This window comes from Actinoplanes sp. NPDC051851 (assembly GCF_040681165.1).
GTDB lineage: Bacteria > Actinomycetota > Actinomycetes > Mycobacteriales > Micromonosporaceae > Actinoplanes.
Window position 1 is genome coordinate 1 of sequence record NZ_JBFAYF010000061.1, and the last position, 55,052, is coordinate 55,052.

General features: G+C 72.0%; 48 protein-coding genes and 2 pseudogenes. 23 read left to right on the top strand and 27 right to left on the bottom strand.

What is annotated here, in order from left to right:
- Positions 1-119 precede the first annotated feature (119 nt).
- The 3 genes from AB0M08_RS38235 to AB0M08_RS38245 all read right to left on the bottom strand — a co-directional run bounded on the left by AB0M08_RS38235 (position 120) and on the right by AB0M08_RS38245 (position 3,264).
- Positions 120-1,760 carry a methyl-accepting chemotaxis protein gene (locus tag AB0M08_RS38235; RefSeq protein ID WP_364504683.1) on the bottom strand — a complete coding sequence of 547 codons (1,641 nt, stop codon included), beginning with the start codon at positions 1,758-1,760 and terminating at the stop codon, positions 120-122.
- Between the two features lie 88 nt (positions 1,761-1,848).
- Complete coding sequence (locus tag AB0M08_RS38240) at positions 1,849-2,673, bottom strand: metal-dependent hydrolase (protein WP_364504685.1); 825 nt, start codon at positions 2,671-2,673, stop codon at positions 1,849-1,851.
- A gap of 120 nt (positions 2,674-2,793) precedes the next feature.
- Entirely contained in the window at positions 2,794-3,264 is a 471-nt protein-coding gene (locus AB0M08_RS38245) for a DUF1707 domain-containing protein (protein WP_364504687.1), read from the bottom strand.
- 315 nt (positions 3,265-3,579) lie between these two features.
- On the opposite strand from AB0M08_RS38245, the gene AB0M08_RS38250 reads away from it, so the two are divergent.
- Complete coding sequence (locus AB0M08_RS38250; RefSeq protein WP_364504689.1) at positions 3,580-5,121, top strand: histidine kinase; 1,542 nt, start codon at positions 3,580-3,582, stop codon at positions 5,119-5,121.
- Positions 5,118-5,780 carry a response regulator transcription factor gene (locus AB0M08_RS38255; RefSeq protein ID WP_364504690.1) on the top strand — a complete coding sequence of 221 codons (663 nt, stop codon included), beginning with the start codon at positions 5,118-5,120 and terminating at the stop codon, positions 5,778-5,780. The genes AB0M08_RS38250 and AB0M08_RS38255 overlap by 4 nt, the downstream gene beginning before the upstream one ends.
- A 289-nt stretch (positions 5,781-6,069) precedes the next feature.
- On the opposite strand, the gene AB0M08_RS38260 is transcribed toward AB0M08_RS38255, so the two are convergent.
- From AB0M08_RS38260 to AB0M08_RS38270, 3 genes are all read right to left on the bottom strand, one after another.
- On the bottom strand, positions 6,070-6,564 hold the full coding sequence (locus AB0M08_RS38260; protein WP_364504692.1) for an NUDIX domain-containing protein: 495 nt from the start codon (positions 6,562-6,564) through the stop codon (positions 6,070-6,072).
- Positions 6,565-7,262: 698 nt separating this feature from the next.
- Positions 7,263-8,729 carry a GGDEF domain-containing protein gene (locus tag AB0M08_RS38265; RefSeq protein WP_364504694.1) on the bottom strand — a complete coding sequence of 489 codons (1,467 nt, stop codon included), beginning with the start codon at positions 8,727-8,729 and terminating at the stop codon, positions 7,263-7,265.
- Positions 8,730-8,776: 47 nt separating this feature from the next.
- Positions 8,777-10,663 carry an amylo-alpha-1,6-glucosidase gene (locus AB0M08_RS38270; protein WP_364504774.1) on the bottom strand — a complete coding sequence of 629 codons (1,887 nt, stop codon included), beginning with the start codon at positions 10,661-10,663 and terminating at the stop codon, positions 8,777-8,779.
- 124 nt (positions 10,664-10,787) lie between these two features.
- On the opposite strand from AB0M08_RS38270, the gene AB0M08_RS38275 reads away from it, so the two are divergent.
- Genes AB0M08_RS38275 through AB0M08_RS38285 form a run of 3 tightly spaced genes read left to right on the top strand, consistent with a single transcriptional unit; the run spans position 10,788 to position 15,180 of the window.
- Positions 10,788-13,448, top strand: a complete 2,661-nt coding sequence (locus AB0M08_RS38275; RefSeq protein WP_364504696.1) for a glucosidase — start codon at positions 10,788-10,790, stop codon at positions 13,446-13,448.
- 33 nt (positions 13,449-13,481) lie between these two features.
- A complete protein-coding gene (locus AB0M08_RS38280; protein WP_364504698.1) occupies positions 13,482-14,039 on the top strand; it encodes a SigE family RNA polymerase sigma factor in 558 nt (185 codons plus the stop codon).
- Positions 14,026-15,180, top strand: a complete 1,155-nt coding sequence (locus tag AB0M08_RS38285) for a hypothetical protein (RefSeq protein ID WP_364504700.1) — start codon at positions 14,026-14,028, stop codon at positions 15,178-15,180. Before AB0M08_RS38280 ends, AB0M08_RS38285 begins: the two co-directional genes overlap by 14 nt.
- 143 nt (positions 15,181-15,323) lie before the next feature.
- Here the strand turns inward: AB0M08_RS38285 and AB0M08_RS38290 are convergent, their stop codons facing one another.
- The 3 genes from AB0M08_RS38290 to AB0M08_RS38300 form a co-directional block, all read right to left on the bottom strand.
- Positions 15,324-15,596: a hypothetical protein gene (locus tag AB0M08_RS38290; RefSeq protein WP_364504702.1), complete on the bottom strand. Its 273-nt coding sequence runs from the start codon at positions 15,594-15,596 to the stop codon at positions 15,324-15,326.
- A gap of 221 nt (positions 15,597-15,817) precedes the next feature.
- Positions 15,818-17,767 (bottom strand): anthranilate synthase family protein, encoded by a 1,950-nt coding sequence (locus AB0M08_RS38295; protein WP_364504704.1) that lies wholly within the window; start codon positions 17,765-17,767, stop codon positions 15,818-15,820.
- 233 nt (positions 17,768-18,000) lie between these two features.
- On the bottom strand, positions 18,001-18,234 hold the full coding sequence (locus tag AB0M08_RS38300) for a hypothetical protein (protein ID WP_364504706.1): 234 nt from the start codon (positions 18,232-18,234) through the stop codon (positions 18,001-18,003).
- 167 nt (positions 18,235-18,401) lie between these two features.
- On the opposite strand from AB0M08_RS38300, the gene AB0M08_RS38305 reads away from it, so the two are divergent.
- Together AB0M08_RS38305 and AB0M08_RS38310 are read left to right on the top strand one after the other, a co-directional pair.
- On the top strand, positions 18,402-18,776 hold the full coding sequence (locus AB0M08_RS38305; RefSeq protein WP_014688933.1) for a response regulator: 375 nt from the start codon (positions 18,402-18,404) through the stop codon (positions 18,774-18,776).
- A gap of 11 nt (positions 18,777-18,787) precedes the next feature.
- Complete coding sequence (locus tag AB0M08_RS38310) at positions 18,788-18,967, top strand: hypothetical protein (protein ID WP_364504708.1); 180 nt, start codon at positions 18,788-18,790, stop codon at positions 18,965-18,967.
- 39 nt (positions 18,968-19,006) lie between these two features.
- On the opposite strand, the gene AB0M08_RS38315 is transcribed toward AB0M08_RS38310, so the two are convergent.
- The 3 genes from AB0M08_RS38315 to AB0M08_RS38325 all read right to left on the bottom strand — a co-directional run bounded on the left by AB0M08_RS38315 (position 19,007) and on the right by AB0M08_RS38325 (position 22,605).
- Positions 19,007-19,951: a permease prefix domain 1-containing protein gene (locus AB0M08_RS38315; RefSeq protein WP_364504710.1), complete on the bottom strand. Its 945-nt coding sequence runs from the start codon at positions 19,949-19,951 to the stop codon at positions 19,007-19,009.
- The gene (locus AB0M08_RS38320; RefSeq protein WP_364504712.1) at positions 19,948-20,289 is read right to left on the bottom strand and encodes a PadR family transcriptional regulator; all 342 of its coding nucleotides are present in this window, start codon (positions 20,287-20,289) and stop codon (positions 19,948-19,950) included. Before AB0M08_RS38320 ends, AB0M08_RS38315 begins: the two co-directional genes overlap by 4 nt.
- Positions 20,290-20,385: 96 nt before the next feature.
- The gene (locus AB0M08_RS38325; protein WP_364504714.1) at positions 20,386-22,605 is read right to left on the bottom strand and encodes a glycoside hydrolase family 3 C-terminal domain-containing protein; all 2,220 of its coding nucleotides are present in this window, start codon (positions 22,603-22,605) and stop codon (positions 20,386-20,388) included.
- Between the two features lie 153 nt (positions 22,606-22,758).
- Between AB0M08_RS38325 and AB0M08_RS38330 the strand changes: the two genes are divergently transcribed.
- Positions 22,759-23,385, top strand: coding sequence for a helix-turn-helix domain-containing protein (locus AB0M08_RS38330; RefSeq protein WP_364504716.1), 627 nt, complete (start codon positions 22,759-22,761; stop codon positions 23,383-23,385).
- A gap of 22 nt (positions 23,386-23,407) precedes the next feature.
- On the opposite strand, the gene AB0M08_RS38335 is transcribed toward AB0M08_RS38330, so the two are convergent.
- From AB0M08_RS38335 to AB0M08_RS38345, 3 genes are read right to left on the bottom strand one after another with little or no spacing between them, the layout of a single operon-like run.
- A complete protein-coding gene (locus AB0M08_RS38335) occupies positions 23,408-24,643 on the bottom strand; it encodes an NYN domain-containing protein (protein WP_364504718.1) in 1,236 nt (411 codons plus the stop codon).
- Positions 24,644-24,696: 53 nt separating this feature from the next.
- Positions 24,697-24,960, bottom strand: coding sequence for a GlsB/YeaQ/YmgE family stress response membrane protein (locus tag AB0M08_RS38340; protein ID WP_364504720.1), 264 nt, complete (start codon positions 24,958-24,960; stop codon positions 24,697-24,699).
- 60 nt (positions 24,961-25,020) lie between these two features.
- A complete protein-coding gene (locus AB0M08_RS38345) occupies positions 25,021-25,398 on the bottom strand; it encodes a YccF domain-containing protein (RefSeq protein ID WP_364504722.1) in 378 nt (125 codons plus the stop codon).
- An 89-nt stretch (positions 25,399-25,487) separates the two neighbouring features.
- Between AB0M08_RS38345 and AB0M08_RS38350 the strand changes: the two genes are divergently transcribed.
- Positions 25,488-25,985 carry a hypothetical protein gene (locus AB0M08_RS38350; protein WP_364504724.1) on the top strand — a complete coding sequence of 166 codons (498 nt, stop codon included), beginning with the start codon at positions 25,488-25,490 and terminating at the stop codon, positions 25,983-25,985.
- Here AB0M08_RS38350 and AB0M08_RS38355 read toward each other — a convergent pair.
- Positions 25,958-28,114 (bottom strand): sigma-70 family RNA polymerase sigma factor, encoded by a 2,157-nt coding sequence (locus AB0M08_RS38355; RefSeq protein ID WP_364504726.1) that lies wholly within the window; start codon positions 28,112-28,114, stop codon positions 25,958-25,960. The genes AB0M08_RS38350 and AB0M08_RS38355 overlap by 28 nt on opposite strands.
- 225 nt (positions 28,115-28,339) lie before the next feature.
- On the opposite strand from AB0M08_RS38355, the gene AB0M08_RS38360 reads away from it, so the two are divergent.
- From AB0M08_RS38360 to AB0M08_RS38385, 6 genes are all read left to right on the top strand, one after another.
- Positions 28,340-29,794, top strand: coding sequence for a pectinesterase family protein (locus AB0M08_RS38360; RefSeq protein WP_364504728.1), 1,455 nt, complete (start codon positions 28,340-28,342; stop codon positions 29,792-29,794).
- An 89-nt stretch (positions 29,795-29,883) separates the two neighbouring features.
- On the top strand, positions 29,884-31,278 hold the full coding sequence (locus tag AB0M08_RS38365; RefSeq protein ID WP_364504730.1) for a DNA polymerase IV: 1,395 nt from the start codon (positions 29,884-29,886) through the stop codon (positions 31,276-31,278).
- Between the two features lie 62 nt (positions 31,279-31,340).
- A complete protein-coding gene (locus AB0M08_RS38370; RefSeq protein WP_364504732.1) occupies positions 31,341-31,595 on the top strand; it encodes a hypothetical protein in 255 nt (84 codons plus the stop codon).
- A gap of 94 nt (positions 31,596-31,689) precedes the next feature.
- Entirely contained in the window at positions 31,690-33,393 is a 1,704-nt protein-coding gene (ctaD, locus tag AB0M08_RS38375) for a cytochrome c oxidase subunit I (RefSeq protein WP_364504734.1), read from the top strand.
- A gap of 115 nt (positions 33,394-33,508) precedes the next feature.
- Positions 33,509-34,909: a hypothetical protein gene (locus AB0M08_RS38380; protein WP_364504736.1), complete on the top strand. Its 1,401-nt coding sequence runs from the start codon at positions 33,509-33,511 to the stop codon at positions 34,907-34,909.
- Positions 34,910-35,104: 195 nt separating this feature from the next.
- The gene (locus tag AB0M08_RS38385) at positions 35,105-35,662 is read left to right on the top strand and encodes a TetR family transcriptional regulator (protein WP_364504738.1); all 558 of its coding nucleotides are present in this window, start codon (positions 35,105-35,107) and stop codon (positions 35,660-35,662) included.
- 91 nt (positions 35,663-35,753) lie between these two features.
- Here AB0M08_RS38385 and AB0M08_RS38390 read toward each other — a convergent pair whose 3' ends face one another.
- The gene (locus AB0M08_RS38390; RefSeq protein ID WP_364504740.1) at positions 35,754-36,920 is read right to left on the bottom strand and encodes an amidohydrolase; all 1,167 of its coding nucleotides are present in this window, start codon (positions 36,918-36,920) and stop codon (positions 35,754-35,756) included.
- 77 nt (positions 36,921-36,997) lie between these two features.
- On the opposite strand from AB0M08_RS38390, the gene AB0M08_RS38395 reads away from it, so the two are divergent.
- Both AB0M08_RS38395 and AB0M08_RS38400 read left to right on the top strand, forming a co-directional pair.
- Positions 36,998-37,612 (top strand): TetR/AcrR family transcriptional regulator, encoded by a 615-nt coding sequence (locus tag AB0M08_RS38395; RefSeq protein WP_364504742.1) that lies wholly within the window; start codon positions 36,998-37,000, stop codon positions 37,610-37,612.
- 269 nt (positions 37,613-37,881) lie between these two features.
- Entirely contained in the window at positions 37,882-38,535 is a 654-nt protein-coding gene (locus tag AB0M08_RS38400; RefSeq protein WP_364504744.1) for a hypothetical protein, read from the top strand.
- A 189-nt stretch (positions 38,536-38,724) separates the two neighbouring features.
- On the opposite strand, the gene AB0M08_RS38405 is transcribed toward AB0M08_RS38400, so the two are convergent.
- The 9 genes from AB0M08_RS38405 to AB0M08_RS38445 form a co-directional block, all read right to left on the bottom strand.
- Complete coding sequence (locus AB0M08_RS38405; RefSeq protein WP_364504746.1) at positions 38,725-39,633, bottom strand: NAD(P)-dependent oxidoreductase; 909 nt, start codon at positions 39,631-39,633, stop codon at positions 38,725-38,727.
- Positions 39,630-41,000 (bottom strand): cytochrome P450, encoded by a 1,371-nt coding sequence (locus AB0M08_RS38410; RefSeq protein WP_364504748.1) that lies wholly within the window; start codon positions 40,998-41,000, stop codon positions 39,630-39,632. Before AB0M08_RS38410 ends, AB0M08_RS38405 begins: the two co-directional genes overlap by 4 nt.
- Positions 40,997-41,761: a glycosyltransferase family 2 protein gene (locus tag AB0M08_RS38415; protein WP_364504750.1), complete on the bottom strand. Its 765-nt coding sequence runs from the start codon at positions 41,759-41,761 to the stop codon at positions 40,997-40,999. Before AB0M08_RS38415 ends, AB0M08_RS38410 begins: the two co-directional genes overlap by 4 nt.
- Positions 41,758-43,275 carry a class I adenylate-forming enzyme family protein gene (locus AB0M08_RS38420; protein WP_364504752.1) on the bottom strand — a complete coding sequence of 506 codons (1,518 nt, stop codon included), beginning with the start codon at positions 43,273-43,275 and terminating at the stop codon, positions 41,758-41,760. Before AB0M08_RS38420 ends, AB0M08_RS38415 begins: the two co-directional genes overlap by 4 nt.
- 4 nt (positions 43,276-43,279) lie before the next feature.
- On the bottom strand, positions 43,280-43,990 hold the full coding sequence (locus AB0M08_RS38425; protein WP_364504754.1) for a glycosyltransferase: 711 nt from the start codon (positions 43,988-43,990) through the stop codon (positions 43,280-43,282).
- Positions 43,987-44,961, bottom strand: coding sequence for a ketoacyl-ACP synthase III (locus tag AB0M08_RS38430; protein ID WP_364504756.1), 975 nt, complete (start codon positions 44,959-44,961; stop codon positions 43,987-43,989). Before AB0M08_RS38430 ends, AB0M08_RS38425 begins: the two co-directional genes overlap by 4 nt.
- Positions 44,962-45,003: 42 nt before the next feature.
- A complete protein-coding gene (locus tag AB0M08_RS38435) occupies positions 45,004-45,948 on the bottom strand; it encodes a serine/threonine-protein kinase (RefSeq protein WP_364504758.1) in 945 nt (314 codons plus the stop codon).
- Positions 45,949-46,022: 74 nt separating this feature from the next.
- Complete coding sequence (gene mdlC, locus AB0M08_RS38440) at positions 46,023-47,651, bottom strand: benzoylformate decarboxylase (protein WP_364504760.1); 1,629 nt, start codon at positions 47,649-47,651, stop codon at positions 46,023-46,025.
- A 12-nt stretch (positions 47,652-47,663) separates the two neighbouring features.
- The gene (locus tag AB0M08_RS38445) at positions 47,664-49,238 is read right to left on the bottom strand and encodes a CocE/NonD family hydrolase (RefSeq protein WP_364504762.1); all 1,575 of its coding nucleotides are present in this window, start codon (positions 49,236-49,238) and stop codon (positions 47,664-47,666) included.
- Positions 49,239-49,374: 136 nt separating this feature from the next.
- On the opposite strand from AB0M08_RS38445, the gene AB0M08_RS38450 reads away from it, so the two are divergent.
- From AB0M08_RS38450 to AB0M08_RS38460, 3 genes are all read left to right on the top strand, one after another.
- Positions 49,375-49,917, top strand: coding sequence for a helix-turn-helix domain-containing protein (locus tag AB0M08_RS38450; RefSeq protein ID WP_364504764.1), 543 nt, complete (start codon positions 49,375-49,377; stop codon positions 49,915-49,917).
- A 265-nt stretch (positions 49,918-50,182) separates the two neighbouring features.
- Complete coding sequence (locus tag AB0M08_RS38455) at positions 50,183-51,481, top strand: hemolysin family protein (RefSeq protein WP_364504766.1); 1,299 nt, start codon at positions 50,183-50,185, stop codon at positions 51,479-51,481.
- A gap of 38 nt (positions 51,482-51,519) precedes the next feature.
- Positions 51,520-52,794 (top strand): SLC13 family permease, encoded by a 1,275-nt coding sequence (locus AB0M08_RS38460; RefSeq protein WP_364504768.1) that lies wholly within the window; start codon positions 51,520-51,522, stop codon positions 52,792-52,794.
- Here the strand turns inward: AB0M08_RS38460 and AB0M08_RS38465 are convergent.
- Positions 52,791-53,426: a TetR family transcriptional regulator gene (locus AB0M08_RS38465; RefSeq protein ID WP_364504770.1), complete on the bottom strand. Its 636-nt coding sequence runs from the start codon at positions 53,424-53,426 to the stop codon at positions 52,791-52,793. The two genes, AB0M08_RS38460 and AB0M08_RS38465, sit on opposite strands and share 4 nt — an antisense overlap.
- A gap of 87 nt (positions 53,427-53,513) precedes the next feature.
- Between AB0M08_RS38465 and AB0M08_RS38470 the strand changes: the two genes are divergently transcribed.
- The 3 genes and pseudogenes from AB0M08_RS38470 to AB0M08_RS38480 form a co-directional block, all read left to right on the top strand.
- Positions 53,514-54,401, top strand: coding sequence for an SDR family oxidoreductase (locus tag AB0M08_RS38470; RefSeq protein WP_364504772.1), 888 nt, complete (start codon positions 53,514-53,516; stop codon positions 54,399-54,401).
- Between the two features lie 3 nt (positions 54,402-54,404).
- Positions 54,405-54,661, top strand: a pseudogene (locus tag AB0M08_RS38475) (potassium-transporting ATPase subunit C); the annotation flags it as partial.
- 20 nt (positions 54,662-54,681) lie between these two features.
- Positions 54,682-55,052, top strand: a pseudogene (locus AB0M08_RS38480) (histidine kinase); the annotation flags it as partial.

The window sequence follows — 55,052 nt, forward strand, 5'->3', positions numbered from 1 at the left end:
AGGACCAGGTCGAGGACTACGCGAAGCGCCGGGGCCTGCCGCTCGGCGAGGTGGAGCGCTGGCTGCGCCCCAACCTCGCCTACTCGATCGACTGATCGGCCTTCTCCTGGAGCGGGTGGTCACACCGTGAAGCGGCTGACCACCCGCTGCAGGTCGTCGGCGAGGTGGGCCAGCTCGGCGACCGTGGTGTCCGCGTCCGCCAGCGCCGTCGTCGTCACCCGGGTGCTCTCGGCCACCCCGGTGATGTTCCCGGCGATCTCCCGGGTGCCGCCCGAGGCGTCCGCGACGCTCCGGCTCATCTCGTTCGTGGTGGCGGTCTGCTCCTCCACCGCGCTGGCGATGGTGAGCTGGTAGTCGTTGATCTGCCGGACGATCCGGCTGATCTCGCCGATCGCCTTCACCGCGTTCTCGGTGTCCTCCTGGATCGCCCGGACCCGCGAGGAGATGTCCTCGGTGGCACGTGCGGTCTCCTGGGACAGCTCCTTGACCTCGCCGGCGACCACCGCGAAGCCCTTGCCGGACTCGCCGGCGCGGGCCGCCTCGATGGTGGCGTTCAGGGCGAGCAGGTTGGTCTGCTCGGCGATGCTGGTGATCGTCTTGACCACCGCGTCGATCTCCGCAGAGGACTGGCCCAGCTTCGACACGATCTGGTTGGTGTTCTCCGCGACGTCCACCGCCCGCGCCGCGACCTGCGCCGCGTCGTTGGCGTTCTGGCTGATCTCGCGGATCGACGCGCCCATCTCCTCGCTGCCCGCCGCCACCGTGGTCACGTTGCCGGAGACGTCCTCGGCGGCCGAGGCCGCCCGGTCAGCCTGCAGGGAGGCCTGCTTCGCAGTCCCCGCGATCTGGGCGGTCGCGGTGGTCAGCTGCCGCGCTCCCGCACTGAGCGTCTCGGCGTTTCCCGATAGCGTACGCACGGTCGCCGTCAGCCCGTCCCGCGCCTTGTTGACCGCGACCGCCATCGCGCCGATCTCGTCGCGCCCGTGCACCTCGGCGGCCTTGGTCAGGTCGGAGGCAGCCACCGCGTCGAGGGCTTCGCCGACCGTGTCCACCTGGCGCCGGATCGCCCGGCCGACCAGCGCGGCCAGCACGAACGCGAGCAGCACGCCGATGCCGAGACCCGACCACATGGTGATCCGGGCCTGCTGGTACTCCTGCTGAACCGTGCTCGCGATCGCGCTCGACTCGCTCCGCTCCACCGCTTGGACGTTGTCGAGCGCGTCGTTCATCGTCGTCTCGTACGACTCGAAGGTCGTGCCGATCTTGTCGGTCGCCGGCATGGTGAACCCGGAGGGAGCTTCCTCCCCGAGGATGACCACGTTGCGCAGAGTCTGGTAGTCGGCCAGGGCGTCGGCGAAGGTGGTGATCGCCGCCAGGCGCTCGGCCGACGCGGCGGCGGACGTCCTGTAGGACGCGATCGCCGTGCTGATGGCCTCGTCCGACTCGTCGCGGACCTCCTTGGCGTCGGCGAGCGACGCGTTGGTGCCCGACGAGAACATGATCGCCTTGTAGTTCAGGGCCACGCCCTGGCGGATCTGGGCCAGATAGAGCGCGCTCTCGACGTGCTCCTCGCGCATCTCCTCCAGCGCCTCGTTGAACTTGCTCATGCGGTTGATGCCGAGCACGGTGACCGCGGCGGCGACCAGCGCCATGGTCAGCACGCAGGCGAAGAGCTTGGTGTTCACGCGGCGGTCGTTGATCCAGCCGGTGAGGGGGTTCCGGCGGATGGTCACGCTCTCCGGCGGGACGGTCCCTGCCATGTGTTCTCACGTCCTAACGGCGACGGCCCGATGTTATGGGGAAGTTCCCCTCATATCGGGCCGTACCGGAAAGGTCTGAGGAAGTCTGCTACTTACTTGCCCACACATCAAGATGGAGTCGCTCCAGAACCACCGGCGCGAACAGCCCGAAGAGCGAGATGATCGAGATCACCGTGAAGGTGGTGGTCAGGATCACCGTCTCGGTCTTACCGCCGACCTTAACCGCGAACTGGTTCGGAATGCCGACCATTCGCCACATCCGGCCGCGCCCGGTCGGGATCGGCCAGAAGATCGGCACGCCGTTCTTGGTGATCATGTCGCCGAGCAGGTGCACCACGCAGCCGGCGCCGACCGCGAAGCCGAGCAGCGGATAGCCCCGGTCGCCGGGCAGGTTCGCCGCGGTGAACCAGGCGGCGCCCGCCGAGCAGAGCGTGACGATCACCCAGCCGGCCTTCTCCGCCCACTTGTCGAAGAGCCCGCGCAGCGCCAGGCCGGCCATGAAGAAGATGATGCCGACCACGGCCCACTTGCCGTAGTGCGCGGCGAGCGCCGTGGTGCCCCAGCCGATCAGCGCCGCGAACGGCAGCGTGTGCGTGAACGTCCGGTGCCCGTGGTCCCGCTTCGGGTCCTTGCTCTGCCGTGTCGCCGTGTAGATGCCGAGCGAGATCTTCTCGACCACCTCCGCGACGAAGAGCGAGACCACCCCGAAGGTACGGGCCACCGTGGCGCCACCCTGGTTGGTCGTCACCTTCCCGGAGAGATCGAGGTCGGGCAGGAGCGCGCCGCCGGCGCACATCGCGGTGCCCACCGCGATCATCAGTGGTGACTGCTCGTAACCGGCGAACTGGTCGATTGCCCAACTGCCGGCCAGCCACGCGGCCGCCCCTGACAGAGCGTGCGACGGACCCATCATGTGCGTTGTCCCTCCCCGAACAAACTCGCCAACTCTGGCAGAGTGCGCGGGGAAGATCAACGACCGTACCGTCCATGTCGGATTTCCATCCTTCGCTGAGCACCGGGTACGGCGTGCGGGTCACCGGGGCACGGCGTGCGGGCGGAACTCGTAGCGCCCGTACCGCGCGTGCCGGATCAATCCCGCGACCAGGAACGTCAACGGGATCGCGGGCCAGAAGAAGTGAGCGCCGGAGGCAGCCCATAGCGCCGTCAGCACCCCGCCCGCGATCATGACCCGGACGGTGTGCCGACTCATCGACCGGCGTGTCGCGGGTCGTCGTGGGCTCGGGCTCATCGATCGGCGGGTCGCGGGTCGTTGTGGGCTCGGGCTCATCGATCGGCGGGTCGCGGGTGGTCGCGGGCTCTGCGCGGGGAGATCCCGCGTCAGCGCCGTCAGTTCGTCGCGATATCTACTCGCGTACGTCCGGACGAGCCGTTCCTCGCCCTCGTCCAGGGTCAGCCGGCCCTCGCCCATCGCCACGCGTACCACCTCGGCGACCTTCTCCCGCTCGCTGTCCGAGCTGCGCATCCGCACGCCGTCGTCGTCCACCGGTCTCGCCTCGCTCTCCTTCTCGCCGCTTTCTCGCGACCTTCTCGGCGCGTTCTGGGCCCGTTCCGTGCTTTCGGCTCTTCTGCCGGGAGCACGGTTCCAGGGTTGCGCGGCGGAGGAGGGTCGTCATCGGCCCAGGGGATGGAGACGACGGTCGGGTGCTACTCCTCCCGGGGTATGACGTGCCGCTCCGGATGCGACCCGGGTATGAGTCCGGCGGGGTTCCGTGGGCTGATGTCATCCCCTCCGGCGTGACGTAGTTTCGGCTGCATGAGCGAGATGGGCGGTTCGATGACGTGGCCTCCGGGTCGCGCCATGAGTGCCTGTCCGTTCCTGATCACCTCCGCCGACTCCGGCCCGCGATCGGTCCCGTGGTGGCGGGGCCGGTGGGAGCGGGATCCGGACCGTTCCGGCCCGCCCTGGCGACGGCGCCTGCGGGATCCGCGTGCCGGCTGGCCACCCGGTGCCGTGGTGATCACCGGAGTGATCCACCTCGTCGGCACCACCAAGCTGCACGGCGCCCCGATCGGCCTCGGGGGCTACCTCCTGCTGCTGGCCGGGCCGCTCGCGCTCTTCTGGCGCCGTCGCGCACCCGTCCCCGCCTTCGTGGTGGCCGCCGCGGCGACCCTCGGGTTTGCGTACTCCCTGCCGACGCCCGGTTTCACCTACGCCGCCGCCCCCGCCGTCGCCCTCTTCAGTCTGGCGCGCCTGGGTCGTCGGGCGGCCGCCGTGATCGGCGCCGTGGCCGTGTATGCGGGCTGGCTGGTGGTCACGCTCCTACCGTCCGGTGAGGGTGGCCCGGACTCGGGCGCCGTCGCGTTCGCCGCCCTGGCCCTCGCCGTGATCATCCTGCTCGGCACCGTCACCAAGTCCCGCGCCGACCACTTCGCCGAGATCGAGCGCACCCGGATCGAGCGCGAGCGGGCCCGCGCCGAGCAGGAGCGCCGCCAGGCCTCCGAGGAGCGCCTCCGCATCGCCCGCGAGCTCCACGACGTCCTCGGCCACCACCTCTCGCTGATCAACGTCCAGGCCGGCGTCGGTCTCCACCTGATGGACCAGCGCCCCGAGCAGGCCCGTGCCGCCCTCGCCGCGATCAAGACGGCGAGCGCGGAGGCGTTGCGCGAGGTCCGCTCGGTGCTGGGCGTCCTGCGTACGACGGGCGAGCCCGCCCCACGCCACCCCGCGCCCGACCTGAGCCGCCTCAGCGCCCTCACCGCCACCGCCGGCATCCCGGTCACCACCACGATCAGCGGCACCCCGCGACCACTCCCGCCGGAGGTCGACCGTGCTGCCTACCGCATCGTCCAGGAGGCGCTGACCAACGTTCGGCGCCATGCCACGCCACCCCACTCGGCCGAGGTCACGGTCGACTACCGGCCGGCCGTCCTCCACCTCTCCATCCACAACGACGGCCCACCGACCTCACGGCCCGCCTCGCCAGCCGACCCACCCGGTTCAGCCGGTCTGCCCACTTCTGCCGACTCACCCGGTCCACCCGCTCCCGCCGGTCCAGTCGATCCGTCTGCTCCGCTCGGTCCGCCCATGCCCTGTCCATCACCTGATCCGTCACCCGGCATGCCGTCGTCGGCCCGCAGCATGTCCCCGTCCCCGTCCCCGTCCCCGTCCCCGTCCCCGTCCCCGTCCCCGTCCCCGTCCCCGTCCCCGTCCCCGGCCTCCTCCCCGGGCGAATCGGCGGATCCGGGGGTGCAGGAGCATGGCAGCGGTATCGCCGGGATGCGGGCCAGGGCAGAGAGCCTCGGCGGCCGGGTGGAGGCGTACCCGCTGCCGGAGGGAGGCTTTCTGGTGACGGCGACACTGCCGGCGCCGCCGTCGAGTGAGAGCGAGGAGTCGTCATGATCTCGGTGATGCTGGCGGACGATCAGGCGCTGGTCCGGGCCGGCTTCCGCGCCCTGCTCGATGCCGAGCCGGACATCCGGGTGGTCGGGGAGGCGTCGGACGGCGTCCAGGCGGTCTCACTGGTGCGCGCGGCGCATCCGGACGTCGTGCTGATGGACATCCGCATGCCCGGAGTGGACGGGCTGGAGGCGACCCGCCGGATCGCCGCCGACCCCGCGCTGGCGGCGACCCGGGTGGTCATCCTGACCACGTTCGAGCTGGACGAGTACGTCTTCGAGGCCCTGCGCACCGGCGCCTCCGGCTTCCTGGTGAAGGACACCGAGCCGATCGACCTGCTGCGCGCCGTCCGCGCGGTGGCCGCCGGCGACGCCCTGCTCTCCCCGAGCGTGACGCGCCGGGTGATCGGCGAGTTCGCCGGCCGGAGCCGCCCGTCCCCACCCCTGGCCCTCGATCAGCTCACCGACCGCGAACGCGAGGTGATGTCCCTGGTCGCCGAGGGCCTCTCCAACGAGGAGATCGCCGCCCGCCTGGTGATCAGCCCGGCCACCGCCAAGACCCACGTCAGCCGCACCATGATCAAGCTAGGCGCCCGCGACCGCGCCCAACTGGTCGTCTACGCCTACGAGGCCGGCCTGACCCGCCCCGGCTGGCTGACATGACCAACCGACCACGCGCCGACTGCGCGTAGCCGATGGTGCGCCATCCCGCCCTGCCGCCTGCCGGGCCACCGCAATGCCCAGGCGCCTGCCGGGCCACCGCAATGCCCAGGCGACTGCCGGGCCACCTCCACGCTCAGCCGCCTGACGGGCCACCGCACGCCCGACGGCTCGCCCGACCTGCTGCCCGCCTTGATCGGTCGTTCTCCCGGCCGTCGCTTCCGCTCGGTTGGCCGGTGTTCGGTTGGCCGGTGTTCGGTTGGGGTGAACTCGGTGGGGGGGGTGTGAACGATCACCAGCCGTCGGGGATCTTCTCGTCCGGTGCGGCGAACCAGGCGGGGGCGGATTCGTCGAGGGCGGTACGGATGCGGTGCAGGGCGAAGTCGTTGAGCTCGGGTAGCGCGTCGAGGGGGAACCACTCGACCGCCAGGGACTCGGAGTCGTTGACACGGGCCTCGCCGCCGACGGCGCGGCAGCGGAACCAGGTGTTCATCATCTGGCAGACGTCGCCGTTCGGGTAGGTGAGCTCGTGCAGCATGACTCCGGCCAGCCGCTCGATCTTCACCTGGAGAGCGGTCTCCTCCTCAACCTCCCGGATCACCGTGTCGGCCGGCTGGTCTCCCGGATCCATCATTCCGGCGATCAGCGTCCACTGCCCGGTATCACTGCGCTGGTGCAGCAGGATCTCCCCGGCGTCGTTGAGGATCACCGCGCTCACCGTCGGAAACATGATCATCTCCTGGCCCACCTTGGCGCGGAGATTCCGGACATACTCGGATGCAGGCACGATGCGACCTTAACGCCCGCACCACACCCCGACGGCGAGATGCCCGCTCCCGGAGTTGTGCCCGCCCGGGGGAGCCGTGCCCGGCCCCGGAGTCGTTTCCGCCCCGGGGGAATCGTGCCGCCCCTCATTCCCCGCTTGCCGCGGCCGCGCCAGGCAGGCCGGTTCCGCTTTCGGCTGGTCGTGAGGGGTGCCTCCAGCCCTTCGAGGCACCCCTCACGACCAGCCGAACCGGACGAGCTGGCGCTGAAGGGTCCCTCAGGGCCGATGACCCCGCTGGCCAATTCCGGCGGGCTCGTCACCGGCGGGGGGTGCGGGGTGGACCCTGGCTAGCCCGGGATTGATCAACACTTCATGATCGTCCGCGGGGATGATCTTCGTGGCTGGTGTTCTGGGGTGTGTCGGAGGGCTTGAGTGACCTCTGGGTGCCAGCTTTCCCGGCGTGGCTGGTGTTCAGGGGTCTCTCGGGCGCCTGAGACACCCCGGATCGCCAGCCGACGGGCCTGAGACACCCCGGATCGTCGGCCGACCGGACCGTGGGGTACCGCCGGTTTGGCATTGACCAGCGGGGTCACCGATGAACGCCAGCGGGGGAGATCCACCGCGCTCCGAGCGGAACGCCCGGCCGACGCGAGAGCGGATCTCGACTACCGGAACGAGGGTTGCCGATACCCGAAAACCCTTTACTGCGCGGCCCTGGGTTAGGGGCTTGCTGTTGTGGGGGTGTGGAGGGTGGGGGCTACCACGGAGCGGTTTCGGCCGCCGGCCTTGGCGGCGTAGAGGGCCTCGTCGGCGGCGTGGAGGAGGAGTTGGGGGTCGGCGTGGCCGGCGCGGGCGGCGGCGGCGCCTACCGAAGCGGTGACCGTGAGGAGGGTCTGGTCGCCGGTTTCGATGGGGAGGTCGGAGATGGTGGTGCGGATGCGTTCGGCGACCGCGAGGAGTTCGCCGGTGCCGATGTGGGGGACCAGAGCCACGAACTCCTCGCCGCCGTAACGGGCCAGGACCGTGCCGGTGCGGCAGCCGGCGGCGAGGCGCTGGGCGACCTCGCGGAGCACGCGGTCGCCGGCCTGGTGGCCGTACGTGTCGTTGACCCTCTTGAAGAAGTCTATGTCGATCATGAGGAGGCCGATGCCGTAGCCGGCGCGGGTGGCGCGGCGGCACTCGGTCAGCAGGGCGTGCTCGAAGTGGCGGCGGTTGCGGACGCCGGTCAGGCCGTCGGTGAGGGCGGCCCGGCGCTGGGCCGCCACCATGCCCGCCATCCGGGCCAGGACCAGCAGGAACATGATGGCGCAGGTGCTGGTGGCGAGCGGCACGCTCATGTCGCGGCCGCGCAGGTGCTCGGCGAGTTGCAGGCCGGGGACCATCAGTACCGCGAGGGTGAGGATGATCAGGCGCTTCGGGGTGGCCTCGGGTGCCGGGACCCGGCTGCGCTCGTCGAAGTCGCGCATCGCGGGGTGCAGGGCGCAGGCACCGAGCAGGCCGAGCGAGGCGATCCAGAGCATGCCGAGGTACGGGCCGGTGGTCTCGTCCGCCCAGCCCATCACGCCCATCACGGCGTACCCGGTGTCGGCGGCGAACATCAGGCCGAGCGAGCCGAAGAGCAGGTAGAGGACCGGGCTGCGGGAGCCGGCGCCGAGGACCAGCCGCACGGCGAGGATCAACTGCATCAGGTCGAGCAGGGGGTACGCGACCTCGGTGAGCTTCGCCGGGAGCGTCAGGGTCGAGTCGGTGATCGCCGGCTGGAGCAGGTAGACCCAGGTCAGCAGCGCGGCGCTGATGGTCACGATCAGCGCGTCCACACCGCTGGCGAAGTCCCAGTCCGGGGTACGCCGCCGGATGAACACCATCATCGCCGCGATGATCAGCACGTAGCTGGTGAGGTAGAACGCGTCGGGCAGGCTCGGTTCGGCGAACTCCCCGCCCGGCAGGGTGGTGAGCGCGTCGGCGACCCCGTACGCGATCTGACCGATCAGGATCAGTATCCAGGCGCCCCGGCGGGCCGGGCGGTTCCCCAGCACCCCGGCGAGGACGGCGACCGGTACGCCCAGCGAGACGGTCAGATAGACGGTGTTGTTCGCCCACTCCGGCCCGCTGAGGTGTGGCAGGACGCCACGCAGCAGGGCGCAGACGGCGACCAGGCCGAGCCAGTACCGCCATCCGCGCTCCATGGGAAGAATGTCGCAGATGCCGGTTGCGTTCCCGGTGCGAAAGGGGATCAGGTCCCGGTGATCCGGGCAACGGGGAGGCGGCGGACCCGCAGGTGCTCCGCGACCGACCAGGCCTGGAAGGGGCAGCCGGTGCCGGCGTGGGGCGGGTCGCCCTCCGCGGTCTCCGAGACCGAGCCCAGTCCGTATCCGTCGAGGTGCGCGTCGTCGGAGGGCAGGGCGACCCCGAGCTTGTGCCAGGCCCCGGCGTACGGGCCGTGCAGCCAGGGCCAGACCGTCCCGGTGTGGTACGCCCGGTCCCGCTCCGCCGGGGTGCCCCGGTGCCGCCCGTGGTACCCGGGTGTCCCCGGCGCCTGACTGCGCGGCCCGAGCGGGGTGACCAGCGCGTCCCCGATGCGGGTCAGCACCGCCGGGTCCGGCCGCAGCGGCGCATACGGCAGTGACCACGCCAGCAGCTGGTTGGGCCGGAGCGTGTCGTCATCCCCGGCGGCCCCGTCGACCACGTCGTACAGCAGTCCGGACGGCATGGGGAAACGCCGTGCGAAGCCTTTCGCGGCGCGCGCCAGCACGGGACCGGCCGTGTCGTCGCCGAGCGTGCGCAGTACACCCAGCCCGTTGATCCAGAGCGCGTTCACCTCGACCGGCTTGCCCGCCCGGGCGGTGACCGGCACCCCGTCGATCCGGGCGTCCATCCAGGTCAGCGCCGCGCCGGGGGTGCCCTGCCGGAGCAGCCCGTCGGCCGGGTCCACGCCGATGCCGTACCGGGTGCCGGCCAGGTGGTGCCGGACCACGTCACGGAGCGCGGGGAGCAGCCCGGCACCGAGGTCGGTGTCGCCGGTGACCGCCACGTGCCGGCCGACCGCGTGCAGGAACCAGAGCGTGCCGTCGACGGTGTTGTACTCCACGCTGCCGGTGTCCGCGGTGTTCGCCAGCATCCCCTCGGAGAGCGTGGCGGCGTACGCGGTGAGCAGCTCCCGGCCCTCGGCGGCGCGGTTCGTGGCGAGGAACAGCCCCTCGTAGGCGATCATCGTGTCCCGCGACCACGCCCCGAACCACGGGTAGCCGGCCACCACGTCCGGCCCGTTCGCGGTCCGGATCACGAAGGCGTCCGCGGCGAGGGCGAGCCGGGCCTGGCCCGGGTCGTCCGGCTTCGCCGCGGCGACCACCGCGCGGTTCCGTTCGCGGGCGGCGGCGATCACGTCGATCGCGGGTGGCGGCGGGTCGTCCAGGTCGCCCGCCCATGCCTCGAGGCCGATGACGTCGCCGGCCTCTCCCAGTCGGGCGTCGAAGCTTTCGCCGTACCATAGATCTTCTAAGGGTTGGAGGCCTCGCGCCGCCTCCTCGCGGTGCCGCACACCGCGGAACCACCCACCCACCTCGGTGGGAGACGGGCCGCGTAAACGGTAGGCGCCCTCGACGATGCAGCCGTCGGTGGTCGGCGTGACCGACAACGACGGGCCGGACGCGAACCGCTCGGTGTGCGCGTCGCGCCAGGTGCAGAGGGCCTGGACGGTGATCCGGACCGGACCGCCGGCCAGCAGGCGGTACACCACCGCGACCGCCGGACGGCCGTGCGTCATCGCCAGCTCGCGTTCGATCAGGACGTCGCCGATCCGCCAGCGCCAGCGGGGCACTCCGTCGATGAGGGCGAACTCGGTCAGCAACTCGTGCCCGCGCGGCTCGATCGCGCCGCTCGCCCACTCGTGGGTGGCGAGCCGGACCACCGCGCCGGAGGGGAGAGTGATCACCGCGTCGAGTGACGCGACGCCCAGCATGCGGGATGCCGGATTTTTTCCGGAGACCACCAGGAGGCCGTGATAGCGGCGTGTCCGGAGGCCGGCGACGGTGCCCATCGCGTAACCGCCGACACCATCCGTGACCAGCCACTCTCTCTGCGTGCTCGCCTCAAGATCACTACAAATCGCATGGCTGAACATGAGTGAGGGGAGCGCGGACACCGGGTAGGACTCCGTTCCTGGGGCAGAATCGGCGGAGCCGGACACACTTGACACCGGACCATGACAGTCTCAGTGTGATCGACTGCGGGTCAAAGCGAGCGGGATGGTGAGATCAGAGGTGTCGGAGCGGGTACGGCTGAACCAGGCCGACTCCGGCGAGCAGCCGTGGCGGGCCTGGGGTCCCTACCTCTCCGAGCGTGCGTGGGGGACGGTCCGGGAGGATTACAGCGAGCACGGGACGGCGTGGGACTACTTCCCGCACGACCATGCCCGGTCGCGGGCGTACCGCTGGAACGACGACGGCATGGCCGGCGTCTGCGACGACCGGCAGACCTTCTGCTTCGCGCTCGCACTCTGGAACGAGAAGGACCCGATCCTCAAGGAGCGGATGTTCGGCCTCGGCGGCGACGGCGGCAACCACGGCGAGGACGCCAAGGAGTACTGGTGGTACCAGGACTCCACGCCCACCCACTCCTGGATGCGCTGGCGGTACCACTACCCGCAGGAGGAGTTCCCCTACGACCAGCTGGTCCGGGTCAACGGCGCGCGCTCCCGCAACGAGGGCGAGTACGAGCTCGTCGACACCGGCATCTTCGACCACGACAGGTTCTGGGCGGTCACCGTCGACTACGCCAAGGCCGGGCCGCAGGACATGTGCATCGCGGTCACCGTCGCCAACCGCGGGCCCGAACCGGCCACCCTGCACGTGCTGCCCAGCCTCTGGTTCCGCAACACGTGGTCGTGGGGCCTGCCGAACCGGTCCGCGGTCCCGTCGCTCGCCGGCACGCCCGGACGCCTCGCCGGCCTGCACCGGTCGCTCGGCCACCTCACCCTGGATGGCGAGGCCGCCGCGCCCGCGCTGGTCTGCGACAACGAGACCAACTCGCAGCGGCTCTGGGGACTGCCCGGCCGTAGCCCGTACCCGAAAGACGGCATCAACGACTTCCTGATCTCGGACATGCCGACGGTCAACCCGAGCGGGATCGGCACCAAGGGCGCGCTGCACTACGAGGTCACCCTCGGGCCCGGGGAGAGCCGGACCATCCGGCTGCGCCTGGCCCAGACCGACGCCCCGGCGCCGCCCGCCGACCTCGGCGACGGCTGGGACATCGTGATGCGCGACCGGCTCGCCGAGGCGGACGACTTCTTCGGCGAGGTCATCCCGGCCGGGGTCACCCCCGAGGAGGCCGCGGTCGCCCGGCAGGGCATCGCCGGGCTGATGTGGGGCAAGCAGTTCTACCACTTCGACGTCAAGCAGTGGCTGGTCGGCGACCCGGGACAGGCGCCGCCACCACCGGGCCGGCGCTTCGGGCGCAACAACGGCTGGTGGCACATGAACAGCTTCGACGTGATCAGCATGCCGGACCCGTGGGAGTACCCCTGGTACGCCGCGTGGGACCTCGCGTTCCACTGCGTCAGCATCGCGCGCGTCGACCCCGGTTTCGCCAAGTCGCAGCTGATCCTGCTGCTGCGCGAGTGGTACATGCACCCCAACGGCCAGATTCCCGCGTACGAGTGGTCGTTCGGCGACGTGAACCCGCCGGTGCACGCCTGGGCCGCGCTGCAGGTGTTCAAGATAGACGGTTCGCGCGACTACGACTTCCTCTCCCGGGTGATGCACAAGCTGCTGCTCAACTTCACCTGGTGGGTCAACCGCAAGGACGTCGGCGGCAACAACGTCTTCGAGGGCGGCTTCCTCGGCCTGGACAACGTCGGCCCGTTCGACCGCTCGGCGGCGCTGCCCGTCGCCGGGGTCCTCGAACAGTCCGACGGCACCGGGTGGATGGCGATGTACGCCCTCAACCTGCTCGACATGTCGATCCTGCTGGCCCTGCACGACCGGTCCTACGAGGACATGGCGACCAAGTTCTTCGAGCACTTCACGTACATCGCCGAGGCGGCGTACCGGCAGGGGCTCTGGGACGAGGAGGACAGCTTCTTCTACGACGTGCTGCGCCTGCCGGACGGCCACAAGGTGCCGCTCAAGGCCCGCTCGATCGTCGGCCTGCTGCCCCTGGCGGCCACCACCCGGCTCACCTCGGAGACGCTGAACCGGCTGCCGTCGCTGAGCGCCCGGGTCCGCTGGATGATCCACACCCAGGCCGACTTCGGCGACGTGATCAGCGCCCGTCGTCTCGGCGGGGCGGACCGGCGCCAGCAGCGGCTGCTCAGCATGGTCGGTCAGGACCAGTTGTTGCGGATCCTGGCACGCCTGCTCGACCCCGAGGAGTTCCTTTCGCCGTACGGCCTGCGCACGCTCTCCCGCTCCCACCTGGAGAAGCCGTTCACGGTGTCGCTCGGCGGGTCCGACTTCACCGTCGGCTACGAGCCCGCCGAGAGCACCAGCGGCCTCTTCGGCGGCAACTCGAACTGGCGCGGCCCGATCTGGATGCCGGTCAACTTCCTGCTCGTCGAGGCGCTGCGGGAGTTCGCCGCGTTCTACGGTGACGACCTCAAGGTGGAGTACCCGACCGGCTCGCAGACCAAGGTCCCGCTCGGCCAGGTCGCCGACGACCTGGCCCGCCGGCTGATCGCCATGTTCGTCCCGGACGCCGACGGGCACCGCCCGATCTACGGCGCGACCGAGATGTTCCAGAAGCACCCGGACTGGAAGGACCTGGTGGTCTTCCCCGAGTACTTCCACGGCGACAACGGCGCGGGTCTCGGCGCCTGGCACCAGACCGGCTGGAGCGCCCTGGTCGTCGACCTGATCCTCACCGTCGATAATTCTCGCCAGGGCGTGCAACCCTTCGATACCCGGTGAGCGTTCAACCTCCGTCGAAGGAGGTAGCCCACCTTGATCACCGAGGACGAGGAAGGATTCCGCCAGTTCGTCGCCGCCCAGATCGGGCCGCTGCGCAAACTGGCGTACCTCACCTGCGGTAACTGGCACACGGCGGAGGACGCCGTGTCCACCGCGCTGGCCAAGCTCTATCCGCGCTGGCGCAAGCTGGACCGGCCCGATCTCTACGCGAAGACCATGGTGTACCGCGCCGCGGTCGACGAGACCCGCCGCCCCTGGCGCCGGGAACGGTCGGCCGGCGACGAGATGCCGGACGTCCCGCTGCGGGACCACTCGGCGGTCTCGGACGAGCGCCTGCGCGTGCAGGCGGCGCTCCGCGAGGTGCCCCGACGCCAGCGGGCCGCCCTCATCCTGCGGTTCTACCTCGGGCTCACGCTCGAGGAGACCGCCGGCGTGCTCGGCACCTCAGTCGGCACCGCCAAGAGCCAGAGCTCGCGCGGCCTGAACCGGCTCCGCGAGGTACTGGCCGCCGATCACATCGACCTCGAGGTCGGAAACGAGGCCGGTGCGAGCGCCGGCGGGACAGGGGAGTGGACCCGTGCGGCTGCATGACGTGGTGGACCTGGCGATCTCGGACGCGCCGCCACCCTCGACCACGGTCGACACCATCGTCCGGAAGGGGCGCCGGGTCCGCCGCCGGCGTCAGGCGGGGATGGCCGGCGCGGGCGTCGCGCTGGTCGTCGCCACGGCCTTCGCCCTCCCGGCGCTGCTGCCGGGCACGCCCGGTGCCTCCGTCACCCCGGCGGCTCCGGCCGCTCCTTCCACCGTCTCCTCCGGTACGGCGGCCGCCTCGTTGCTCGGTGACCCGTTCATCTTCACGTTCGGGGCCTTCGACGCCGGTAAGTGGCACGTGTCGGCGCCGGTCGTCGCGTCCACGGCGTACCAGATCGCCTCGGTCTACCGGGACGGCATGGTCACCAACGACCGCGCGGTCGACCCGGAGTCGATCGCCGACATCCAGAAGCTGAAGGAGGAGGGCAAGTACCCGGACACGCTCTACGCGTTCCTGGTGCTGTACCGCCCCGGCGCGTACGACCCGGAGAGCCTGGCGGGCGCGGAGAAGACCACGGTCGACGGCCACCAGGCCCGGATCTACGCGGACCCGAAGGACAGGTCCACCCGGGCCATCGCCTGGGAGTACGCGGACGGCGCCTGGGCCGTGGTGGAGAGCCGGTCGACCTCGGAGAAGACCCCGGCGGCCGCGGACCTCAGGGAGCTGGTCGCCGGCCTCGACGGCGCGACGGCCACCCCGGCGAAGCTGCCGTTCACGCTGAGCTACGTCCCGGCCGGGTACGTCCCGGTCGAGGTGGGCTCGCACGCCACCTCCGGCCTGAACGGGATCGCCTCGGCGCGCGACGGGAACTACGGCGGCGCCATCTTCACGAACGAGGCCCCGGCGACGACCGGCCTCGCCGAGCCGTTCGGTGGCGTCGACGGCGCCGACCTGCCCGGCGACTTCGAGATCTTCGTGATCCCGGCGGCGAACTCGAACCAGCAGAAGCCCGGCACCCAGATCCGCTGCGGCAACGGCTTCTGCACCACGCGCAGCGCGGACGGCAAGACCAGCATCCAGGTGGCCAGCGACGGCCGCCTCTCCGACGCGGAGATGACGAAGATCCTCCAGGGCCTGACCCTCGCCGACGTCACCAGCGACGCCAACTGGACCGACGCGGTCACCGCGCTCAATCCCTGATACGCGGTCACCGCGGTTGATCCGTCACCCGCGTCCTGCATCTGTTTCGTGATTCTCGGCCCCGGCATCGACGAGGCCCCTGTCCCCGTGAGGGGTGGGGCCTCGTCGATCGCTTCGTGTCTCTTTCAACGGATTGAATCCGGTCAGCGGGCTTCGGCGACGATGGCCTCGGCGACCTGGCGGAGCTGGGCGTGGTCGGGGTGGAAGCCGGCGGCGATGTCCGGGTGCAGCCCCGCCTTCGCCTGCTCCAGCAGCATCACGGTCACCTGGTCGACGCTCTCCCCGGCGTACCGCTGCCGGACCCTGTCCGTCGCGGCCTGAAGCGCCGAGGTGAGCTGCTCCTCCAGGGGACCGCGCAGCTTCTCCTCCACCGGATTGAGCGATTGCGGATCAAGGGTGACGTGCGGCTCGGTCACGGTTCTCCTCCGGCACCTGGTACGAGCGTCGAGTCTGGCGTTCCCCGGCGATCAGGCTCGGGAACGCCAGCCGGATACCCGCACGACGGCGCCCGGTAAACGCCCCGGCCCTCGTTCCGCCCCACTGTCACGAGGTCTAGTGGTGTGGGGGTGGGCTGTGGACGGGGCCGGTGATCCAAGGTGAGGCTCTCGGTCGCCTTGGACCACCGGCTCTCCTTTCGCTACCCGTTCACGGCCGGGCTAACCACGCCCGCCACCAGCGGGGGCAGAAGTTCCCGGAGTACCTCGATCCCGTCCCGGCTCAGCACCGACTCCGGATGGAACTGCACCCCGGCGAACCCGTCCCCGCGCACCGCGTGCACCAGCCCGTCCTCGGCATCCCGCGCCACCTCGAAGTCCCCCGCTCCCGCAGGCCGCCGCGCGTCCTCAGGATGCCGTGTTCCCGCAGGACGCTGCGGCGAACGGGAGAGCTCCGGAAGTGCGGAAGAACCCGGCGGGACCACCGCGGCGAAGCTCGAATAGAACCCCACCCGGCGGACGGCGCCGAACAGGTCGATCTCCCGGGCCAGCCCCTGGTACGGCGAGTCCCGCCGGACCAGTTCCAGTCCCAGCACCCCGGCCAGGATCTGCTGCCCGAGGCAGACCGCGAACAGCGGCCGCCCCTCCGCCAGCAGTGACGTGACCAGGGCCCGCAGCGTCGCCATCTTCGGATCGGTGAGGTCCGAGGGATCCCCGGGCCCGGGCCCGACGACAACGAGATCAGCATCGGGAACGGAGACAGCGGCGAGTGAGCCGGCGGCGGGTACGGCGGCGGCGGGTACGGCGGCGGCAGGCGCGGCGGCGGGAATCGGGAGCGAGGTCCACGGCAACACCGTCACCCGCAGGCCGAGGGCCTTCAACTGGTGGGCCAGCATCGCGGTGAAGGTGTCCTCCGCGTCGACGATCACTGCGGTGCGGCCGGTCAGGGACGGGATCTCCAGGGCGCCGGGCTCGCGCGAGTCCAGCCAGAAGCGGGCGAGCTCGTCGTTGCGGGAAGCGAGCATCTCACGGACGAGCGGGGACGCGGTCTCGTCGCGTACCGGAGAAGGGGTGGAGGGAACCGCACCCAGCGCGCGCAGGATCCCGGCCGCCTTGGTGTGGGTCTCCGCGACCTCGCCCGCGGCGGTCGAGTGGCGCACCAGCGTCGCGCCGACCGGGACACGCAGCCGGCCGTCCGGGGTGATCTCCGCGGTCCGGATCAGGATCGGCGCGTCCAGCGACTGCTCGCCGGTCTCGGAGACGGACATCAGGGCGAGCACCCCGGCGTAGTAGCCGCGGCCCCGGCGTTCGTGGCGGGCGATCACCCGGCAGGCGTTCTCGATCGGGCTGCCGGTCACGGTGGGGGCGAACATGGTCTCGCGCAGCACGTCGCGGACGTCCATCGTGCCCCGGCCGGCGAGCAGGTACTCGGTGTGCGTGAGGTGCGCCATCTGCTTCAGGTACGGGCCGGCGACCTGCCCGCCGTGCTCGGCGACCGTGGCCATCATCTTGAGTTCCTCGTCGAGGACCATGTAGAGCTCCTCGATCTCCTTGGGGTCGCGCAGGAAGTCGAGGAGGTCGCCGGATCCGTGCCGGAACGTGCCGCTGATCGGGTTCATCATGGTGACGCCGTCCTGCACGCTGACGTGGCGTTCCGGGGTCGCGCCGACCAGCGTTCGCGTCCCGGTGTGCACCAGGAAGGTCCAGTAGGTGCCCTGCTCCTGGGCGAGCAGCCGGCCGAAGGCGGCCCGCGCGGCGTCGACCGGATCGCCCTCGACGCTCGCCTGGTAGACCCGGTGGATCACGAAGTTGGCGCCCGCGCCGTGCCCGATCTCGTCCCGCAGCACCTCCTCGACGATCTGCCCGTACTCGTCGTCGGAGAGATCGAATCCTCCGCCGCTGAGGGCGAGCTCGCCGGGCAGGAAATCGGAGAGGGGCTGATGAGTCGCGTGAGAGATCCGCAAGCACTCCAGTGGCGCGCCGTCATCCACGCACGCGAAACCGCGCTCGGCGATCTGACGGTAGGGAACGAGCGCGAGCACCGACGACCCCCGCGACAGCGGGATCTCGGCCAGCGACGGCACGGTGATCACATCACCGGTCAGCACCTCGACGTGGTCGGCGCCGTCGCGATGCAGCAGGGCGAATGCCATGAGTTCCTCTTCCGGGCTCGGCGGCAGCCGACCGAGTCCGGCCCACGAGAAACGGCCGCCTCGGGGAGGCGGCCGCGTGGTTGGTCACGCGCGGGAAGTGGCCGCCGTCAGGCGGGCCACCACATGCTCAAGCGCGCGTTCATGCCCGAGACCTTACCAACCATTCTCCCGTACGCCCATCGCCGTGCCCGCCGCGCTCAAGAGGTGGACGCTGCGCTCCAGAGGCCGGCGCCCTACGCGGCGAACGCCATCCGCACCGCCCGCCGTGCCCAGCGCATCCGCCCCAGGGCGCAGTCCGGGTGCTCGCCGAACTCCTGCGCGACCCGCTCCGCGCACCCGTCCGGCCCCAGCCTGCCGACCGTGGCGCTGACGATCTCCCGGATCTGCGCGTGCGTGGGCTCCTCGGACCTCTGCGCGTCGGACGCGAAGAGTGCCTCGGTACGGACGTCGTCGATCACCGCGTTCATCGGATCCTCCCGAACGGTGTGGTGGCCTGTGACTCAGCACACGCCTCCGGGGCTGCACTCGGGGCGCGCCACGGTTGCGACAAGGTTGCGGAGGACTTTGGGCATCATGTCCGGCTATTACGGGATATCTTCGGAGATGCGAGTGATGCCGATCGAGGGGAGCTGCCGTGACGACGGTCCTGGTGGCCGACGATGACGCCGACATCCGTGACCTGGTCGCGTTCAAGCTGGAACAGGCCGGTCTGGAGGTCATCACCGTCGGGGACGGCCAGGCCGCCGTGGAGCAGGCCCGCGCGCACCACCCCACGCTGGCGGTGCTGGACGTCTCGATGCCGCTGCTCTCCGGCATCGACGTGTGCCGGATGCTGCGGGCCGACCCGTCCACGGCCGGCATGCTGATCATCATGCTCACCGCCCGGGTGCAGGAGCAGGACGTCGAGGGCGGGTTCAGTGCCGGTGCGGACGACTACGTGACCAAGCCGTTCAGCCCGCGCGAGCTGGTGTCCCGGATCCAGGCGCTGCTGACCCGCACCCGTACGTGAGGCCACCGCCGATGTCCGGCGTCTTCACGATCGCCTTCGCCGTCCTGGCGGGTGTGGTCGCGACCGTCGCCCTGGCCATCACGTCCGTCCGGGTGCTCGCGGCGGTCTTCGTCTACCGCGGGATGGCCCGCGCGGCCCTCGGCGACCTGCGCTCGGCGCGCATGGTCCGGCGGGCTTCGACACGCCGGTGACCCGGCCGGTCGAGCCGGCCGGGTCACCGGGGGACCGGGTCAGCTGACCACGGCCCGGCGGTTCCGCTCCGCCTGGACCACGACCTGGCCGATGTCCCAGAGCGTGCTGAGCACCACGCTGACGATCAGGGTGGTGGTCATCCAGGTCTTCACGTGACCGTCCACCAGCTCGGCGATCCGCTGGTACCCGGGGTTGAAGAAGCCGTCCGAGGCGAGGAGCCAGATCAGCGGGGCGCCCACCAGCACGGCCAGCACCGCGTTGCCCGCGGAGGTCGCCCGCGTCCAGCCGCCGCGCGCCCGGACCGCGAACGGGTAGGCGGCACGGACCAGCAGGACCACGATCAGGAACGGCCACCAGAAGGTCCAGTTCGCGGGGTCGAGCACCGGCACCGCGGTGAAGGTGAACTCCTGCAGCACCAGGCCCCCGATCAGCAGCAGGGACCAGGTGGCGCCGGCGACCAGCTCGGTCGTCCGCAGGCCGGGCGGTTCGTGGCGGGGGAGGTCGTCGACGGACCAGGCGCGGGTGTTCTGCAGCGGCGCGTGCGGGCCGGTCCGTTCCAGGATCGCGAAGGCGAGGGTGGTCCAGAACGCGATGTGCGCGCCGACGGTGAGCGTGCTGGTGACGATCGCCGCGATCACCTTGCCGATGTTCAGGTCGTCCAGGATCTGGATCAGCGTGACCAGCCCGACGGCGACCGGCAGCACGATCGAGTAGAGCATCTTCAGGACGCGGAGCCAGGCGAAGTAGAGGTCCGGGCCGATCAGGTACGCCGGGCGGCCCACGTATCCGTCGGCGAGCCGGGCCGGGTCGCCGAGCTCGGTCAGCGTGCTCTCCAGCGCGGCCTCCGGAGCCTCGCCGGACTCGATCCGGGCATCCACCGCGTCGCCGATCGAGGCGCGCAGCTCCCGGTCGATGTCGGTGCGCTGCTGCTCCGGGATGCGGCGCAGCGCGGTGGTCACATAGCGGTCGACGAGGTGGTTCATCCTTGGCTCCCCGTGGTCAGGTCGGTGATCGCGCCGTCGAGTCGTGCCCATTCGCCGCGCAGGGTCGCGGCGATCGAGTCGCCCTGCTCGGTGGTCTTGTAGAACTTCCGCGGCCGGGCCTCGTCGGTGTTCCACTCACTGGTGAGCAGCCCCTGTGCCTCGAGGCGCCGGAGCAGCGGGTACAGCGTGTTCGCCTCCACCTCGAAGCCGGCCTCGCTGAGCGTCTCGAGCAGCGAGTAGCCGTATCCGGGGGTGCGCAGCACGGTGAGGCTGGCCACGACGACCGTGCCGCGCCGCAGCTCCTGCAGGTGCCCGGAGAGCGTCGCATCCATTGTCATGCTCAACACGATACTGTGCGACGCACACTATGGCAATGCGATACAACAAAACAGCCCGCAACCATATGGTTGCGGGCTGTTTTGAACCGTTTTGGGTTAGTCGTTGGCGGCCTTCACCAGGCTCGCGACGACCTCCGTGGTCAGCGGGCTGTTCGGGAACATCGCCATCCGGCTCAGCGGCAGGCTGCCCAGCATCAGCAGCATCTCCGGCGTGGCGGCCAGCGCGCCCAGCGGCGAATCGCCCGCGGTGGCCGACGCGAACGACTCCTTGATGAGCGCGGAGCCGCGCTCGTCGGCGAACCACTCGGCCACACTGGAGTCCGCGGTCAGCGGCACCCGGGCCGGGTCGCCGTCGATCTTCGCGGACGCGGTCGCCCGGATGTCCCGGGACGAGGCGCCGATCTCGACCAGGTACTCACCGCCCTCGACGATCCACTTCCCGAGCCGGGTCTCCCAGTACGCCAGGTCGCCGCGCTCCACGGTCAGCACGACCTCCTCGGTCGCGCCCGCCGCGATCGCCACGCTGGCGAACGCCTTGAGCTCGCGCGGCGCCCGGACGACCGTCGAACCGGGCAGGCTGACGTACGCCTGCACGACCTCGCGGCCGTCGCGGGAGCCGCTGTTGGTCACCGGCACGCGGATCTCCACCCCGGCGCCGGAGACGGTCGCGGTCGCGGTGCCGTACGTGAACGTGGTGTACGAGAGGCCGAAGCCGAACGGGTACGCCACCTCCTGCTCCCGGGCGTCGAAGCCGCGGTAGCCGACGTGGATGCCCTCGCCGTACCGGACATGGCCGTTCTCGCCGGGGAAGTCCAGGTAGGACGGGTGGTCCGCGAGCTTCAGCGGGATCGTCTCGGCGAGCCGCCCGGACGGGTTGACCCGGCCGAAGAGCACGTCCGCGATCGCGCTGCCGCCGGCCTGGCCGAGCAGCCAGCCCTCGACCAGCGCCGCGACGCCCTGATCCCACGGCCGGGTACGCAGCACCGCGCCGTTGGAGAGCACCACGACCGTCTTCGGGTTGGCCGCCGAGACCGCCTCGATCAGCGCCAGCTGCGGCGCCGGGAGCTCGATCGAGTCGCGGTCCGCGCCCTCGGTCTCGTGCACCGTACCGGCGAAGACGATCGCCACGTCGCTGCCGGTCGCCGCGCTGACCGCCTCGGCGATCAGGGCCTGGTCCGGCGCGGTGCCCTCGATGGTGTATCCGGCCGCGAACCGCACCTCGGCGCCGGTCGAGGCCTTGATCTCGGTGAGCGCGTCGTCCAGCTTCGTCGGGTTGATCTGCGAGCTGCCGCCACCCTGGTAGCGCGGCGTCCGGGCGAACTCGCCGATCACCGCGACGCTCTGCCCCCCACTCGCGAGCGGGAGCACGTCGCCGTCGTTCTTCAGCAGCACGATCGCCCGTCCGGCGATCTCCCGGGCCAGTGCGTGGTGCGCCGCGGCGTCGTAGGTCGTGGCGGTCCGCTTCCCGGCCGCCACGATCATCTTGCGTACGCGCTCCGCCGACGTCCGCAGCAGCGCCGGGTCGAGCGACCCGTTCCCGACCGCCTCGACCAGGGCCTGGTCGCCCGCCGCGTCCGGTCCCGGCATGGTGAGGTCGAGTCCCGCGGCGATCGCGGCGACCCGGTCCACGACCGCGCCCCAGTCCGACACGACCAGGCCCTCGTAGCCCCACTCGTCGCGCAGCACCTCGGTGAGCAGCCAGTGGTGCTGGCTCGCGTACACCCCGTTGACCTTGTTGTACGCGCACATCACGGTCCACGGCTGCGCCCGGGTGACGACCCGGTGGAACGCGCGCAGGTACATCTCCCGCAGGGTGCGCTCGTCGAGGTCGGCGCTGATCCGCATCCGGTCGGTCTCCTGGCTGTTCACCGCGTAGTGCTTCAGCGAGGAGCCGACACCCTTGCTCTGGATGCCGCGCACCCACGCGGTGGCGAGCTCGCCGGCGAGGATCGGGTCCTCGGAGAAGTATTCGAAGTTCCGGCCGCCCAGCGGGCTGCGCTTGAGGTTGACGCCCGGGCCGAGCAGCACCGCGACGTCCATGGCCCGGCACTCGTCGCCGAGCGCCTCGCCCATCCGGCGCAGCAGCTCCGGATCCCAGGTGGAGGCGCTGGCCACGGCCGGCGGGAAGCAGGTGGCCGGGATGCCGGTGAGCAGGTCGCCCTCGGAGGCCTGCATCCGCACGCCGTGCGGCCCGTCGGTCACGGTGAGCGCGGGCAGCCCGGCGGACTCGACCGCCGTGGTGTGCCAGAAGTCGCTGCCGCTGGTGATCGCCGCCTGTTCGGCGACGCTGAGTTCGTTCGTGGCTTCGTTCGTCATGGCTGAGGAGGTCCTTTCCAACGCCAGCATGCCGGTCCATGCCGGTCGCCCACCGAAATTCGCTCTTACTGAGTACCTACTAGGTAGTAATTACTCGGTAACATAACCCCGCCGTGACCTGCCCGACAAGAGGCCGCTGGTAGGAAGGACGCTGTGAAGACCGAACCGCCCCGCCGCCGGGACCGACCCCGCCTGCCGGCCGCCGAGCGCCGCCGCCAGATCATCGAGGTCACCACCCGCCTGATCGCCGAACGGGGCTTCTGGGGCCTCTCGATGCAGGACGTCGCCGACGGCTGCGGTCTCACCGTCCCCGGCCTGCTCCACCACGTGGGCACCAAGGACAGCCTGCTCGTGGCGGTCCTGGAACACCGCGACCAGGCGGACAACCGGTCGCTGGCCACCGCCCTCGGCGCGCCGGAGGGCACCTCCCGCGACGACCTGGCCGGCGCGGTCTCGCTGCCCCAGGCGTGCGCCGCGATCGTCCGCCGCAACGCCGCGCAGCCGGAGATCGTGCGGCTCTTCACCGTGCTGGAGGCCGAGTCGCTCGACCCGGACCACCCCGCGCACGACTACTTCAAGGCCCGCCAGGAGAACACCATCGCCACCTTCGCGTCGCTGGCCGAGGGCCGGGTCGCCGACCCGGAGACGCTCGGCCGCCAGGTGATGGCGCTGATGGACGGCCTGCAGATCCAGTGGCTCCGCGACCCGGAGCGCCTCGACCTGGTCGCCGCCTGGGCCGCGGTCTCCCCGGCCCTCTTCGCGGCCTTCCCGGCCGGCTGAGGAGCTGCCGAAACCGGGACCCTCAGACGGCGCCGAGCCAGGCGCGGACCTCGGCGATCTCGTCCTCGTTCAGCGCGATCGCGGCCGCCTCCGCCCGGTTGAGCACGTTGTCGGCGAACGCGGACGCGATCTCCGCGGCGTTCGGGGCCGGCTGGCGGTAGAGCGGCGCCCCGCCGAAGGCCGTCCCCCGGGTCACGAACGCGATCGCGCTGCGGCTCACGTCCACGCCCTGGGCGGAGAGCTGGTCCCGGGCCCAGCGGGTGGCCTCGGTCAGGTTGAAGTGGTGGGTGGCGGCGTACTCGGCGAGGGCCTGGTAGACCTGTGGCCAGATCTCGCTGGGTAACCGCGGCACGCTGAGCAGCGAGGACAGTTGCCCGACCGGCTCGGGCGCGGTCCCGCCGCCGGTGGCGCCGGCCTCGGGCGGGTCGTGGCGGCCGGCGTCCCAGACGAAGTGGTTGGAGAACTTCGCGTTCGGCAGGGTCAGGCTCTCCAGGGCGCGGACGAAGCCGCCGAAGCCGAACCAGTTGGTCTCGTCGACGCTGGGGCCGAGCTGGCGGCGCAGGTCGTGGGCGAGCGAGGCCAGGTTGATCGGTGCGGTGGCCGAGTCGAAGCGCCAGGCGACCAGGTCGCGGAACTGCTGGTAGGAGACGGGCGTCTCGGGGTCGCCGTCGGCGGGGGCGGGTGCGACCGGGTCGTCGTTCTCCACCGGCTCGCCCTGGACCAGTTCGAGCAGCTCCTGGCTGGTGATCAGGCGGTCGGCGACGGCGGTGAAGGCCTCGGCGGCGTCCGACGGGGAGACGATCGTGGTCCGGCGGTCGGCCCGGCGCAGGCGTACCAGAAGAGGGGTCATGTCCGAATCGCCGGAGCCGATCACGAACTCCTCGTAGGGCACCGGGTCGGCCAGCGTGTCGACCGCGTCCACCACCATCCGGATGTCGGCGGCGTTCTTGGTGTGTGTCAGCCGCGGGCAGTCGATCACCTCGAAGCCGGCGTTCACGAAGAACGGGCGGAACTGCGAGTAGTAGAGCCGGGGCGGCTGCGCGGACGGGTCCGGATTGGGCACCCAGCCGCCCGGGTTCATGTAGCAGCGCAGGATCAACCAGCGCCGCGGGCCGTCGACGGTCAGCGACGTGGTCAGGCGGACCAACCACGAGGCCGGGTCCTTGGCGAACTGGATCGCCACGTCCGGGTCCTGCTTGATCAGTCCGCTGAACACGTTGTCGAAGTCCAGATAAAGTGCGGCGCGTACGCGTGCCATGACCGAAAACCTACCGCGTGCGCGCCGCTCTCGCGGTCCGAAGGGGTGCAGGCTCAGGGGCGGCGGCGGATCCCGGCGACCAGGGCGACGCCGACGGCGGCCACACCGATCTGCAGGAAGAGCTCGATCCAGTCGACACCCCTGGTGTCGTCGACGCCGAGGACACCGGCCAGGAACGTGCCGACGATCGCGCCGAGCACACCGATCAGGAGGGTCAGCCAGATCGGGATGTTCTGCTTGCCGGGCACCACCAGCCGGCCGAGGGCGCCGATGATGAGACCGAAGATGATAGCGGTGAAGAAGCCGGTAATCTCCACTTCAGCTCCTTGTGGAAGGTGGAAGGCGGAAGGTTGGGAGGGGGTGGGGCGTGCGGGGTCTCAGTCCAGGTCCACGATGTCCCGGCCGAGCGGCCAGAACGCGACCGGCACCAGCTTGAAGTTCGCGATGCCGAACGGGATGCCGATGATCGTCACGCACTGGGCGATGCCGGCGGTGAGGTGGCCGAGCGCGATCCACCAGCCGAACAGCACCACCCAGAGGACGTTGGCGAGCCCGGAGGCGACACCGGCGTCCTGCCTGCTGACCACGGTACGGCCGAACGGCCAGAGCGAATAGATCGCCAGCCGCATCGCCGCGACGCCGAACGGAATCGTGACCACCAGCGCGAAGCAGATCAGCGCCGCGACGCCGTACCCGATCGCGAGCAGGAAGCCGCTGCCGAAGATGAACCAGAGAACGTTGAGGATGACGCGCACAGGATCAGTCTGACGCCCCTGCGCCACCAGTAGGGGACCCTCCGTAGGGGATCGCACAATGTGGGCGGCGGCCCGGACGTCCCGGGTTGTTGAGTGACAACGTGCGCCTCGCCCAGGTTCTCGACGTCCTCGAACGGCTGCTCGCCGCCGCCCGCCACCCGGAGATCACCGCGGTGGACCGGTTCGGCAGTGACGCGGCGCCCGGCGGGCCGTCCCCGGCCGGGGTGCGGGTGCGCTACACCACGGGCGCCGAGGCGTACCTCTGGGGCGCGGTCTGGCCGGGGGAGAACCCGCTGCCGGTCCCGGAGACGCTGCCGCCGCCGTTGGGCCGCCGCCCGGATCGCCTCGCGGTCCTCACGGCACAGCTGCTCGACGCCGTCCGGCCGCCCGAGTTCGCCTCCTGGCAGCTGCTCGGCCTGCCCGACCTGGGCCCGGCGGGGGAACGCGGCAAGGCGCCCCGCGGGATCCGGATCACCGGTGCCGACGGTACGTCGCTGCTGCTGCGGGTGACGGCGGCGGGCGGCCCGACGGCGGAGTCCGAGACCGAGCCCTACCCGGACTACTCGCCGGCCATCGACGCCCCGTAGCCGCCGGACGTGACGACGAGGTAGGCGGTCGCGGGGAGCGCTCCGGTGGCCGTACGGGCGGACTCGGCACCGGACGGATCGGCCGAGCGGAAGCGGGCCGCCGACCAGGACCCCTCCTGCCAGCTGTTGTGGGTCGCGGCGCCGGAGGCGGCGAGCCCGACCTCGCCCTGCGTGTTGCCGACGGCGACGTTGTAACGGAGGGTGGCCGGCGAGGTGGTGATCGCGAAGCCCAGCCCGGTGTTCCGGAAGGCGGTGTTGTTGCCGAGCGTGAGCACCGCGCCGTTGCCCTCGTCGACGAAGCCGTGGCTGCCGTTGTTCCAGGCCGCGTTGTTCCGGACGGTGTGCGCGGCGGCGACGGCCGGACTGCCGCCGCCGAGCGAGAAGCCGTTCGCGCCGTTCCGGTACGACCAGTTGTGCTCCACGTCGACCGGGCTGCCGAACGAGCCCAGGTCGATACCGTCACCGGCGTTGCGATACGCACGGTTACCGCGCAGCACGTTGCCCTCGCCGGAGCCGAACTGGACCGACAGCCCGGAGCCCTGATTGTCGTAGAAGTCGCTCTCCAGCACCTGGTTGCCCACGGTCCCGGCGTCACGCAGCATCAGCCCGGCGCTCGCGCCCCCGTGCACCGTGATCCGCTGGAAGACCGTGCCCACACAGCCCGAGCAGACCCACGCCTGGTTCCGCGCGCCGCTCACCTCCAGGTCCTGGATGCTCCAGTACGACGCCCGCTGGGTGACCGCCCACTGGTCGGAGGCGACCGCCGACGCGTCGATGACCGGGTGCTCGCCGCGGTAGCCGCTGAGCACCACACGCTTCGCCGCGGTGCCGCTCGTGGTGATCGAGATCGGTCCACTGAGGTGGTACGTGCCGCCCCGCAGCGCGATCGTCCGCCCGGCCCGCACGGTCGCGACAGCCTTGGCGATCGAGGCGAACGGATGGGCGAGGCTGCCGTCGGCGGTGTCCGACCCGCCCGGCGCCACATAGATGTCCGCGCTGCTCACCCCGGTGCCGGCCGCCGTGGTCCGGGACGCCGACGGGGAGGCCGGTGCCGCCGAGGTCGCCGTCGCGGTGGTGGGCCGTAGCGAGACCGGCGGCCGCGTGGTGATCGGTCCGGCAGCCGGCCCGACCGCGGTGACCCCGGGCTCCGGGTACGACGGCGTCTCGAGGACGGCGTACGCGAAACCGCCACCGACCGCGACCGTCGCCACCGTGGCCGCCGCCAGGGCCTTCTGCTGGACCAGCGACTGGACCGAGGCGGCCAGGGAGAGACCGCCGGTGGTGGCCGGCACGGCCGCCCCGCCGTGCACCGCGGCCTGCACCGCCGCCGCCACCGCGAACGGCACCGGGATCGCGGCCACGCCGAGCAGCAGCTGTTCCGGCGCGACCAGCCCGCCCTGGCGTACCCGGCAGCGCGGGCAGTCGCGGACGTGCCGGGCCAGGCGCTTGCGCCACACCGAGTCGGTGGTCCCGTCCCAGAACCGGATCATGTCCGCCAGCTCGGGGCAGATCGGCCGGGCGCGCAGTGCCCGGACCACCCCGCGGGCCAGGTCCAGCTGGGCCTTCATCCGCTGCACCCGGACCGCGGCGTGCTTGGGCTTGACCTCCAGCGCGGCCGCCAGCTCGGCCCGGGTGAGCCGCCCGGACGCCTCCTGCCACCAGAGCGCGAGCAGTTCCCGGTCGCCCTCCTCCAGCCAGCGGTGGGCCTCGGCGATCTCCCGGCGCTGCTCGGTGACGACCATCTCGGCGGTGGTCCGCTCGGCGAAGTCGCCGGCCGGGTCGGCCACGTCGACCGGCTCCGGGTGGTGGCGCAGCAGGGTCATCTTGCGGGACCGCAGGTGCATCTGGATCTGCCGGTACGCGATCGCGATCAGCCACGATCGGAATCGGTCGGGCTGACGCAGGCCGCTCAGCCCGCGGATGGCCCGGAGCATGGTCTCCTGCACCAGGTCGTCGACGTCGGGGTGGCCGTCCAGCGCGCGCCCGATCACGTTGTAGACGAGGGGGAGGTGTCCGGTGATCAACTGTTCCAGGGCGCCGACGTCGCCGGACTGTGCCTCGCGGACCAGGATCGTGGTGTCCCGGGCCATCGCCGTCTGACCATCGAACGCCGTCTGACTCTCCGTCACCGTCCTGCTCCCGAGTCGGTCGTCCGGCCACGGTCGATGTCACCGGTCCGTGATGGTGGCACAGGGCCGAAGAGCCTGTAAAGCGCGGGGGTCGCAAAATACTTCGAGATTTTTCTGTTATCCCGTGGTCGGTCGAGCATCTACGGAACGCCGCTTCTCCCCAGAGTGGCGTCACCGAAAGTGACGGCTTCCCCGGCTGTCACGTCCCTACGAGAGGACGATCCCTTGTCCGAGAAGCGCCGCCTTTCCCCGGGGCGGAAGATCGCCGTGGCGACCCTGCTGGCCGCCGTGCCGAGCGCCGCGATCGCGTACAGCGTGCTGCCCTCGTCGGCCGCGAGCACCCCCGCCGCGGCCACGACCTACACGCTGGTCGTCAAGAAGAGCGCGATGTGCCTGGACGTGCCGTCGGCGTCCACCACGTCGGGCGCGCTGCTGCAGCAGAACACCTGCGCCACCAGCGCCACCAAGCAGCAGTTCACCCTGGTCTCCGCCGGCACCTCGGTCTACCAGCTGGTCAACAAGAACAGCGGGCTCTGCGTGGACGTGCCGAGCGGCTCGACCACCTCCGGCAAGCAGCTCCAGCAGGTCACCTGCACCGCCAAGGAGTCGCACGACCTCTGGAGGCTGACCGCCAGCGGGACCGGCACGTACCAGGTGATCAACGCGAACAGCGGGCTCTGCATGTCGGACTCCGGCGCGTCGACCACCGCGGGGACGGCGATCGTCCAGGAGACGTGCACCGCGAACAGCAACAAGCAGTGGGCGTTCACCGCCGTGACCACCACGTCGTCGACGTCGTACACGGTCGCCGCCGACGGGACCGGCAAGTACACCACCGTGCAGGCCGCCATCGACGCGGTGGGCACCGGCAACAGCAGCCGGCAGACGATCACCATCAAGCCGGGCACCTACCGGGAGATCGTCACCGTCCCGGCGACCAAGCCGTACATCACGCTGCAGGGCGGCGGGTCGACGGCGAGCGAGGTGGTCATCGTCAACAACCGGGGCGCCGCGACCTACGGCACCTTCGCCACCCCGACCATGTACGTCTACGGCGCCGACTTCATCGCGTCCAACCTGACCGTCTCGAACGACTTCGACGAGACCGGCCTGACCAGCGGCACCCAGGCCGTCGCGCTGCGGGTGGACGGCGACCGGGCCGAGTTCGACAACGTCCGGCTCCTCGGCGACCAGGACACCCTGCTGGTCAACCTGGGTTCCCGGGCCTACTTCGAGAGCTCGTACATCGAGGGCACGGTCGACTTCATCTTCGGGTACGGCACCGCGGTCTTCAACGCGTGCAGCATCTACGAGAAGCGCTCCACCGGCGGCCCGATCACCGCGGCCAAGACCCCGGCGGACCAGACGTACGGCTTCCTGATCTACAAGTCGACCATCACCGGCGCGACGAGCAACACCACCCAGCTGGGCCGTCCGTGGGGCGCCGACGCGCAGGTCGTCTTCCGGGAGAACACCCTGGGCGCCACCATCGCGACGTCGCAGCCGTGGATCGACATGTCCGGCAACGTCTGGGAGGACGCCCGCTTCTTCGAGTACGGCAACACCGGCTCGGGCGCGACCACGAACAGCAACCGCCCGCAGCTGACCGCGTCGCAGGCGGCCGCCTACACCCCGCAGAAGTACCTGGCCGGCTCCGACAGCTGGAACCCGATCGGCTGACGGGTGCCCCGGGGCCCGTTCACGGACGGGTCCCGGCGTTCGTCATGGTGTGCGGCCTTTCTGTCAGACCCCGTGCGTAGGCTGCGGGCGTGCGGGGGGAACCGAGCATCTTGCATGTGGACCTCGACGCGATGTTCGCCGCTGTCGAGCAGCGCGACAAGGTCTCCCTGCGCGGGCGGCCGGTCGTCGTGGGTGGCGTCGCCGGTCGTGGCGTGGTGTCCACCGCGTCCTACGAGGCGCGGGCCTTCGGCGTGCACTCCGCGATGCCGATGGCGCAGGCCCGCCGCCGGTCGCCGCCGGGTACCGCGTTCCTGTCGCCCCGGTTCGCGGCGTACAAGAGGACCAGCGAGGTGGTGATGCGGCTGCTCGGCGAGGTGTCGCCGCTGGTCGAGCAGGTGAGCATCGACGAGGCGTATGTGGATCTCCGGGTGACCGACAATGATCTGAGCCTGGAGGGCGTCACCGCGCTGGCCCGCGAGCTCAAGACGGCGATCGCGGCGGCCACCGGCGGCGTCACCGGCTCGGTCGGCGCGGCCTCCTCCAAGCTGCTCGCCAAGATCAGCTCCGACCTGCACAAACCGGACGGCCTCACGGTGGTGCCGCCCGGTGGGGAGCTCACCTTCCTGCACCCCCTGCCGGTGGGCAGGCTGGGCGGGGTCGGTCCCGCCACCGAGCAGCGTTTACACCGTTCCAACGTACGCACGATCGGGCAATTGGCCGCCGTCGAGCTGAGCGATCTCGTCGACTGGTTCGGCACCGCGCACGGCTCCGGGCTGTACCGTCTCGCCCGCGCCGACGACGGCCGGCCGGTGGTGAGCGAGCGGGAGGCCAAGTCGGTCTCGGCCGAGGAGACGTTCGACGTCGACCTGACCGACCCGGCCCACCTGAACCGCGAACTGGAGCTGCTGGCCACCCGGGTCGCCGGCCGCCTGCGGTCGAGCGGGCTGACCGGCCGCACGGTGAACATCAAGGTCCGCCACCCCGACTTCACCACGGTGACCCGCGCGATCACCCGCGACCAGCCCACCGACGACCCGAGGCTGGTCGCCCAGCTGGCCCGTCGCCTGCTCGCCGAGCTCGACACCTCGGGCGGCATCCGTCTCCTCGGCGTCGGCGTCTCCACGCTGGCCGATTTCGCCCAGGACGACCTGTTCACCCTCCTGCCCGCTTTCGACCTCTCCTCGCCGGCCGTGCCCACCGCGTCCCCCGTGCCCTCACCCTCTCTGCTGGCCGGCGGATCGGATTCCTCTGATTCGCCGGTCGACGATCCCGGGACGGTGCCGCCTCCCGTCTGGCGGCCGGGACAGGACGTGCTCCACGACGACGTCGGCGCGGGCTGGGTCTGGGGGAGTGGCCTCGGCCGGGTCACCGTCCGCTTCGAGGGGCCGCGCACCCCGCCGGGCCCGGTCCGCACCTTCGCGGTGGGCGACCCGGCGCTGCACCCCGCCGATCCGCCGGACTGGACCGCGGACCCGCACGCCTGAATCGTCGCTCGTCGCTCGTCGCTCGTCGCTCGTCGCTCGTCGCTCGTCGCTCGTCGCTCGGCGTGCGGCGGCGGCTGTCGCTGGCCCGGCTGGCCCGCCTGAGCTGCTGGACCGGGACCCTGCTGTTCGGGGTGAGCGCGGTCCTGACCGGCGGCGCCGCCGCGGCCGTGCCGGCCGGGGTGCTGGCCGACCGCGCGGGTGCCCCGGCCGCGGTGCTGGTCTTCACCGCCGCGATGGGTGTGTCGGCGTTGGTCGTGACGTTCGCCCGGGGGTCGCGCGAGGCCGTACCGGAGAGGGATGCCGTTATGCGCGGATGATGCGTGGCCGCCGGGTTGGCAAGCCCCTGCGGCGGGAGTACGAACGGTTCATGTGACCGAAATCGGGTACGCCCGCCGGGATGGAGTGCCACCGATGACCGCAGTCGCGCCACGTCCTGTCCAGACCCGCTCCTGGCCGGTCCGTCCCCAGGTGCGCGGCTCCTGGCTGGCCCGGACGATCCGGACCACGGACGCCAAGCAGATCGGCATCATGTACCTGGTCACCGCCTTCGGATTCTTCCTGGTGGGCGGCGTGATGGCGCTGATCATGCGAGCCGAGCTGGCCCGGCCGGGGATGCAGATCCTCTCCCCGGAGCAGTACAACCAGCTCTTCACCATGCACGGCACGATCATGCTGCTGCTCTTCGCCACCCCGATCCTCTTCGCCTTCGCGAACTTCGTGGTGCCGCTGCAGATCGGCGCGCCGGACGTGGCGTTCCCGCGGCTGAACGCGTTCGCGTACTGGCTCTACCTGTTCGGCGGGACGATGGCGCTGGGCGGGTTCCTCTTCCCGGGCGGGGCGGCCGATTTCGGCTGGACGGCGTACGTACCCCTGAGCGACGGCCAGAACTCGCCGGGCCTGGGCGGCAATGCCTGGGTGGTCGGCCTGGCGATCTCCGGGGTCGGCACCATCCTCGGCGCGGTCAACATGATCACCACGATCCTCTGCCTCCGCGCGCCCGGCATGGTGATGTTCCGGATGCCGATCTTCACGTGGAACATCCTGCTCACCAGCCTGCTGGTGATCCTGGTCTTCCCGTTCCTGGCGGCCGCGCTCTTCGCCCTCGCCGCCGACCGGGTGCTGGACGCGCAGGTCTTCAACGTCGAGACCGGCGGCCCACTGCTCTGGCAGCACCTCTTCTGGTTCTTCGGCCATCCCGAGGTCTACGTGGTCGCGCTGCCGTTCTTCGGGATCATCACCGAGATCATCCCGGTCTTCAGCCGCAAGCCGGTCTTCGGGTACAAACCGCTGGTCGCGGCCACCCTGCTGATCTCCGGGCTGTCGATGAGCGTCTGGGCGCACCACATGTTCGCCACCGGCCAGGTGCTGCTGCCCTTCTTCAGCCTGCTCAGCTACCTGATCGCGGTGCCCACCGGGATGAAGTTCTTCGTCTGGATCGGCACCATGTGGCGCGGCCAGCTCACCTTCGAGTCACCGATGCTCTTCTCGATCGGCTTCCTGGTCACCTTCCTGTTCGGCGGGCTGACCGGGGTGCTGCTGGCGTCCCCGCCGGTCGACTTCCACGTGCACGACAGCTACTTCGTGGTGGCGCACTTCCACTACGTCCTGTTCGGCACGATCGTGTTCGCGGTCTTCGCCGGCATCTACTTCTGGTTCCCGAAGATGTTCGGCCGGATGCTCGACGACCGGCTCGGCAAGGTGCACTTCTGGCTCACGTTCATCGGCTTCCACACCACGTTCCTGGTGCAGCACTGGCTCGGCGCCGAGGGGATGGCACGCCGGTACGCCGACTACCTGCCGGGCGACGGGTTCACCACGCTGAACACCGTCTCGACGATCGGCTCGTTCATCCTGGGGGCGGCGACGCTCCCGTTCCTCTACAACGTGTGGACGTCGTACCGGGCAGGGCCCACCGTCACCGTCGACGACCCGTGGGGGCACGGGAACTCGCTGGAGTGGGCGACGTCCAGCCCGCCGCCTTTGCGTAATTTCCACCGCATGCCGAGGATTCGCTCGGAGCGCCCGGCATTCGACGTGAAGTTCCCCGAACTCGCTGCTCAGCGCGGGGAGGTCGAGGGCGCGAGCCGGAGCAGCACGAGCGGCATTACGGAATAAATCACCATTTGACGGTTCGCGCGGATGATGAGCGACGGTCGATCGGGCCGTAGCCGGGGCTGAACCCGCTCCGATGAAAGGTCGGACGATTTACCCCGATCCGAGAGGTTGCTCCATGCCGATCGCCCGTCGTACCGCCGCCACCGCCGCCGCCCTCGTGGCGGCCGTGATAACCGCTCCGGCGCCCGCCATCGCCGGCGGGACGGTCTGCTCCACCGGGCGATTCACCGCGACCTCGCAGGCCGACCTCGCCAAGGTCACGGTGCTCGATCCGGGCCCGCTGCTCAAGGGGCTGCCCTCGCTCGCCGACGTCCGGCTCGCGCCCTCGCACAGCGACGTGGACAGCGCGGCCCGGCCGTACCGGAGTACCTCCACCGCGAGCTACGCCGACGCGCGGCTGCTCGGGATGCGCCTGCCCGGCCTGCCGCTGCGCGACGCGGTCGCCAACCACCGGGCACCCGGCAAGGTCGCCGGCCCGGTCGCCGTCGAGACGGCCGCGATCAACGCCGGTGGACTCGCCACCGCGGAGATCGGCAAGTCCACCGCGCAGTCGTTCTGGGACGACAGGTACGGCTGCGGCCGGAAGACCGGGCCGCTCACCCGCTCGGCCACCATGCTCGGCGGCCTCGCACTCCTCGGCGGCGCGGGCAGCTCCCCGGCGATCCAGGCCGTCGACAGCGGCACGCTGATCTCGCGCAAGACCAGCCTCCTCAAGGTCGGGCCGACCGGCTCCACACAGAGCGCGACGGACCTGGTCACCCTCGGCGGGGGCCGGATCGGCGTACGGTCGGGAGCCGGGATCTCGCTGGGTGACCTGACCCTCTTCGGCGGCACCCCGCAGCAGATCTCGGTCAAGGTGATCAGCCAGCCGACGCTCGAGGTGGTCGCCGGCGGTGACCGCAGGCACTCACGCGTCGCCTACCAGGCGGCCGTCCTGGAGATCACGTCGGCCGACGGCGAGGTGACCACTCTGGACGAGAGCCGCGCCGCCGTCTCGCTCAGCCTGCTCGGCCGGATGTCCGCCGCCGGCTCCGGCTCGCTGCTCGGCGTGCGCCTCTCGCTCGGCGAGCCGACACAGGACTGTGGCGACGACCAGGTCCGCGCCGAGGCCGCCTCGATCCGCGTCGAGGTCACTCTCGGCGACGCGCACCTGCTGGACGTCGCGCTCGGCTACCTCTCGGCCACCGCGACCGCACCGCGGCGGGTCAGCTCCGAGACGCCGCGCCGCGAGGTGGCGCCGGTGCCGGACGAGGTGGACGCGGCCCTGCCGGTCTCCCCGGCCGAGGAGACCGCCACCCCCACCCCGGCGGTGGTCGAGGAGATCGGTTCGCCCTCCGCCTCCCCCTCCACCGATTCCGGTACGGCCACGCGTACCGCCGAGCCCACGGCCGAGGCCGGCGGCGCCCTCGCCCTGACCGGCGCCAACGTGGCCGCGGTCGGTGCCGGCGGCGTCGCCCTGATCGCCGGTGGCCTCGCCGTGCTGTTCCTGACCCGGCGCCGCCGCGGCTCTGAGTAACCGCCGCGGCTCTGAGTAACCGCCGCTGCTTTGAGTAACCGCTGCCGCCGCACCCGGAGTGACCGCTCCGGCGTCGCCGTACCCCCGGAGTCACCGGTCCCGGGGTGTCCAGCCCTGGTTCCGGGCCACCCGGCCCTCGGGATCAGGGCTGGACGGCCGGTAGGGGAGTGCCGGAGGCCGCCATAAGATGGTCGGGTGCCGCCGCAGAACCTCCCACCCCGGGATGCGATCCGTCGTGCGGCCGGCGAGCTCTTCGTCCGGGACGGCTACGGCGCGACCACGGTGCGGGCCATCGCCGCCGCCGCCGGCTGCGACCCGGCCCTGGTCATCCGGCACTTCGGTTCCAAGGAGGGCCTCTTCCTGGCCATCCTCCCGGTCTCCGGATCGCTCACCCAGATCCTGGCGGGCCCACTCGACTCGATCGGCCGCGAGCTGGTCCGCTACGTGCTGGAGGGCGCCGAGAGCCCCCTCGCGGGCGTCTACCGTGCCATGGTCAGCGCCTCCGACCGCCCCGAGATCAAGGACCGCCTCCGCGCCTCCATCCACGACGTCTTCGTCGGCCCCCTCGCCGAACGCGTCGGCGGCACCTACCCCGAGCTGCGCGCCCGGCTGGCCGCCGCCCAGTTCGCCGGCCTGATCAACGCCTGCTGGCTGGTCGCCGACCCGGTCCTGGTCTGCGCCGAGTCCGACGCGGTCGTCACCCTCTACGGCGACGCCATCCAGCGCCTCCTGACAAGCCCCGACCCCACCTGACCACCCCACCTGACCACCCTGGGCTGACCGGCCCGGATCGTGGCAAGCGGAGCGAGACGAACCACGGTGCCTCCAAGAGCTTGTGCTGGGCTCAGGCGGTGCGGGTGGTGTGGCGGGTGATGAAGTCGGCGCGGGCGGAGGCGTTGGTGGCCAGGTCGTAGCCCGTACGGGCGAGGAGCTTGGCGGCGTGGATCAGGGCCTCGTCGGCGGCGGGCGTGGCCGTGTGCGCGGTGAACTCGTGGGTGTGCGGCGTCGCCGTGACGCCGCGCAGGCCGATCATCGGGTGGATGGACGGGACGACGTGGCTGATGTTGCCCATGTCCGTGGAGGCCGAGTGCGCGCCGGTCGCGACCGCCACCCGGCCGAAGTCGGGCAGGTGGGCGGCGTAGGCGGCGATCAGCCACGGGTCGTTGCGCAGGTCGAGGTACTCCGGCTCCATGGAGCGGAAGGAGACGTTCGCCCCGGCGGCCAGGGCGCCCGCCTCGAAGCACTCCTCGACCCGGCGGCGGAACGGCCGGAGCTGCTCGGAGGTGGGGGCGCGGACCTCGTACTCCAGAACGCAGCGCTCCGGGATGATGTTGGTCTTCTCGCCCCCGGAGCGGACGAACCCGGCCACCCGGTACGCGGGCGGCGTCTGCTGCCGGAGCAGGCCGATCGCGACCTGGGCGACCACGGCGGCGTCGGCCGCGTTGACGCCGAGCCAGGGTGCGGCCGCCGCGTGTGAGGGGCGTCCGCGATAGGTCACCTCGAAGCGGCTCGCCGCCTGGGTGCTGTCGCCCGGCCCGGCCGCGTCGGCGGAGGGCGCCGGATGCGCCATCATCGCCACGGTGACGTCGTCGAACGCGCCGCGCTCCAGCATCAGCTGCTTGCCGCCGCCGCTCTCCTCGGCCGGGGTGCCGAGCAGCTTGATCCGGAAGCGGTGGGCGTCCGCGATCGCCCGCAGCCCGATCGCCGCCCCGGCGGCCGCCGCGCAGATGACGTTGTGGCCGCACGCGTGGCCGATGCCGGGCAGGGCGTCGTACTCGGCACAGATCCCGATGGTCAGATCACCCCGGCCGTACGTCGCGGTGAGGGCGGTCGGCAGGTCGCAGGCGTTGTCGCGTACGTCGAAATCGGCGGCCCGCAGGAGATCGGCGAGCTTGACCACCGACCGGTGTTCCGCGAAGGCGGTCTCCGGTTCCGCGTGCAGGCTGTGGCTGAGTCCGATCAGACGATCCCGCCACCGGTCCACGGCGTGATCCGTGGCGTCGTATCCCATGTGGCTTCCCCCGTGTTCGACATCGGCGCCGCTCCGGCGGCATGATGGACGGCTCGCCGCCGTCCCGAGGAGTATTCATGGACCCGAGCGACCGGGCCACCCGCCGCCGGGGGCGCCCGCCGGATCTCCAGCTCCGCTCGAAGATCCTCTCGGCGGCCGAGGAACTGCTCGCCGAATCCGGGTATCTGGGCGTCACGATCGACGCGGTGGCCGGGCGGGCCGGGGTCTCGAAGAAGACCGTGTACCGGTTCTGGGCGCACAAGCCGGCCCTGATCAGCGACGTGATCCTGGAGCGCTCGGCGGTGCTGCCGGTGCCCGACGTCGGCGACACCCGGGCCGAGCTGCGGACCCTCTTCGACCTGGTGATCGAGTACCTGACCAATGGGCACGGGCGGACGATGACCCTGCTGGTCGCGGCGACGCACGAGGACCCCGGGGTGCTCGGGCCGCTCCGCGAGCGGGTGGTGGCGCCGCGCCGGGAGATCGCCCGGAGCGTGCTGCGGCGCGGGATCGCGCGCGGTGATCTGGCCGAGGATCTGGACGTGGACGCGGTACTGGATCTCTGGCACGGGTTGGTGGCGTACCGGCTGAGCGGCCGTCCGGCGGAGTTGCTCCGGCACACGGTGGACCAGTTGATCGAGCTGACGATGGCGGGTCACGTGCCGCGCACCCTCCCCGCCGCCGTGGCGTAGCTCTCGTCGCCGCATCGCCGATCGGAAACGGCCCGGTAACAGCAAGGTTGCAGATCTCGCGAGGTTCCGCGCGCCGGGGTCCACGATCGTGTTCCCCAAATCATCTTTTAACACCATTTTCTTGTACGCGAAACGGACAGAAGTCTCCTCGTGCCGCAATCGTGCGATGGCGCAGGGTAACCCTCGTCACGCTGTCAACGCCGTTGACAGGGGTGGTCAACGGTGTTGACACTACGGCGGTAATCATCGCTGTCCGAAAGCGTTCAGTCATGTCACGTCGGTCGGAACGCCGCGCCCGCTGGAGCGCGACGATCACCCGCCAGCTGTTCTGGTTCATGCTGGTGGGCGCGTTGAGCACGGTCCTGCAGACGCTCGTCTACGTATCCGCCCGCGAGGTGCTCCCCGCGACCTGGGCCAGCTGGCTGGCGCTGCTCGCGGTCACCCCGGCGAACACCGAGGCGCACCGGCGCATCACGTTCGGCGTGACCACCGGCGCGATCGGCCGCCTGCACGGCGAGGCCGGGCTCACCTCGGTCGTCGTCTACCTGGCCAACCTGGTCGTCGCCCCGTGGTTCGCCGGGCTGGCCGGCCCGCACCCGTCGGCGCTGACCGAGTCGATGATCCTGGCGCTCACCGGCAGCCTGGTCGGCGGCGCCCGCTACCTGATCCTGCGTGGCTGGGTCTTCGCCGCCCACCGCCACCCGGTGACCACCACCCCTGGGTCAGGAGGTGAACCGGCCGACGGCGGCGGCCAGGCCGGTTCACCTCCGGCAGCTCCGGTACGCCGTTCACGCCGCGCGGTGGTCACCTCGACCGGCCGCCTGTGCCGCCGGCGCGCGGTCCGCCTCCTGAACCAGCGCCCGCCGGGCCGCATCCGCACCTGGAACCGCGACCGCCGCCAGCACCTCTCCGCCCGCAGCTGACCCCTACCGGCCGGCGCTCAGGTGCGCCGGCCGGCGGCGGGTGCACCCGATCGGCGGTGGCCGGGCGGCGCGTGCGCACGGACAGGGCCGGCCGGGCGGCGTGTGTGCATGGACGGGGCCGGCCGTGGGGCGTGTGTGCATGGACGGCGGAATTGGCCGGTGGGAGCAGGGGCGGGTCGACCGGGTTCGTCAGCGCCAGCCGAGAGCCCGGGCGGTGTCGTGGAAGGAGCGGTGCGGGGTCCAGCCCTGGGACAGCGCGCGGGTGATGTCGAGGGTGAACGGGGTGGTCAGCTGCTCCAGGGCGTACCCGGAGAGGAGCCGCTCGCGGAGGGTGAGGCGCGCGATGAGGCCGGACGCCAGGGCGAGGGCGCGTACCGGAGGAATCGGGACGTGCTGGACGGGGTGGCCGCAGGCCGTGGCGACGATCTCGTCCCGTGGGTAGGGCGTGGCGTCGGCGATGTTGTACGGGCCGGGTGGCCAGTCGCGGGCGGCCAGGCAGGCGTCGGCGAGGTTCTCGACCGCGGTCAGACTGAGCGGGACGTCCGGGCCGGGCAGCAGCACGCGACCGCCGCGGACCGCCCGGCGCAGCCTCGGCAGCAGGTGCGGGTCGTCGCGGCCGTAGACCGCGCGCGGGCGCAGGATCACCGCCCCGACGGTGCCGGCCAGGCGTTCCCCTTCCGCTTTCGTCCTCCCGTACGCCGTGCGCCCGCCCAGCGGATGGTCCTCCCGGATCGGCGCCGATCCGGGCCGCCGGTAGACACTGGCGCTGCTCACCCAGACCAGCGGCCGGTCGCCGAGGGAGTCGAGCAGGCGAGCCGTGCCGTCGACGTTCACGGACCGGAAGGCGCGCTCGGCGGCCCGGCCGGGTGGCGGGTCCCCGACGGCCGCGGCCAGATGGACGACGAGATCGGTATCGGTCAGGTCCGGCGTCGTGCTGGTGGCGTCCCAGTATCGGTGCTCACCTACGGGTCCGGGGCGCCGTCCGAGACAGATCACGGTGGCCCCGGCGTCGGCGGCGGCCCGGGTGACCGCACCACCGCAGAATCCGCTGGCGCCGGTGACCGCGATCCGCATGCCGCGCAGGTCGGGGCGGGTCATCGGGCGGGGGCCAGGATCAGCGTGGACCAACCGGGCAGGGCGCTGCGGCGGTCCGCGCGGGAGCGGAGCACGGACGGGCGGTACGGAGCCAGGGCGCGCAGGGTGTCGGTCATCTGCTCGCGGGCCAGGCGGGCGCCGGGGCAGGCGTGCGGGCCGGAGCCGAAGACCAGCTGGGCCACCTCGGGTGGTGCGGGGGCGTCCGGGCGGGGGTCGGTGCGGTGGGCGTCGACGGCGTGCCGGGTGACCAGGACCAGGCGGTCGCCGGGGCGGACCGGGCAGCCGCCGGCGGTGCCGTGGGATGCCGCGACACGGGGGAGGAGCGGTGTCGGGGCGGTCACCCGGAGCAGTTCGGCGGTGAGGGCGCCGGGCGCGGATGCGGCGTACGGCCAGAGGCCGGCGTCGGCACACCACGCGGCGGCCCGCGGGACGGCGGCGACCGTGGTGTTGATCGCGGCCACGGCGAGCATCGCGGCCAGCGCGGGGCCGACGGGGGATCCGGCCGTGGGGCGGGCGGCGGATCCGGCCGCGGGGCAGGCGGCGGACCCGGCCGTGGGGCCGATGGGGGATCCGGCCCGGGTGAGCAGGGCGGTCAGGCGGTCGGCGGCGTTCCTGGCGGCGGTGTGGCGGCCCGGCCAGGGGAAGCCCGGGAGGTGGGTGCGGGCGGCGGCCGCGGCGGCGGTGCGGGCGGCATGGGCCAGCTCGTGCGGGTCGGCGTCGAGGCCGAGCAGGGCGGCCGCGGTGGCGCCGGCCATCTCGGTGGTGACGTCGGCCAGGTCGATCGGGGCGCCGGTGGCGAGCGGGGCCAGCCGGCGGGTCAGGACGGAGTGCCAGATCGGGCGGAGACGGGCCACGCCGTCGGCGCTCAGCGCGTCGGCCAGCGTACGGCGGGAACCCCGGTGCTCGTCGCCGGACTGGTCGAAGAGCAGGCCACCGCCGGTCAGCTCGCTCGCCGCGGCGCCGGTGGTGCCCTCGGCGGTGCGGTCGAGCGGGATGCGGGTCAGGCCGTCGAGGTAGGCGTCCCGGGAGTGCGCCAGCACCGTGCCGCCCAGCCGCACGGTGTGCCGGTGGCGCGTCGCCGCGAGCAGCGCGAACAGGACCGGATGGCTGTGCAGGTAGACCCGGCGGTCCCGGCGCCGCGCCCGCTTGAAACCGACATATCCGTTATCTGCCGCAGAGGAAGCGGGAGGCGGGGAGGCCGGTGCTGCGGAGGGCGGTGCTGCGGAGGGCGGGGGTGCGGAGGGCGGGGGTGCGGAGGGCGGGGGTGCGGAGGGCGGGGGTGCGGAGGGCGGGGGTGCGGAGGGCGGGGGTGCGGATGTGGGAAGCGGCGGGGTGGGGCCGGGTGTGGGAAGCGGCGGGGTGGGGGTCATCGGACGTGGACCTCGGCGGGGGACGGGGGGACGTAGCGACGGTCCCAGTACCAGAGCAGGGTGCGGCGGGTGCCCCACGCGCGGAGGCGGCGCAGGCTGTTCTCGACGGTCATGTCCTCGGCGCGGACGATGCGGGTGGTGTGGCGGCGGGCGTTGTTGAGGAGGGTGACGTCCTCCGAACCGGCCTCCAGCGGCTCGCGGGCCGTGCCGCCGCAGCGGAGGTACAGGTCGGCGGTGAGCGCCAGGTTGTGGCCGTGGACCAGGACGTACGGGGTCCGGAAACCGGGCGCGCGGTGGGCGGGGCGGAGACGGCCGTAGAGGGCGGCCAGGCGGACGACGGTGGGGAGGACGTGCCGTTCGGCGAAGGACGGGTGCTCGTCGCGGCGGGGGACGCTGCGGCCGCAGACCATCTCGGCGCCGTGGTCCAGGTGGGCGCGGGCCGTCGCGACCCAGTCGGGGGCGGGGCGGCAGTCGGCGTCGGTGCGGGCGAGGCGGCGGGCGCCGTGCGCGATGGCGTACCGGAAACCGGTGTCGGCGGCGGTTCCGGCCCCGCGCTCGGGTTCCTCGATCACCACGGTCCGGAACGGCGCGGGTGATGCCGCGGCGAAGGCGCGGACCACGTCGGCGGTGCCGTCGGTGGAGCCGTTGTCGACCACGATCAGGGTGAAGTCGGTGTCGGTCTGGGCGGCCAGCGCGCCGAGGACGCCCGCGATCGCCCCGGCCTCGTCGAGTGCGGGAACGATCACCGCGAACGGCGTCACGCGGCGAACCGGGTGGCGGCGAGGGCGGCGGCCGCGGCGCGGTCCGGCTTGCGGGAACGGCCGGCGAGCGGCACCGTGGCGAACAGGACGTGGTCGGGGCGGGCGCCGCCCATCCGGGCGAGCGGCTCGCGCAGGGCGGACCGGACGGTGGCCGGATCGGCGCCGGGGGAGAGCTCGACGACCGCGGCGACCCGCTCGTCGCCGTCCCCGGCCGGGATGCCGACCAGGAACGCCAGGGCGACGCCCGGGACGTGCAGGGCGGGCTCGTACAGGCCGGGGTAGATGTTCTCGGCGCGGCGCAGGATCATGTCCTTCGCGCGGCCGGCGAGGACCACCCGGCGGCCGTCGAGCCGGGCGACGTCTCCGGTCGCCACCCACTCGTGCGGGGGCGAGCCCAGATACCGGTCGCACGCGCCGTCGCCGCCGAGCCAGAGCTGACCGTCGCCGCCGGGGAGCAGGCCGGCGCCGCTGCCGGGGAGCGGGTCGTGGCCGGGTGGAGCGCCGCTGCCGGGGAGCGGGTGGTCGCCGAGGCGGGCGCGGACGCCGGGGAGCAGGTCGCCGACCAGGTCGCCGGGGCCGTCGTATGCGGACTTGACGTCGGACTCGGCGGCGGCGGCGGGGAAGAGCTCGGTGAGGGCGTACACGCACCACGCCTCGGTGGCGCCGGCGGCGCGGAGCCGGCGCAGCAGGTGCGCCGAGACCGGGGCGGAACCGCTGTAGACCCGGCCGGTGAACGGCACCCCGGCGTCCAGGGCGGCGCGCAGCGGCGGCGGGGTCAGGTAGGTCGCCTGCGGGGCGAAGCGGGCGATCTGCCGGGCGAGCGCCCGGGGACGGCGGGACGGGAGCACCACCGGGGCTCCGGCGGCCAGCGACGGGATCAGGACGAAGAACGTGCCGCCCAGGATCGGTACGCCGGGCAGCGGCCGGACCAGCGCGGTCACCGCGCGCATCCCGGCGGCCAGGCCGGCGCGGGTGTGCACCACGGCGCGCGGGCTCGCGGTCGTCCCCGAGGTGAAGATGACGACCGCGTCGCCGTCCCCCTCGAAGGGCGGTGGCGGCGGGCCGCCGGGGGCGAGTGCGGGCGCGGAGCCGGGCAGGCGGCGGCCCACGGTGACCGTCGGGGCGAGCGCGGACAGGTCGGGCAGGGCCAGACCGGCGCGGCGGGCCAGGGGCGCGGCCCAGCCCGCGACGGCCTGGGCGGCGGCGTCGGCGACGATCAGCGCGGGCGGGGCCAGGGCGAGCCGGGCCCGGAGCACGTCGGGACCGGCGGACGGGTCCAGGACCGCGACGCGCAGCCCGTTCCGGTACGCCGCCAGCATCACCGCGAGTGATCGTGGACCGGGCCGTACCGCCAGGCCCACCGTGTCGCCGCTTCTCAGGCCACGGGCGTGCAGGGCTCCGGCGTACGCGGAAAGCAGTGTGGAGAGATCGCCACGCGTGACCGGACGACGGCCCGCAACGATCGCCGGGCCGGTGTCGGAGGGCCGCAGGCCCGAGATCAGTTCCTCGAACACGCGCTCACCGCGGATCCGGGCCGAGCGGGCCACTGCCCTGGTCGAGGTACCACCGCGCGGTGCGGATCACGCCGTACGCGCGCAGCCGGCGGGTCGAGTTCTCCACCACCATGGTCCGGCTGTGGACGATCGACGCGGTGGTGCGGCGGACCCGGTTGAGGAAGAGCCGGTCGGTCGGCGACGGGCGGCGCGGCATCCCGCCGCAGGCCTGGTAGAGCTCGGCGGTGATCGCCATGTTGTTGCCGGCGTGCATCCGGTACGGGGCGAGGAATCCGGATCCGCGGTGGGCGGGGCGGAGCCGGCCGAAGGCGGCGGCGAGCCCGACCAGCCCGGCGAAGACGGCGCGACCGGCGATCCCGTGCTCGTCGCGGCGCGCGGTGATCCGGCCGCAGACCAGGCCGGCGCCGTCGTCGAGCGCGGCGCGTGCGGCGGCCACCCAGCCGGGGCGCGGGATGCAGTCGGCGTCGGTACGGGCCAGCCGCGTCGCCCCGTGCGCGATCGCGTACCGGAAACCGGTGTCGACCGCGCAGCCCACGCCCTTCTCGGTCTCCACGATGCTCCGCACCCCGGGGACCACGGAGGCGGTGCCGTCGGTCGAGCCGTTGTCCACCAGGAGCAGGGTGAAGTCGGTGTCGGTCTGCTGGGCGAGAGCGGACAGGGTCTGGCCGATCCGGGCGGCCTCGTTGTACGCGGGAACGATCACCCAGAGCGTCACGGCTGCTCCAGCACCATGGTCATGATGCTGACGCCGCCGCCGAGCCCCATCAGCAGCACGCGGTCCCCGGGGTTCAGCCGGGGCCGGATCCTGGCCAGCTGGATCCCGAGCGTGGCGCTGGCCGTGTTGCCGAACTCGCCGACGGTCACCACGATCCGGTCGCGCGGGATTCCGGTGATCTCCAGGAACTGCTCCAGGTACGGATACGTCACCTGATGCACCAGGATGAAGGAGAAATCACGAAATTCCATGGAGCACCGGGACAGAACGCGGTCGAGGATGCTCGGACCGATCTTCTCGAAGACGGTCTTCAGCCGGTGCCCGTCCCCGGTGAAGTAGGTGTACTCGTCGCCCCGCGGATGCCGCGAGCCCCCACCGGGGATCCCGCCGACCTCCCAGTGCTCCGAGTGCGTCTCGGTGTCGACGTCCAGGATGCCGCCGGTCGCCACCGGCTCGACCACGACCGCCGCCCCCGCGTCGCCGAAGGTGAACCCGGCGAACGCCCGCCGGTCGGTCAGCGACGGCCGCATCACCCGGGTCGGCGTCTCCCCGGTCACCACCAGCGCCCGCCGCGCCCGCCCGGCCAGGATCATCGACCGGGCCAGGTCGATCCCGTTCACGAAGCTGTTGCAGGCGTTCGTCACGTCCAGCGCGTGCGCCCGGCTGCCCAGCTCCGCCTGCAGGATGTGCGCGGTGGCCGGCTCGACCATGTCCCGCGAGGCCGAGGCGAAGAGCAGCAGGTCCACGTCGAGCGGGTCGAGCCCGGCGTCGCCGAGCGCGGCACGGGCGGCGTGCCGGCCCAGGGTGGAGGCGTACTCGTCCGGCGCGGCCACCCGCCGCCGATCGATCCCGGTCAGCCGGGTGAAGAGGCCGCGGGGCAGGCGGGGCCCGCCGAGGCCCGCCTGCAGTGCGTCCGTGGTCATTTCACGATCGGGCAGGTACGCGCCGACGCCGGTGATCCCGACCCGCATGAACAGGCATTCCTCAACGCTGGACGATAGGGACGACCATCCTCACACCTGGTGTCCGGTGGCCGGCACCCACCGACGGGTCAGGATCTCCCGGATCGTTCGGCGGCGGGGCGGCGCCGCCACCTCGCGGAGCATCGCGCCGGCCTGCTCGTGGTCGAGCCGGGCGGCCGGGTCGCGGCGCAGCAGCCCGGTCAGCACCGGGGTGAGCGGCCCGGCCAGCAGCGGCGGGTCCGGCTGCTCGCTGCCGAGCGCGTGCAGCACGGCGGCGGTCGACGGCCGGGTGAACGGCGGGCGACCCTCGACCGCGTGGTACAGCGTCGCGCCGAGCGACCAGAGGTCGGAGCGGGCCGTGGAGACCTGCCGGAAGAGCCGCTCCGGGGCGACGTACTTCGGCGAGCCGAGCACGACCTGCGCGCGGGCCAGCGCTGCGATCCCGGAGAAGGTCACCGCCGGGGCGAAATCGATCAGCAGTACCCGGCCGTCGTCGCCGATCAGCACGTTGCCGGGCTTGACGTCGAGGTGCAGCACGCCGGTCTCCCGTCCGGCGCGCAGCCCGTCGAGCAGGGCCAGGCCGATCGCGGCGACCCGCTCCGGCGGCAGCGGGCCCTCCTCGGCGACCACCTGGTGCAGCGAGCGGGACGGCACGTACTCCATCGCGAGCCAGGGGCCGGCCGGGTCCGGGTGCACGTCGAAGGCGCGGATCACGTGCCGGTGCCGGATCCGGGCCGCGGCGCGGGTCTCGGTGAGCGCCCAGCGCCGGACGACCCGCCGCTGCTCCGGCGCGAGGCCCTCGGGGACGGTGCACTGCTTCAGCGCCACCAGGTCGGGGAGACCGAAATGGTAGGCCTGCGCGAGCCAGACGTGGCCGAGGCCGCCGGTGGCCAGGGGACGGATGATGCGGTAGCGCCCGGCGATGACGTCACCGCTGGTCGCGTTGCCCATCGTCACCATGCCGCCACCTCGGGTCGACGAATCCGGCAGTGCCACCGACAGTACTTTGCGTACGCATCTGATCACTGTCGGATATCGGGCGGTCCCGATGAGGTGGGATCGTAGGCCGATTACGGCCTGTGACGCAACCTCTCGTAGAGCGGCCGATCAGTCGCCGTCACGGCGACGTCCAGGACGTAGGGCCCAGGATGTCGCAGGGCTCGGTCGAGAGCTTCCGGGAATGCCGCGGCCGTCGTCACGCGGGCGCTTGAACAGCCAAAACCTTGGGCTATGGCCGGGAAGTCAATGCCGGGTAACGTCGTTCCGGGTGTCGAGTGGATGCCGATCCGGCGGGCTAGACCGGACACCGCCTCGTACCTCTGGTTATTGAGTATCAGCACGGTGAGTGACGCATCTCGCTGTGCCGCGGTCCACAGCGCCTGAATCGAGTACAGGCTGGACCCGTCGCCAGTGACGCAGATCACTCGCTCGCCGGCCAGTGCTCGTCCCACCGCGACCGGAATCCCCCATCCGAGAGCGCCACTCCCGGTGGTCACGAATCCCCGTGGCCGGGTGATCGGGATCACCTCGTGCAGCGTGTCCTTGTGCGACGGAGCCTCCTCCACCAGCACCGCCCCGTCCGGCATCGCCGCACCGAGCGCCGACAGAACCCCCGCGGCCGCCAGCGGGTCGTTCAGGTGGGGCGCCTCCCGCTTCGTCGCTTTTTCATCAGGTACGCCGTCCGGGCCCCCCGCCGCGCTCAAAAGGCGGCCCCCGCCGGGCCCGATCTCGTCGAGCAGCGCGCGCGCCCCCACCCGGATCGTGCTCAGCAGACTCGTGCCGGCCGCCGCCCACGCCGTGGCCGCCGGATCGCAGTCCAGGTGGAAGAGCCGGGTCCGGTCCGGCACGAACGCCCCCTCGGTGTGCACGTGACAGGTGAACACCGGCGCGCCCAGCACCAGGACCACGTCGTAGCGCCCGAGGACCTCGGCTATCGACGTGCGTACCGGAGAGAGATGTCCCCGGAAGAGCGGGTGATCCTCGGGGAAGGCGGCCCGGCTCGCCATCGGCGCCGCCCACACGGCCGCTCCCAGCGTCTCGGCGAGCGCGACGGTCTCCGCCCAGGCGCCGTCCTCGTCCACCCCCGGACCGGAGACGATCGCCGGCCGGCGGGCCTCGCGCAGCGCGCCGGCCACCTCCCGCAGGGCATCCGGTTCGGGACCGAAACCGCCGTGGACCGTGCGTACCGGAACGGGGTCGGCCTCCTGATCCCAGTCGTCCTCGGGGATGGAGAGGAAGACCGGACCGCGCGGCGGCGTCGTCGCCACCCGGCAGGCCTCGGCGAGCGCGCCCGGCACCGCCGCCGCCCGCTCCGGCTGATGCGACCACTTCACGTAGGGACGGGGGAAGAGCGCGGGCTCGTCCGCGCCGAGGAACGGCCGGGTGGGCAGCATCGCCCGGGTCTGCTGCCCGGCGATCACCACCAGCGGGATCCGGTCCCGGTACGCGTTGAAGATCGCACCGAGCGCGTGCCCGACCCCGCCCGCCGAGTGCAGGCTGACGAGGGCGGGCCCGCCCGTCGCGATCGACCATCCGGCCGCCATCCCGGCCGCGGACGCCTCCTGGAGCGCGAGGACGTAGTCGACGTCGGCCGGCCAGTCCCGGAACATCCGCAGCTCGGTCGACCCGGGATTACCGAACCAGGTGGTCAGCCCGGCCCGGCGGCAGACATCGAGGAACGTGCTTCGCACATCGCCCATCCGCCGACTGTCTCACTCCAGGGGCAGATCCAGGTAGGAGCCGCCGCCGATGGTGATCGAGTCACCGGACGCGTTCTCGTCGTAGTACAGGGGATCGACGGTGTCCACGACCAGCGTCAGCGAGTGCCCGGCCGGCATGTCGTACGCGGCGGAGAAGAGGTCGACGTCGACGCTCCGGGTTCCGGTCGACGTGCCGAGCCAGCTCACCGGCGCGTGGGTGACCAGCGTGGCGGTGCCGAGCGCGTCCAGGTCGTAGAGGTACGCGACCAGCGTGCCGGTCGCCGCGGTGCCGGAGAGCTCCAGGTGGACCCTGGGGGTGCCGCGGATGTGGGTGACCGTGGAGGGGCGCTCGGAGGCCCAGACGCCGGCCCGGCTCCGGTCCACGAAGGGCAGCCAGACCGACGGCTGGATGCCGGTGAACGCGGAGATCCCGTTGGTCAGCAGCACCACGCCGCCGTTCGCGATGGTGTCCTTGTCGGCCGGGAGCTTCTTGGTCCAGCCGGAGGAGACCGCGCCGCCGAGCAGTCCGGTGCCGTCCAGCGTGCGGATCTTGCCGAGGCCGTACCGGGATGTGCTCCCGGTCAGGTCGGCCCAGTCGGCGTACGTCTCGCCGCTCGTGTTCAGCCCGGTGATCTGGACCTGCGGCTCGTCCTGCGCGCCGTTGTCCACGCCGGCCAGGTAGTGGTCGAACCACTCGTACAGGTCGGTCCAGACCGCGTTCGGCAGCCCGGCCAGGCCGGTGAGCTCGGCGATCGCGTGGTCACCCGGCCGCAGCTCCAGGCGCTTCGGCCCGGTCAGCCCGGTGAAGAAGCTCTGCCACTGGTTCGGCGGGAAGAACGAGTCGCCCCAGCCGTTCTCGATCAGCACGGCCGGCTGGTTCGCGTTGATCCGGCTCAGGTAGGTCTGCGCCGAGCGGAGCTTCGCCCACGCCTGCACCTGGTCCACGTTCCTGTTCGCGGCGAAGTCCGAGAGCATCGTCGAAAGCTCCTCGCTCGGGTTGCCGACCAGCTGGGCCGCGAGCGAGAGCAGCCCGGACGACTGCAGGTGCCGGGTCGATCCGGAGTAGAGCGAGTAGCCCAGGTCCGACCAGCCGCTGAGGACGCCGGCGACCTTGATGCGCTTGTCGAACGCGGCGCCGAGAAGGCTGATGCCGGCGCCGTACGAGATGCCCGCGGCGCCGATCCGGTCCGGGTCGGTGGCGGTGTGCGCGATCGTCCAGTCGATCACCAGCGAGAGGTCGGCCATGTCCAGCGACCCGGCCGTGTCGATCTCGCCGCCGGAGAACCACCAGCCACGCGGGGTGTAGGACACGACCACGTAGCCCTTGCCGGCCAGGATCTGCGCCTGGGCCAGGTACTCCGCGTCGTTCAGGCCCCAGCTGGACGGGAAGACGATTGCCGGGTGATCCGAACCGGACGCCGGGGCGATCCAGTTGGCTTTCAGCACCGTACCGCCGGAGCCGGATATGTCCACGGCCTGGAAGCCCGTGGTGGCCGATGCCGCGGAAGCGGGTGCGCCCACGCCGGCGAGTACGGCTACACCCAGCAGAAACGCGATCAATGCCGACAGGAGACGGCGTGGCGCCATAGCGCACTCCTTGGGGGAACGGGGGGTATGGCGACCGGTCGTGGCGGCAGCGTAGGGAGCGGTACCGAGAAAGTGAAGGTGATGACATTCTCGTTACCGACCGGTAACGTGACCGGTCGGTAGTAAGGGGGTGCGAGTGTTGTACGGAGCCCCGACGGCGCGCCGCCGTGACGCCCAGCGCAACCGTGCGGCCATCGTCCTGGCCGCGAACGAGGTGCTGGCCGGCAGCGACGCGGTCGCCCCGATCCCGGAGATCGCCCGCCGTGCCGGCGTCGGCCAGGCCACGCTCTACCGGCACTTCGCCGACCGGAACGCGCTCACCGCCGCCGTCATCGAATACCAGCTGGAACGCCTGGAGGAGGCGGCCGCCTCGCTGGCCGGCGAGCCGGACGGCTTCCGCCGGCTGCTGCACGCGGTGCTGCACAACCAGATGACCATGCGTGGCCTGGTCACCCTGGTCCGCCGCCTCGACCCGGCCACCCAGGAGCGCTACCGGCTGCGCGCGGTCGCCGCGCTCACCGGGCCGATGCTGCGCGCCCGCGAGCTCGGCAACATCCGCCCGGACCTGAAGCCCGCCGACATCTCCCTGCTCTTCGTCATGGTCCAGGGCGTCGGCACGGCCCCTTCCGACGCCGACCGCGCGATAGCCCTGGTCCTCGACGGCATCTGCCGCCCCTGACGCCTCCCACGGTCGTGCCGATTCCGTCTACCGCTCGCTCGGGCCCGTCGTGCTCTGGCGGAACGACGGCGACCGCCTCGTCCCCCTCGTGGACTCCCTCCGGCCTACCGGTCGTCACCGGCCCGGACCAACGTCGTCACACGGCCGGGCCATCCGAGAGGCACGGCGGGTACGTGGCATCCATGCGGACATCCGCCGGCTGAGAATGACTCCCAGGTTTGCTGGGTACCGTGAGGACTCGGGTCGGTGACCAGCGAGGGAGTTGATGTCCGCCGTGGGCGGATACGGGTGGCAGGTCGTACTGGTCGTCGTTCTCGTGCTGCTCAACGCGGCCTTCTCCGGCAGTGAGATGGCGTTGATCTCGCTGCGGGAGAGCCAGTTGCAGAGGCTGGAGCGGCAGACACGCACCGGGCGCACGCTCGCCCGGCTGGCCCGGGATCCGAACCGGTTCCTGGCCACCATCCAGATCGGCATCACGCTCGCCGGCTTCCTGGCCTCGGCGGCGGCCGCGGTCTCGCTGGCGCAGCCGCTGATCGAGCCGCTCGGCTTCCTCGGCGACGCCGCCGAGCCGGCCTCGATCGTGGTCGTCACCATCGTGCTGACCTTCTTCACGCTGGTCGTCGGCGAGCTGGCGCCCAAACGCGTCGCCATGCAGCGCGCCGAGGGCTGGGCGCTGCTGGTGGCCCGCCCGCTGGACGTGCTCGCGACCCTCTCCCGCCCGGTGATCTGGCTGCTCGGCAAGGCGACCGACCTGGTGGTCCGGGCGGCCGGCGGCGACCCGGACGCGGCCCGCGAGGAGGTCAGCACCGAGGAGATCCGCGACATGGTCGCCCAGCAGCAGGAGTTCACCCCCGAGCAGCGGACCATCATCAGCGGCGCCTTCGACATCGCCGACCGCATCCTGCGCGAGATCCTGGTGCCCCGCCGCGACGTGCTGATCCTCCCGGCCGACCTGCCCGCCGCCGAGGGGCTGACCCGGCTGGTCGCCGGTGGTCACTCGCGGGCACCGGTCACCGGACCGATGGGGCTCGACGACGTGCTCGGTGTGGTGCACCTGCGTGACCTGGTCGGCGCCGACGGCGTCGTCTCCGGCCACATGTACGCGCCGCTCTTCCTCCCCGAGACCCTCAAGATCTCCGACGCGATGCGCCAGCTCCGCACCCAGCGCCAGCAGCTCGCGATGGTGGTCGACGAGCGCGGCGCCATCGACGGCATCGTGACCATGGAGGACCTGGTCGAGGAGGTGGTCGGTGAGATCTACGACGAGACCGACCGCGACGTGCAGTCGGTGATCCACGAGGACGACGGGGCGATGCTGCTGCCCGGGACCTTCCCGATCCACGACCTGCCGGACATCGGCGTCGACATCGACGAGGAGGACGAGGGCGACTACACCACGGTCGCCGGTCTGGTCCTGGCCCGCCTCGGCCACATCCCGACGGCGCCCGGCGAGACGGTCGCCGTCGACGGTCACACCGCCGAGGTGGTGGAGATCACTGGACGGGCCATCACCAAGCTCCGCCTGCGGCCTCTCGCCCCGAGCGAGCCCGAACCGGTCGGCTGACCGAGCGGACTGCGTCGCCGAACCACTACTCTGCGCCAGTGTCGTTGATCATCGCGCTCTCCCTGCTGGGCGTGGTGCTCGCGTTCGCGGTGGCACGTCCCCGGGAGCTTCCCGAGGCCGTTGCCGCGGTGCCCGCGGCGCTGCTCGCCATCGTGGTCCATCTGGTCAGCCCGGCGGCGGCCCTCTCCGAGGTACGTGCCCTCGCGCCCACCGTGCTCTTCCTCGCCGCCGTCCTGGTGCTGGCGTTCGCCGCGGAACGGCACGGCGTCTTCGCGTACGTCGGGGAAGTGGCCGCGGAGCGCAGCGGAGGCAGCCCCCGCAGGCTGCTGACCGCGGTCTTCGCGGTCGCGGCGGTGACCACCGCGGTGCTGAGCCTGGACGCCACCGTGGTCCTGCTGACGCCGGTGGTCTTCGCCATCACGGCCCGGGTCGGTGTGCGCCCGCGCCCGCACGTCTACGCCTGCAACCACCTGGCCAACTCGGCGTCGCTGCTGCTCCCGGTCTCCAACCTGACCAACCTGCTGGCCTTCGCGGCGAGCGGCCTGACCTTCGCCGGGTTCGCGGCCCTGATGGCGGTCCCGTGGGTGGCGGTGGTGGCGGTCGAGTACCTGGTCTTCCGACTCTTCTTCGCCAAGGATCTGGCCGCGGAGCCCGCCCTGGTCGGCACCGCCCCGGCCGGCTCGCCCGCCCCGGGCGACGGGGTCACGCCGGTCGCCGCGCCGCGCTACGCCCTCGGGGTGCTCGCCGCGACGCTCGCCGGGTTCGGCGTCCTGCAGCCGCTCGGCGTCGAACCGGCCTGGGTCGCGGCGGTCGGGGCGCTCGCCCTCGGCGTGCCGCTGCTGCGACGGCGGGAGGTCCGGTTCACCACGCTGCTGGCCAAGACCGACCCGGCGTTCTGCGCGTTCGTGCTCGCGCTCGGCGTGGTGGTCCTCGCGGTCCGCGACAACGGCCTCGGCGATGTGGTGAACGCCCTCGTTCCGTCGCAGGCCGGGCTGTTCGGGCTGCTCGGCGCGGCCTGCCTGGCGGCGATCCTGGCCAACCTGCTCAACAACCTGCCCGCGACGCTGGTGCTGATCCCGGCGGTCGCCCATTCACCGGGCCTGCTGCTGGCGGTGCTGATCGGGGTGAACGTGGGGCCGAACCTGACGTACGTGGGTTCGCTCGCCACGCTGCTCTGGCGCCGGATCCTGACCGCCCGCGGCGCGGCTCCCCGGAGCGTCGAGTTCCACCTGCTCAGCGCGATCACGGTCCCGCTCTGCCTGGTGGCGGCGGTGGTCGCGCTCTGGGCGGGCCTCCGGATCTCCGGCGTCTAGTCCGGTTTCCGCGACGCGGGCTGGTCCGGTTTCCGCGACGTGGGCTGGTCCGGTTTCCGCGACGCGGGCTGGTCCGTGACAGTGGTGCGCAGGGCCGTCAGGGCGCTGCGCATCTCGCCGCGCAGGTCGACGGCGTCCGCCGAGTCCACCCAGCGCCGGAACCCCACCCGCAGCACCACCATCCCCGCCTCGGCTGCGAGCGTCGCCTCCGGTTCGGCGACCCCGCGGTCGCGCAGGCCCCCGGCGAGCGCCCCGGCCAGCCGGGACATCTTGATCAGCTCGCGTTCCCGCAGCTCGGCGTTGAGGTCGATGATGCTCTGCCGGCGGCGCGAGTGCTCCCGGTCGGTGCCGAGCAGCTCCGCCACGGCGTCCAGCACGATCGCCACCGCCTCCATCGGGGTGGCGCCGTCGGGTGCCGTGCCGAGGGCGCGTGACAGCTCGGCCAGCAGGTACTCCGACCCGCCGAAGAGCACCTCGCGCTTGTCCGCGTAGTGCCGGAAGAACGTCCGCGCGGTCACCCCGGCCCGCTGCGCGATCTCAGCGACCGTCGTCTGCTCGAAGCCGCGTTCGACGTACAACTCCATGGCAGCCTCGTGAAGGCGGCCCGCCGCACCCGGCTCCCAGCGTCCCATGCCGTGATCGTAGTCATGTCACACGGTGACATCGTTTGCGCTATGGTCATGTCATCAAGTGACATCACGTCTCCGGAAGGCACAGCCATGCGCGTATTCGTCACCGGTGCCAGCGGCTGGATCGGCTCCGCCACCGTCACCGAACTCCTCGCCGCCGGGCACCGGGTCACCGGCCTGGCCCGTTCCGACGACGCCGCCACCACGGTCGCCGCCCTGGGCGCCGAGGTCCGCCGCGGCTCCCTGGACGACCTCGACGTGCTGCGCGCCGCGGCCGCCGAGTCCGACGGGGTGGTCCACATGGGCTACAACCACGACTTCAGCAGGATGGCCGACGCGGCCGCGACCGATCAGGCCGCGATCGCCGCCCTCGGCGAGGCCCTCGACGGCACCGGCGGCGCTCTCGTGATCGCTTCCGGTCTCGCGGGGCTCGGCTCCGGCGGCCTGATCACCGAGGAGGACCCGGTCCCGTCCGCCGCCCACCCGCGTGCCGCCAGCGCCGCCCTGGCCCTCTCCTTCGCCGAGCGCGGGGTGCGTCCCTCGATCGTTCGCTTCGCTCCGACCGTGCACGGTCCGGGGGACCACGGCTTCGTCGCCACCCTTGCGCGGATCGCCCGGGAGAAGGGCTTCTCCGCGTACGTCGGCGACGGCTCGAACCGCTGGCCGGCGGTGCACCGCGCCGACGCGGCGGTCCTGGTGCGCCGCGCCGTCGAGGACGCCCCGCCCGCCTCGATCGTGCACGCGATCGCCGAGGAGGGCGTACCCACCCGCACCATCGCCGAGGCGATCGGCGAGGGCCTCGGCATCCCCAGCCGCTCGATCCCGGCCGAGCAGGCCCCCGACCACTTCGGCTGGATGGCCATGTTCTTCTCCGCCGACCTCCCCGCGTCCAGCGAGCTGACCCGCGCCCGCTTCTCCTGGACTCCGACCCACCCGACCCTGCTCGACGACCTGAAGGCGGGCTACTACACCAGCTGAGAACCGGCCGTGGTTCCCCCGGACGCGGTCACGGCGAGCGCCTGCGGTCTCGATCCGCACATCTCCGTGGCGTACGCGAAACTGCAGGGCGCAAGAATCGCGCGAGAGCGAGGCCTCACCCTGGAGGAGGTGTACCCGCTGATCGAGCGGAATACCACCGGGCGCGCCCTGGGTTTCCTGGGAGAGCCGGGCGTGAACGTCCTGACGCTGAACCCGGGTCCGGATGAAACCCCTCCAACCACCCCGGCCACCACCCCTAAAACGACTGAAGGCCCTCTCCATGGCACGCGGTGAGTTACGGATCTATCTGGGCGCGGCGCCCGGCGTCGGCAAGACCTACGCCATGCTCGAGGAGGCGCACCGGCGGGCCGAGCGCGGCACCGACGTGGTCGTCGCCCTGGTCGAGACGCACGGCCGCAGGCACACCGCTGCCATGATCGGCGAGCTGGAGACGGTGCCGCGCCGGGAGCTGACCTATCGCGGCGTGGCCTTCACCGAGATGGACCTGGACGCGGTGCTGGCCCGCCGCCCCGAGCTGGCCGTGGTCGACGAGCTCGCGCACACCAACGTGCCCGGCTCGGCGAACGCCAAGCGCTGGCAGGACGTGCAGGCGCTGCTGGACGCCGGGATCGACGTGCTGAGCACGGTCAA

What these genes read in the sequence shown, in the direction of transcription:
- AB0M08_RS38430 (WP_364504756.1), bottom strand. Translation starts at nt 44,961, where the DNA reads ATGCGGGTCGGGATCACCGGCGTCGGCGCGTACCTGCCCGATCGTGAA.
- mdlC (WP_364504760.1), bottom strand. Translation starts at nt 47,651, where the DNA reads ATGGGCGATGTGCGAAGCACGTTCCTCGATGTCTGCCGCCGGGCCGGG.
- AB0M08_RS38470 (WP_364504772.1), top strand. Translation starts at nt 53,514, where the DNA reads ATGCGCGTATTCGTCACCGGTGCCAGCGGCTGGATCGGCTCCGCCACC.
- AB0M08_RS38395 (WP_364504742.1), top strand. Translation starts at nt 36,998, where the DNA reads ATGGACCCGAGCGACCGGGCCACCCGCCGCCGGGGGCGCCCGCCGGAT.
- AB0M08_RS38445 (WP_364504762.1), bottom strand. Translation starts at nt 49,238, where the DNA reads ATGGCGCCACGCCGTCTCCTGTCGGCATTGATCGCGTTTCTGCTGGGT.
- AB0M08_RS38235 (WP_364504683.1), bottom strand. Translation starts at nt 1,760, where the DNA reads ATGGCAGGGACCGTCCCGCCGGAGAGCGTGACCATCCGCCGGAACCCC.
- AB0M08_RS38390 (WP_364504740.1), bottom strand. Translation starts at nt 36,920, where the DNA reads ATGGGATACGACGCCACGGATCACGCCGTGGACCGGTGGCGGGATCGT.
- AB0M08_RS38255 (WP_364504690.1), top strand. Translation starts at nt 5,118, where the DNA reads ATGATCTCGGTGATGCTGGCGGACGATCAGGCGCTGGTCCGGGCCGGC.
- AB0M08_RS38380 (WP_364504736.1), top strand. Translation starts at nt 33,509, where the DNA reads ATGCCGATCGCCCGTCGTACCGCCGCCACCGCCGCCGCCCTCGTGGCG.
- AB0M08_RS38310 (WP_364504708.1), top strand. Translation starts at nt 18,788, where the DNA reads ATGTCCGGCGTCTTCACGATCGCCTTCGCCGTCCTGGCGGGTGTGGTC.
- AB0M08_RS38275 (WP_364504696.1), top strand. Translation starts at nt 10,788, where the DNA reads ATGGTGAGATCAGAGGTGTCGGAGCGGGTACGGCTGAACCAGGCCGAC.
- AB0M08_RS38325 (WP_364504714.1), bottom strand. Translation starts at nt 22,605, where the DNA reads ATGACGAACGAAGCCACGAACGAACTCAGCGTCGCCGAACAGGCGGCG.
- AB0M08_RS38270 (WP_364504774.1), bottom strand. Translation starts at nt 10,663, where the DNA reads ATGTTCAGCCATGCGATTTGTAGTGATCTTGAGGCGAGCACGCAGAGA.
- AB0M08_RS38455 (WP_364504766.1), top strand. Translation starts at nt 50,183, where the DNA reads ATGTCCGCCGTGGGCGGATACGGGTGGCAGGTCGTACTGGTCGTCGTT.
- AB0M08_RS38335 (WP_364504718.1), bottom strand. Translation starts at nt 24,643, where the DNA reads ATGGCACGCGTACGCGCCGCACTTTATCTGGACTTCGACAACGTGTTC.
- AB0M08_RS38265 (WP_364504694.1), bottom strand. Translation starts at nt 8,729, where the DNA reads ATGGAGCGCGGATGGCGGTACTGGCTCGGCCTGGTCGCCGTCTGCGCC.
- AB0M08_RS38320 (WP_364504712.1), bottom strand. Translation starts at nt 20,289, where the DNA reads ATGACAATGGATGCGACGCTCTCCGGGCACCTGCAGGAGCTGCGGCGC.
- AB0M08_RS38405 (WP_364504746.1), bottom strand. Translation starts at nt 39,633, where the DNA reads ATGACCCGCCCCGACCTGCGCGGCATGCGGATCGCGGTCACCGGCGCC.
- AB0M08_RS38315 (WP_364504710.1), bottom strand. Translation starts at nt 19,951, where the DNA reads ATGAACCACCTCGTCGACCGCTATGTGACCACCGCGCTGCGCCGCATC.
- AB0M08_RS38410 (WP_364504748.1), bottom strand. Translation starts at nt 41,000, where the DNA reads ATGACCCCCACCCCGCCGCTTCCCACACCCGGCCCCACCCCGCCGCTT.
- AB0M08_RS38465 (WP_364504770.1), bottom strand. Translation starts at nt 53,426, where the DNA reads ATGGGACGCTGGGAGCCGGGTGCGGCGGGCCGCCTTCACGAGGCTGCC.
- ctaD (WP_364504734.1), top strand. Translation starts at nt 31,690, where the DNA reads ATGACCGCAGTCGCGCCACGTCCTGTCCAGACCCGCTCCTGGCCGGTC.
- AB0M08_RS38295 (WP_364504704.1), bottom strand. Translation starts at nt 17,767, where the DNA reads ATGGCATTCGCCCTGCTGCATCGCGACGGCGCCGACCACGTCGAGGTG.
- AB0M08_RS38400 (WP_364504744.1), top strand. Translation starts at nt 37,882, where the DNA reads ATGTCACGTCGGTCGGAACGCCGCGCCCGCTGGAGCGCGACGATCACC.
- AB0M08_RS38250 (WP_364504689.1), top strand. Translation starts at nt 3,580, where the DNA reads ATGAGTGCCTGTCCGTTCCTGATCACCTCCGCCGACTCCGGCCCGCGA.
- AB0M08_RS38300 (WP_364504706.1), bottom strand. Translation starts at nt 18,234, where the DNA reads ATGAACGCGGTGATCGACGACGTCCGTACCGAGGCACTCTTCGCGTCC.
- AB0M08_RS38240 (WP_364504685.1), bottom strand. Translation starts at nt 2,673, where the DNA reads ATGATGGGTCCGTCGCACGCTCTGTCAGGGGCGGCCGCGTGGCTGGCC.